Below are 57,671 nucleotides of genomic sequence, written 5' to 3'. Positions count from 1 at the left end.
AGCAGATCCTGGATGCTCCCGCCCATCCCTATACCAAGGAGTTGCTGGCTGCGTTCAAGCCGGTGACCCAGGTCCACGCCGCCTTCGAACGCGATCCCAAGGAGCAGCCGGTCATCGAGGTCGACGGGCTGTTTGCGGGCTACGGCCTGGTGATGAACGGCGAGCCGCAGATCAAGATCCTCAAGAATGTGAGCTTCAAGCTGGAGCGCGGCCGCAACCTGGGCGTGATCGGCGAATCCGGTTCGGGAAAGTCGACCCTGGCGCGGGCCATCGCCGGGATCGTCCCGGCCTATGGGGGCCATATCCTGTTCGACGGCAAGAAACAGCAGCTCGCGCTTGCGGATCGCTCGAAGGAGGATCTGCGCATCATGCAGATCGTGTTCCAGCTTGCCGATACGGCGCTCAACCCGGCGCATTCGATCGAGCGAATCCTCGGTCGGCCCCTCACCTTCTATCACGGCATGACCGGACGGGCGCGGGAAGCGCGGGTGATCGAACTGCTCGACATGGTGCGTCTGCCCGCCGCGCTGCGACACCGTCTGCCCGGGGAACTCTCCGGGGGGCAGAAACAGCGGATCAATCTTGCCCGGGCGCTTGCCGCAGAACCGGAGTTGATCCTGTGCGACGAAATCACGTCGGCGCTCGATTCGGTGGTGGCGGCCGCCATCCTCGACCTCCTCAAGGAACTGCAGCGCGAACTCAGGCTGAGCTACATCTTCATCAGCCATGACCTGTCGACGGTCCAGGCGATCTGTCAGGATGTCCTGGTGATGTACAAGGGCGAAGTCGTCGAGGCGCTCCCTGCGGCGCGGATGGCGTCCGATGCCCGGCATCCCTATTCGCGGCTGCTGATTTCCTCGGTGCCGCAACTCGATACCGGCTGGCTCTCGGGCCTGGAGCAGGACCCGGAACTGCTCGCCGCATTCTCGAACCGCTGACATCCAGCCATGGGCGTCCGCCCGGCGCCAATCAGATCCGGTCGGCGAAAAGCCGCGTCAGCGGGAGCTGGTTCTTGACGAAGGGGGTCTTGATCACGACGAAGCTGAAATATTTGTCGATCCCGGCATCGCGGTCGATAAGCCCTTCGATGATGTTCTGATAGTCGCTGATTCCCGACACCACGAACTTGACCAGGTAGTCGTAGCCGCCGGAAATCAAATGGCACTCGACACAGCTATCGATGTTGCCCACCGCTTCCTGGAAGCGGGCAAAGTCGATCTGGCGATGGTTTTTCAGCGTGAATTCGGTAAAGACGGTCAAGGTCTCGCCGAGCTTGGCGACGTCGATCTGGCCGGTGTAGCCCGTGATATAACCCGCCTTCTGCAGCTTCTTCACCCGCATCAGACAGGGTGAGGGGGACAGGTTCACCCGCTCCGCCAGGTCGACATTCGTGATCCGGCCATTGCGCTGCAATTCCGAGAGAATCTTGAGGTCGATCCGGTCCAGTTTGAGGCGGGCATTCATCTCTACGTCCTTCCGGCTCGGGCGGCGCTGAATTCTCTGTGAGAAGGCGGAGCCCTCATGCTGTCAAGCCTATTTAACAGAAAATGCCGGATCGGTATCGGCATCCAGCACATGCCGCTCCTGCGGCGCGGGTAGTCTCCCGGCATCGAATGGAGACCCCGATGCCCGCTCCCCTGATGCAGATTTCCACACCCGACGTCTTGCCTGCATCCGCTGATTGCGTCGTCATCGGCGCGGGAATCGTCGGCGTCAGTGCGGCCTACTGGCTTGCAAGGGCCGGCAAGTCCGTCGTGCTTCTGGAAAAGGGCCTGGTCGGCGCCGAACAGTCGAGCCGGAACTGGGGCTGGTGCCGGCAGCAGAACCGCGACGCGCGCGAGCTCCCGCTGTCGACCAGGAGCCTTGCGCTGTGGGAGGAGATGGCCGCCGACATCGGCGAGGATCTCGGCTTTCGCCGCTGCGGGCTTCTGTACCTGTCCAACACAGAGTCCGAGCTTGAGGGCTGGGCCGCCTGGGGCCGGTTCGCCCGCGGCGAGGGTATCGACACGCGCATGCTGGGCGCGGCCGAGGCGACCGGGCGCGGCGCGGCCACCGGCCGGAGCTGGCTCGGCGGCGTCTGGTCGCCGACCGATGGCATTGCCGATCCGGCGCGGGCCGCGCCGCTGATCGCCAAGGGCGTCGGCAAGCACGGCGGCCGGGTCGTGCAGAACTGTGCAGCCCGCGGGCTCGAACTGGCGGCGGGTGCGGTTTGCGGAGTGATCACCGAGCGCGGCGTGATCGCGACCCGACAGGTGGTGATGGCGGGCGGCGCCTGGGCCGGCAGCTTCCTGCATCAGTTGGGCGTCACCTTTCCCCAGGCGGCCATCCGCAGTTCGATCCTCTCGGTAGCGCCGGGGGCCGAGGGCGTGCCGAGCGCCCTGCACACGGCTGCGGTCTCCGTCACAAGGCGTGGCGACGGAGGCCATACGCTTGCGATTTCGGGGCGCGGACACCTCGACCTGACCCCCGGCGCCATGATGGGCGCAAAGGATTTCCTGCCGATGTTCGCCAAGCGCTGGCGCGCGCTGCGCCCGGGCGGGCTGCAGGGATGGCGCAGCGGGTTCGAGACCCGCGCGCGGTGGGCGATGGACCGGGAGACGCCGATGGAGCGGATGCGCATTCTCGATCCGCGCCCCTCGCAGGCGCTGGTCGCGGAGACCTTGCGCCGCGCACGCCGCCTGCTGCCGGCCCTGCGCGACAGTCCGGTGCAGGCGAGTTGGGCCGGCTATATCGACACCACCCCCGACGGCGTGCCGGTGATCGACGCCGATGTCGGGATTGGCGGGCTGATTCTTGCCGCCGGTCTGTCGGGGCATGGCTTCGGCATCGGCCCCGGGGTCGGCCACCTTGTCGCCGATCTGGCGCTGGGGCGGCCGCCGATCACCGAGGTCGCGCAATACCGGCTCGACCGTTTCCGGCAGAGCCAATGGGGCAAGGTCGCGAAGTTCTAGACCCGCACCGTCAACCGGCCGATAGGAAATGCCGGAAGGGAAGTCTCGCGTTTGCCCCTCGCGACGGGTTCCGCCATCGCGTCGCCCACGCACCGACCCCGTCGAACACCAACAACGTGAGGCAGGCGCCGCCTCGGGCCGGAAACAGGCCGGGGCTGTCTCCATCTATCCGCGACCCGGAACGATGACATGCATATGGCTTTCCTCTCGCCCGTATTCCTGAATGCTGAAGTCAAACAGCGCAGGGGCAAGCTGTCCAAGACCGGTTACAGGTCACCTCATAAGCCATGCCTATGGATGCAGGCGCCCACGGAGGGGCTCGGGCACGTGCCGTCGTAGTTTGGTTTGAGCCAGATCCGGAGTCACCGCGACGTGTCTTGCGCAGGCCGGACGCAGGCTCCTGCGGGTTCGCTACCGGTCAAAGGCCCATGGTCCATGCCTGCGTAAATGGACGGCGAACCTGCCGGAGTGAACCGGTCAGGTGGCGCTCTGCATCCTTGCCTTGATCAGGGCATCGGCGATGTAGAGATCCTGCAGTGCGATCCCGGAGCTGTCGAAGACCGTGATCGCGTCGTCGGATTTGCGTCCGGCTGCAGTCCCCTTGATGACGTCGCCGATGGCAGTAAGGGCGATTTCGCCATTGGCGACCCGATCGCGGATATGCTGAAAATCCCCGATCATGACCGATTGCGACGGCAGGTCGCAAAACAGATCGGCGGTTGCCATGAGTTGGGTCGGCAGTTCGTGCTTTCCAGGAGCGTCCGAGCCCATGCTGGCAACGTGCGTGCCGGGCCGGACCCAGCCTGCCTCGAACAGGGCTTCGCGCGCCGGCGTTGCGGTAACGACGATATCCGACGAGGACACCGCCTCCTCTGCCGCGGCGACCCGCGCATTCAGGCCGTTCGCCCGCAACAGCTCCACGAAGGCGTCGCGCCGCTCCGAAGGCCGGGCGACCACATGGACGATGTCGATCGGGCGGATGCGCGCGAGGGCCAGGACCTCGTAGCGCGCCTGGTTTCCGGCCCCGAATATCGTCAGCGTCCGGGCATCCTTGCGGGCCAGGAGATCGGCCGCCACGGCATCGGCGGCGGCCGTCCTGTAGGCATTTGCGGTCCCCGCCTCGACGACGGCGCTCAGTCGGCCGATCTCCTGGTCGAGCAGGACAATCGTCGAATTGTGGCGCGGCAACCTGCGTTCGGGGTTCTTGGACCAGAACGAACCGACCTTCACGCCGGTCAGATGGTCCGAGGAGCCCGACTTGATCGAGAAGGTGTTGGTCGGCGAAGCGGAACGGCCCAGCACGGCAGGAAAGACGCGCCCCTCGGCGCTCACGGCCGCCACAAGTGCTGCGCGAACGGCCTCATAGGCGATTTCGTGCGAAATCAGCGCCGCGGAGTCTTCCTCGCTTATATAGATCATGGCTGGTCCCTCTGCCGAGCTCAACAGGGGCGCGTCCCTTGGCGCCCCGGACTTCGTGCGCAGCAAAGACCTCGCCAATCCACCGCCCGGCCCGGACCATGATCCATGACTCACGCCGGACGCGCGCAATGACGCACCATCGAGCATGTTGATACGCTGGTCCTCTTAGACCAGAATGGCCTGCACAGGTGATGCCGCCCTGTCGCGGAAAACAGATTAATCCACCAAATAGCCAGGTCAAAAAAGCACAGAAATGTGTGGCGGCGCGGGGAAACTGGCTGAACATTCCTGACTTCAAAGTGGAGCATGACGCGGCTTCCGATAGGGCGGATACCTGGACACTCATGAGCAATGAAAGCTGCGAAATTGCGCTGGTGAAGCTGGACAACCGGCATCTCGAAGGCGCCCTGAAACTTTCCCAGGAGTTTTCCTGGCCTTACCGGCTGGAGGACTGGCAGTTTGCCGCTCAGGTCGGTGAAGGCGTGGTTCTCGAACGGGACGGAGAGGTTCTCGGGACGGCTCTCTGGTGGTGCTATGGAGCGCGGTACGCCACCGCCGGCATGATCATCGTGACGGCCAAAGCGCAGGGCGGCGGCCATGGGTCGCGGCTCTTCGACGCGTTGCTGCAATCAACCAAAGGCCGAAACGTCCTTCTCAATTCCACGGAACAGGGGCTGCCGCTCTATCGCCGCCGCGGCTTCGAGCCCTGGGGCATGGTGCACCAGCATCAGGGGATCCTGGCCGACGTTCCGCAGATCGACCGGAGCGACGACATCCGCCCGGCGACGGCCGACGACCTGGCAGCAATCCAGGCCCTCGATGAACGGGCGATCGGAATGCCGCGCCAGCATCTGGTCGCCGCGCTTCTCGGCGCCGGCGAGGGTCTCGTGCTCGTGCGCGATCAAGAGATCGCCGGCTATGCCATCTGCCGGCGGTTTGGACGCGGATACGTGGTTGGCCCCGTCGCCGCCGCCAGCATTGAGGACGCAAGACGGTTGATCTGCGCGCACCTTGTCAAACTGCGCGGCCGGTTCGTCCGCATCGATGTGTATGCCGATGACGGATTGAGCGACTGGCTCCGAGAGCTCGGGCTCCCGTTGGCCGGCGAGGCCGTGTCGATGGTACATGGAACCACACCCGCCCCGGTCGCCCCCTTCCACATGTACGCGGTTGCGAACCAATCTTTCAGTTAGGATGATGACGATGGACACCAAGCAGGTTGACCCCCAGACCAAGGGCGGAGCCGCGACCATAGACGACCTGATCACCCCGACGCTGCTGCTCGACCAGGGCAAGCTCGATCGCAACATCAAGCGGCTTGCGGATCATGTCGGCAAATTCGGCGCCGTTTTGCGCCCGCACATGAAAACCGCCAAGAGCATCGATGTCGCCCGGCGGATCTATCCCGGGGAGCCGGGCCCGATCACGGTCTCGACCCTGGCCGAGGCCGAATATTTCGCCGGTTATGGCTTCAAGGACATCACCTATGCCGTGGGCGTCTCTCCGGCCGCAGCCGTGCGCGGGCTCGAACTCAGCCGTCGCACCGGGGCCAATGTGAAATTTCTCCTCGACACGGTGGACCAGGCGGATGCGCTTGGCGAAGCGGGCAGGAAGACCGGCGTCACCCCATCCGCCTTCATCGAACTCGACGTCGACGATCATCGCGGCGGTCTGAAACCGGCCGATCCGGCCCTCATCGCCGTTGCCGACCGGATGAAGGCCGCGGGGGTGGATCTCGTCGGCGTGCTGTCGCATGCAGGCGAATCCTACGCGCTGAACACCCGGGAAGCGCTGGTGGCGGCCGCCGAGAACGAACGCGCCGCCACCGTGCGCGCCGCCGACATCCTCAGGGCACACGGCCACGCCTGCCCGATCGTCAGCCTGGGCTCCACGCCGACGGCGCATTTTGCCGAGAATCTTGACGGCGTCACCGAGGTGCGCGCCGGCGTCTACATGTTCTTTGATCTTGTCCAGCACGGCGTCGGCGTCTGCACGCTCGATGATCTGGCGATCTCGGTGCTTGCCACCGTCGTCGGCGCCAAGCCGGACAAGGGCTGGATCCTGGTGGATGCGGGCTGGATGGCCCTGTCGCGCGACCGCGGGACCTCCAGCCAGAAGATCGACCAGGGCTACGGCATCGTCTGCGACGAGAAAGGCCGTGTCTATGACGACGTGATCGTCGCCCAGGCAAGCCAGGAACACGGCATTCTGGCCCTTCGCCCGGGATCGACCGAAGCCATGCCGGACCTGCCGATCGGCGCGAGGGTGCGGATATTGCCAAACCATGCCTGCGCCATGGCGGCCCAGCACGATTTCTACAGTGTCGTGAAGGGCGAAAGCCCCGCCATCCAGGCGCGCTGGACCCGCATGCGCGGCTGGTAATCCGTCGCGCGATGATCCCAGCGCTTCGCAAGAATTTTGATTGGCCAACCATCCCGTGACATTTCGGCCATCCCCGATTTCCGCCGACAGTCGGCGCCTGTTTCGCCATGAAGGATATAGACCCATGACCGCAGCTCTCGAACATCTCGTCGCCCACAACAGGCTGGGGCAGTTCTTCATTGACGGGCGCTGGGTGGAGGCATCGGGCGCCGAGAAAGGCGCCGTCACCAACCCGGCCACCGGGGACGTGATTGCCCATATCGCGTTGGGCGACGCGCAGGATGTCGACAGGGCTGTGGCTGCGGCGCGCCGCGCCTTCCGGGCCTGGTCGCGCACCACGCCGCAAGAACGCGCCGAACTGCTCACCCGCCTGCTGTCGATCCTGGAAAGCCGCAGCGAGCTGTTCGCCGAGTGCCTGACGGCGGAAATGGGCGCCGCCATCAGCTATGCGCGCACCGCCCAGGTGCCGCTCGCGCTTGCGCATGTCAAAACCACGCGCGACGTCCTTCTGTCCTTCCCGTTTCTCGAGCAGCGCGGCCATACGGCGATCGTCCGCGAGCCGATCGGCGTGTGCGGGCTGATCACGCCCTGGAACTGGCCGCTGTTCCAGATCACCGCCAAGGTGTCCCCCGCCCTGGCCGCGGGCTGCACCGTGATCCTGAAGCCGAGCGAGCTTGCGCCGCTCGATGCCTTGCTCTTCGCGGAGGCTGTCGAGGAAGCGGGCTTTCCGGCCGGTGTCTTCAATCTTGTCAACGGCGACGGCCCGGTCGTCGGGCAGAGGATGGCTTCCCATCCCGACGTCGACATGATTTCCATCACCGGCTCGACCCGCGCCGGCATCCTGGTGGCCCAGGCCGCCGCGCCGACCGTCAAGCGGGTGGCGCAGGAACTCGGCGGCAAGTCCCCCAACATCATCCTCCCCGATGCGGATCTCGAGCGCGCCGTCTCGCTCGGCGTCGCCTCGGCGTTCCGCAATCTCGGTCAATCCTGCAGCGCGCCGACGCGCATGATCGTTCCCCGGGCCCTGCTGCCCGAGGTGGAAGCGATCGCCGCCCGGGCCGCGTCGGAAATTGTGGTCGGAGATCCTCTTTCTCCGACAACGACCCATGGTGCGATGGCCAACCAGGCGCAATTCAACCGTGTGCAGATGATGATCGAGACCGGCCTTGCCGAAGGCGCGAAGCTGCTCACCGGCGGCGCAGGCAGACCGGACGGGCTGACGGCCGGGCTTTATGCAAGACCGACGATCTTTTCCGAAGTGCGGACGGACATGCAGATCGCCAGGGAGGAGATCTTCGGACCGGTTCTCTGCATCATCCCCTATGACACGATCGAGGAAGCCATCGACATCGCCAATGACACTGTCTACGGCCTTGGCGCGCAGGTGCAGGGCAAGGACATGTCCGTCGTAAAGGACGTTGCCGCACAGATCAGGTCCGGCCAGGTTCATCTCAATTATCCGGCCTGGGACCCGCAGGCGCCGTTCGGCGGCTACAAGCAGTCCGGCAACGGGCGCGAATACGGCCCGGAAGGCCTGGCCGAATATCTCGAAGTCAAATCGATCCTTGGCTATTTCGACTAGGCGTTCACCCGGATCGCCGCCGCTACGCCCATCCGGACGCTAGATCCTCACGCGTCGGGTCCGGCCGTGACCTGCGCCAATTCCCGCCCGGCCGTTTGTCCGCCATGAGCTATCAAGGAAAAGCCAGATGAGTGTGCCCGGCGCCGTTTCGCACCCTGAGGAGCGGCCCTGGCTGGGAGCCTCTCTGAGAGTGCTGGCAGGACTGCTTTTCGCGGCCATGTCGGTCTGTGTGAAGAGCCTGTCAGGTTCGATCCCGCTCGGTGAGATCGTCTTCTACCGGTCGCTGTTTGCCCTCATACCCCTGGTCCTGTTCCTCTGGCTGCGGTCGGAGCTTCCGTCCGGACTTGCAACGCGTCGGCCCCTCGGCCACCTGCTCCGCTCCGCTCTCGGCGCAACGGCCATGTTCACGTCCTTCGCCGCAATCGCCCGCCTGCCGCTCGCCGAGGCGACGCTGCTCGGCTATCTGGCGCCGATCTTCACGGCCATCGCCGGCGTCTTCATCCTGTCAGAGCGGATGACGGCGGGACGGGCCAGCGGGGTGGTCATCGGTTTCGCCGGCGTCCTGGTGCTGTTCTGGCCCGAACTGAGCGGAGGCCAGATTTCCGGCGACCGGCTGGCGGGCTATATATTGGGTCTTCTCACCGGTGTCTTGACCGCGTTCGCACTGATCATGATCCGGCGCCTGAACCGCACCGAGAGCGCAGGCGCCATCGCCTTCTACTTCATCGTGACCTCGATGACATGCGGGCTTGCGACCCTGCCCTTCGGCTGGGTGATGCCGGACCTGACGGGGTTCGTGCTGCTGGTCCTGGCCGGACTGTTCGGCGGGTTGGCGCAGATCGCGAGCACGGTGGCGTTTCGCAATGCGGAAGCATCCTTCCTGGCGCCTTTCGACTATTTCGCGATCATCTGGCCGCTTCTGGCCGACCTGCTGCTCTTCAATCAACCAATTTCATCGGCCTTCCTCGTGGCGCTGCCGCTTGTTCTGGCCGGCGGTGCAATCACCGTCATGGGGCGCAAAAAGATCTAGCGGCTCGAGCGGAAAGCTCAATTGCCTCTCCATAACGCGAAGATCCGCCCCGACATGCCCGGGGCGGATCCTTGTGCTTTTGACCGACAACAGCTTGGAGAGAGTGTCAGGACGCGGGCGTCAGGCCGACCCTAAAGACCGCCCATGTGGAAGGCCTTGACCTCGAGATATTCCTCGATGCCGAGCTGGCCGCCTTCGCGCCCCAGGCCCGATTGCTTGACGCCGCCGAACGGCGCCACCTCCATCGAGATCGCGCCCGTGTTGAGGCCCACCATGCCGAATTCCAGCGCTTCGCCGACGCGCCAGGCGCGGCTCAGGCTTTCGGTATAGAAATAGGCGGCCAGGCCGAACGGGGTTCCGTTGGCGATGCCGATGGCTTCTTCCTCGGTTTCGAAACGGAACAGCGGCGCCACCGGCCCGAAGGTCTCTTCGCGCGAAAGCAGCATCTCGGTGGTGGCGTCGGTGAGAACCACCGGCGCGAAATAGTTCGATCCCGGCTCCACCGAACGCTCCGCGGTTTTGATTTTCGCACCCTTGATGATGGCGTCGGCGACGTGGCGCTCGATCTTTTCGAGTGCCGCGCTGTTGATCATCGGCCCGATCGCCACATCCGCGCCGGTGCCGGGCCCGACCTTCATGGCATCGACGCGCCTGGTCAGCCGGTCGGCAAAGTCATCATAGACGGAGCTGTGCACCAGGATCCGGTTGGCGCAGACACAGGTCTGGCCGCCATTGCGGAACTTCGAGACCAGCGCGCCCTCGACCGCCAGGTCGAGATCGGCGTCTTCGAAGACGATGAAGGGCGCATTGCCGCCCAGTTCGAGCGACAGCCGCTTGATGCTGTCCGCGGCCCCCTTCATCAGCAACGCGCCGACGCGGGTCGAGCCGGTGAAGGAGATCTTCCGCACCGTCTCGCTGGCCATGATCTCCGCGCCGATGGCGGTAGGCAGTCCGGTGACGATGTTGATCACGCCGGCCGGGATCCCGGCCCGCTCGGCGAGGACCCCGAGCGCGAGCGCGGAAAAGGGCGTGAGTTCGGAGGGCTTGATCACCACCGTGCAGCCGGCGGCCAGCGCCGGGGCGACCTTGCGCGTGATCATCGCATTGGGGAAGTTCCACGGGGTGATGATGCCGCAGACGCCGATGGGCTGCTTGAGCGTGACGATCCGCCGGTCGGAGGTGGGAGCGGGAATCGTCGACCCGGACACGCGGCGCGCCTCCTCGGCGAACCATTTGACGAAGGAGGCGCCATAGGCGATCTCGCCGCGCGCCTCCGACAGGGGTTTGCCCTGCTCGGAAGTCAGGATCTGCGCGAGATCCTCGAGATGGGCGAGCATCAGCGCATGCCAGGCCTCAAGCAGGGTCGCGCGCTGGGCGGCGGTCCGGCTCTTCCAGTCGGCATAGGCAGCCTCGGCCGCCGCGATCGCCGCCCGGGTGTCGCTCCCGTCCATGTCCGGCACGGAGCCGATCGACTGCCCGGTCGCCGGGTTCATCACGTCCAGCGTCCTGCCCGAGCGGGCTGCGACCCATTCTCCACCGATCAGGGCGCTCTGGCGCAAAAGCGCCTGTCCAGTCATTGCGTTCAACTCAATTCTCCTGATGTCAGTCCAGCGCTTCAAGCACTGCTGCGGTGATTGCCGAAGTCTTGTCCTTGCCCGGCGTGGCCCCGATGCCCTTTCCGGTCGCCGCCGCGATGGCGTTCATCACCCGGCCCGCCGCCGGCCTTTCGCCCAGATGCTCGAGCATCATCGCGCCCGACCAGATGGTGGCGATCGGGTTGGCGATGCCCAGATGAGCGATATCGGGGGCGGAGCCGTGCACCGGTTCGAACATCGACGGCACCGAGCGGTCCGGATTGATGTTCGCCGATGCGGCGAACCCCAGCCCGCCCTGGATTGCGGCGCCCATGTCCGTGAGGATATCGCCGAAGAGATTGGAGGCGACGATGACGTCGAGGCTTTCCGGAGCCATGATCAGGCGCGCCGCCAGCGCGTCCACATGGTAGGAGGTCACCTCGACATCGGAATATTCTGCGGCAAGTTCGCGGGTGACTTCGTCCCAGAAGACCATGGAATGCCGCTGCGCATTCGACTTGGTGACGGATGCCAGGCGCCCGCTCCGCTGCCGCGCCTGTTCGAAACCATGGCGAAGAATGCGCTCGACGCCGCGCCGGGTGAAGATCGAGGTTTCGACGACCACTTCCGAGGGCGTCCCTTGATGGACCCGCCCGCCCGCGCCGGAATATTCGCCTTCGGTGTTCTCGCGAATGCACAGGAGGTCGAAATCCGTCGCCTTCAGGGGCCCGTTGACGCCCGGCAGCAGCCGGTGCGACCGCATGTTGGCATACTGATCGAAAGCCTTGCGGATCGTCAGCAGAAGGCCGTGCAAGGACACCGAATCCGGCACTTCCGCCGGCCAGCCGACCGATCCGAGCAGGATGGCGTCGAAGGAGCGCAGGGTTTCGATGCCGTCGCCCGGCATCATCTGGCCGGTCTCCTTGTAGTAGGTGCAGGACCAGGGGAAAGTGGTTCCGGAAAGCCCGAAACCACTCTGCGCTGCCACCTTGCTCAACACCGCCCAGGCGGCGTCCACCACGTCCGGACCGATGCCATCTGCCGGGATGAGAGCGATGTCGTAGCTTTTCATGTCATCAACCCTTTTCGCGCGCGCCGGTCAGGTGACGGTGACGTAGATCTTGCGCACGGTCTCGATCGTCTTCCAGACGCCGACGAAGCCCGGCTTCATGACGAAGCTGTCGCCGGCGCGATAGACGACCGGTTCGCCGTCCTTGGGCGTCAGTTCGATAACGCCTGCGAGCAGATGGCAGAATTCGAACGTATCGCCCTTGATCGAGTGGGTGACGCCCGGCGTTCCCTCCCAGACGCCCGTCTTGACGGTGCCGTCCTTGGCCTCATCCATCGGCCAGCTCTTGAAATGCGGATCGCCCGAAATCAGACGGTCGGGCGCAGCCACCGATTCCTTCGGCGCGAAAGTCGGGTTGTGGTCAATCCTGTGAATGCCGGTCATGAGTCTTCCTTTGGTTGTTCAGTAGTTGCGGGTGCGGTCGACAAGACCGATGAGATCCTGATCCTGAAGATGTCGGCGAATGTTGTCGCTCACGGCTAGTGCCGCGGTGGTGGGCTGGGTGATGCTGGCGATGTGCGGCGTCAGCACGATCCTGGAGTGCGACCAGAAAGGGTGGGCGGCCGGCAATGGTTCGGGCTCGGTGACATCGAGCACGGCGGCCGACAAGTGGCCCCGGTCCAGCGCATCGAGCAGGGCCTGGTGATCGAGGTGCGCTCCCCGACCGACCTGGACGAGCGAGGCGCCTTGCGGCAATCGGGCGAGCAGCCCGGCATCGAGCAGGCCGGTGGTCTCCCCGGTGAGCGGCAGAAGGCAGATCAGGATATCGCTGGTGGCGATCAGCTTCGCAAAGCCCTCCTCGCCGCTGAGACAGGTCACGCCGGCGATGTGCTTGGCGCTGCGGCTCCAACCGGAGAGCTCAAAGCCGAACGGCGCGAGGCGTTCGAGAACCGCCTGCCCGAGAACCCCGAGGCCGAGCACGCCGATACGCCTTTCGGCGGCTTGCGGCTGGGCTATGACTTGCCATATAGCCTTGGCCTGCTGATCCTTGTAGCCGACGAAATTGCGATGCAGCATCAGGACCGAGAGCGCGACATATTCCTGCATCATGCGGATGATGCCGTCCTCGACCATGCGGACGAGCTTCACATTGGCCGGCAGAGTGTCGAAAGCGATCTGATCTATGCCGGCGCTCGTCGAGAACATGATCTCGAGATTGGGGTAGCGGTCGACATCCGCCGGCACTTGCCAGCTCAGAAGATAGCGCACCTCTTCAGGATCCACGGAGGCCGGGTCCAGCGAGAGCGGGATCTCCGGCAAGGCGCGCTCGAAAACCGCCGCAAAGGCAGCGGCGCGGGCAGAGTCCAGGTTACAGAGCAGCGTCATGGGCGGCCTTTCTCATCCTCGCGGCATGGTAATCGGGAGATCCTCCGGACCGGTGCCGTATGACCGCGAAAATCAGATAGAAAGTGCGGTCTGGGCGATCGATTAAGCAAATCATGCGGGTGGTCTCTGGGATGCCGGCCTCAGCCGAAGACGATGTGGAGCGCGCCTGTGCCGCACCGCGGGGACGGACTCCTGAACGGACTTGGGGTTGCGTCCTCGCGGGGACAATGACCGGCATTCCCGGCCTGCATGCCGAGGGTCGCGGCCCCCGGCATGCGCGACCCTTGGCCTGCCGGCCTTAACGCTGGTCCCATTTGTCGAGCATGCCGTAGTACCAGACCGCCAGCGGAAGGAACCACGGCTTGCCGTTGAAGAAGGGGCGGGAGTTGAACTTGAGGTCCGAATAGACCGTCTTGCCGAGGTCGCTGCCCAGCATCTGGTGCGCCACCCTGCTTCCCAGCCAGCTCGCGCGCGCCACGCCGGTGCCATTGTAGCCGCCCGAGAAATACATGCCGTCGATCTGCTCGACATGCGGGAAATGATCGAAGGTGAAGCCGAGCTGCCCATGCCAGTAATGGCTGATCCTGGTCTTCTCAAGTTCGGGAAACACCTTGAGCATCAGGCTTCGGATATAGGCTGCATTGGCCGTGTTGACCTTGGGCCTGCCGCTCATGTCGAGCACCCTGCCGCCAAAGATGACACGCGTTCCATCGGGCGAAGGCCGATAGTAGGTGACCACGCGCTGGCTGCCGGCGAGCATCCGCCGCTTCGGCATCAGGCGATCCATTACTTCGGGCGGTAGAGGTTCGGTGGCGATGATGCCGCTTCCAACCGGGATGATGCGACGCTTGAGATAGGGCAGCAGCGAGCCGCTGTAGCCATTGGTTGCCATCAGGACCTGCCGCGCAGTGACGTCGCGGCCCCGGACCTTGAAGCTGTACTCGCCTGATTTCGGCTGAAGATCGGTCACGCGGGCATTGCTGTAGATCTTCACGCCGAGCCGCTCGGCGGCCTGGGCGAGACCCTTGACATATTTTCCGGGATGGATGCCGGCATAGCCCGGCATGACGATGCCGCCGTGATAGAGGTCGGTGCCGATCTCCGCATGCTGTTCGGACCGGGGGACGAGATAGGCGTCGCAGTCGATCACCTTCTGAATGCGGTCGATGTAGCGACCGAGCCCATCATAGATGCGCGGGGTCATGGCGCCCTTGAAATAGCCGACAACCTTCAGGTCGCAGTCGATATTCTCGGCGGCGACAACGTCCTTGACGTGCTGCAGGGAGAGGAAGCTCTCCTCCACCACCCGGCGCGCGACGCTTTCGTTGTAGCCCATGCCGGTGTCGAAGAACGCCCAGCCGGGACCGAGCAGACCGCCGTTGCGCGAGGAGGCGCCCCACCCTGGTGCATCTGCCTCAAAGACGGAGACCTGCTTGCCGGCCCGCGCCAGCACCAGCGCGGCATTCAGGCCGGTGAAGCCTGCACCGATGATGGCGACCTCCGTCTTGGCGGGAATCGCGGCGGCCTCTGCGGCATCAGGCATCGCCGCATCCCACCAGTAAGGCGTGTCGACGGCGTCAGGAGAAAAGAACGGCGCATTCAAACTGGACATTTTGATAGCTCACGATGGAAGGATGCGACGCAGAAAATCCTGCGTTCGCGGGTTTTGCGGGCGGACCAGCACCTCTTGGGGAGGCCCATCCTCAAGAAGCACGCCGCCGTCGAGAAAGATTACGCGATCGGCGACGTCACGGGCAAAGCCCATTTCGTGGGTGACCACAACCATGGTCATGCCTTCATCGGCAAGAGAGCGCATCACGCCCAGCACTTCGCCGACCAGCTCCGGGTCGAGCGCCGATGTCGGTTCGTCAAACAGGATGGCGTCGGGCTTCATGCCAAGCGCGCGGGCAATTGCCACACGTTGCTGCTGGCCACCGGAGAGCTGTGCGGGATGGGCGTCGATCTTGTCCGCCAGCCCGACGCGCGCCAGCAGGTCCCTCGACCGCTCAAGCGCTTCGGCGCGCGGTTCGCCCTTCACATAGATCGGCCCCTCCGCAACATTCTCGAGCGCCGTGCGGTGCGGGAACAGATTGAAGCGCTGGAACACCATCGACACCCGCGTCCTGATGCCGCGAATGCCGTTGCGATCGTTGCGGTCGACCCTTGCGCCATGCACCAGGATTTCACCGCCTTGATAGTCCTCGAGGCCGTTGATGCAGCGAAGCAGCGTTGACTTGCCCGATCCGGATGGGCCGATGAGACAGAGAACCTCCCCCTTGGCAACCGACGTGGACACGTCACGGATGACTTCATGGGGCCCGTAGGATTTGCGGACGTTCGAAAGCGAAATGAGAGTCATCGTGGTTGCCTCAGGCTCTTTTCGAGCCATCCGTTGAACGCGGTCAGCGGAAGGCTCATCGCCAGATAGAGAAGTGCTACCAGCGTGAAGATGGTGGTGTTCTCGAAGGTCGACGACGCCAGCAGTTTGCCCTGCAGGGAGAGATCGGCAACGGTGATGGTCGATGCCAGCGACGAATCCTTCAAGAGCATGACCATCGTGCTGCCGTAGGGAGGCAGAGCCACCTTGATGGCCTGCGGCAGGATGACACGACGCATGACCATGCCCCACCCCATGCCGATCGAAAGAGCGGCTTCCGACTGCCCGCGATCGATCGCTTCGATGCCGGAGCGGAACACCTCGGCCATATAGGGGGAGTAGGCGATGCCCAGGCCCAGGATCGCCGCCTGGACAGCGCTCAGCGACAGCCCCAGGTCGGGGAACACGAAGTAGATGTAGAACAGCGTGACAAGGGCGGGAATGCCCCGAACCACGATCACAAAGACGCGGCTGATGGCTGAGAGTGAGCGGATGCCGCTCACTCTCATGAATGCCAGAACCAGGCCAAGAACGGTGGACAGAACGAAGCCGCCAAGCGTGACAAGGACTGTGAGATACACGCCCTGCAGCAGGACTGGCAGGTAAAGTTCCGATTGCTCAATGAAGTTTAGCATGGTCCTGACCGTCTATTTCAATCAAAGACCCCACTTCGCCAGGATCTTGTCCAGACGGCCGTCTTCCTTGATCGCTGCAAGGCTTTTGTTGATCTTGTCCTGCAGCTCGGCATTGCCCTTCTTGACGGCAATGTTCACCGAGCCCACGACGCTGGGGACGTAGGACTTGACCAGCCGCACGTCGGTGTATTTGCCCTGCGACAGCAGGTAGCCCAGGATCGGGTAGTCGCCGACGCCCGCGTCGACCCGGCCGTTCGCGACATCGCGCAGCACGTCGGGAAGCGCATCATAGGCCCTGACTTCGGCAAACAGGCCGGAAGCCTGGAGCACGTTGAGGTAGTTCGTGCCGATCTGCGCACCGATGCGCTTGCCCTTGATATCCTCGAGGCTGGTGTAGTCCGTGGCATCCGAGCTCGGCACGATCAGGCCTTCGCCGTAGCGGTAAACGTCATTGGTAAAGTCGACGACCTTGCCGCGCTCGGGCGTGGCCGACATCGCTGCCGCAATGATGTCGATTTTTCCGGACGACAGGGAGGGCACCAGCGTCGAGAAGGGCATGGCCTGAATCTCGGGCGTGAAGCCGACATCCTTGCCGACCTCTGCGATGAGGTCGACCATCATGCCCTGGATCGTGTTCGTCTCGGCGTCGAGGAAGGTAAACGGAACGCCGGTCGGGGTCGATCCGACCTTGTAGACGACATCGGCGTGGGCGGGAACGGATCCCAGCATCAGCGCCAGCGAGAGCAATGCGGTCTTGAAATTCATGATATTCCCCTGGTTACATTATTGAGCGGACAGCGTGTCCCAAGATTTGCGTTTGTGGCGCGCGACACGCCACGGCGAGTGCGCAGAATTGCTCCTGCATGACCTTCCCACACACACGGCCGCGACGTGACCGGATGGCAAGGAGTCCGAAGCATGCAGGCGCCCGAACGAACGCTGCATGGCTTCCCTCACGATCCGGCCGGAGCCGCTGTCGTTATCAATGGAGCTATGGCCGAAACCATTGCTAATCCGGGTCAACGCCATATTCAAGACAAAATGTGCAGATCTGGACTAATTGTCCAATTCCGGCTTTCCTGGCGGCCCCGTAACCGTTAACAGAGCTTGTACCGGACAGTTTTTTATAGTGAATCTGGGCCTGTTTTCAGAACAAGATGACGTAGCCCAGGTCCGATCGGTACAAGCTGCCAGCCAGCGGAGGGAATTGAAATGAAGACGACGCGGTCCCAACAGGGCGACCATGCCTTGCTCGAACAACTCGACCATATCGCCAGGGGACTGGCCGAAACTCTCTCGCCGTTTTGCGAAGTTGTGGTGCACGACCTGACACATCCCAGGAATGCGATCATGGCGATCTACAACAACCTGTCCGAACGCAAAATTGGCGATCCCGCGACCGAGCTGGGCCTGGCGCGCATACGGGATCGGGACTTTCCGCAGGTGATTGCCAATTATGCGAATGCGTTTCGCGACGGCCGCCGGGCCAAGAGCACCTCGATCGGAATTCGCGGCATTGGCGGCGAATACGTTGCCGCGCTTTGTCTCAATCTCGATCTCACGCTGTTCAACACTGTCCAGAGCGCCATCACCGAATTCACCAAGGTCGATGTCCAGGGGCCGCCCATGGAATCCCTGAGCCCGGCGAATGTGGAGGCGCTGCACGACGCCATCGAGCAGTATGCCGCGCGCCGCTCCAAGACGCCGCGCTCCTTGAAAGCCGACGAGCGCAAGGCTCTCGTCAAGGATCTGAAAGCTGCAGGCTTCATGGACATGCGGCGCGCGGTCGACACGGTGAGCGCCTATCTGGGCGTCTCCCGGTCCACTATCTACGTCGATGCGCGGGACTGACGGCCTGCGGTCTTGAGGGTAGTCCGCCCTGCCTCCGCCCGTTTCCAACCGCCGCGCGACACCGGCATCCGGCCGGATCGGACGAAGCCTCAGTCGTCGCCGCGGCGGACAAGGGCGGCGACCGGGGCCGGACGCACCGGTGGCTGTGCCCGCAGCCGCCCGACCTCGGCGGGACCGAGCCCCGCAGCCGCGGCGATCAGTTCGGCGCCGGCAAGTTGGCAATAGCGCCCCTGGCAGCGCCCCATTCCGACGCGACCCAGCGATTTGACGCGGTTCGCCTCGGCGCCCGAGAATGGCACCGTGGCGCGCAGCTCGCCGGCTGTCACGCCCTCGCAGCGGCAGAGCACGGTGTCGTCAGGCAGACCGCGCACCATCTGCGCCGGCCAGGGAAAGGCCAGGGCGATGCCTTCGGCAAAGCGGCGCATCCTGCCCAGACGCTTGAGGTCCCGCGATTGTGCGGCAGGGTCGGCGGGCAGGCCGAGATCGGCGAGGCAGGCCCGAGCCGCGACTCGCCCGGCAAGCTCGGCGCCGTCTGCGCCAAGGATGCACTGCCCGTCTCCGGCAAGATACAGGCCCGTGCCAGCCCGGCCCTCGCCATCGGTGCGCGGCAGCCATTGCGCCCATGTCTCGGACCAGTCGAAAGCAACCCCGGCAAGATCGGCCAGCGCCGTCTCGGCCCGCAGGTGCCAGCCGAGCGCGACGGCATCGCATGGGGTGGAATGGCTGCGTCCGGACGCATCGCGCCAATGCAGCGCTTCGGGACCGTTCGGGCCGATCCCGATCCGATCCAGCCTCACGCCCGCGCGGTAGCGTGACCCGAGCCGGGCGCGAAGCAACATGCCGCGCGCGGTGACTGCCGGCCGCGCCAGCGCCATCTTCACTCCGCCACGGAGCTGCGACGCCAGGGGCGCGGTGTCCAGCACGGCCACCACGTCGGAACCGGCCTTCAGGAGCTGCGCCGCGACCAGGGTCAGAAGCGGTCCGGAGCCCGCCAGCACGATCCGCCGCCCCAGCCCGACGCCCTGCGCCTTCAGCGCGATCTGCGCCGCGCCCAGCGTATAGACACCTGCCGCTTGCCAGCCCGGCACCGGGGCTACCCTGTCCATCGCGCCGGTGGCCAGGATCAGCCGGTCGAAGGCGGAACTTTCCCCGGCCTCAGGCCCTACCAGATGCGCGATGCCATCCGAAAGGCCCACGACCGTGCGGTTTGGCAAATAGTCGACGCGGCCCTCCGCGACAAGCGCATCGAACAGCCCGTGCAGCGCAACCGCCTTGCCTGCTTCACTGCCGTAGAGCACCTTCGCGGGGCGCGAGAACTCCTGCGGCGGACGGCGGTAGATCTGCCCTCCGGCGCGAGCGCCTTCGTCGACAACCACAGGGCGGAGCCCGGCTCCGGCGATTTCAGCGGCGGCGCGAATCCCCGCCGGTCCGGCGCCGACGATCATCACCCGGGTCATGACAGGTCACCCGGCCAGGTTTTCGGCGGATCCGTCAGCAGACGCATCCCTTCTCTGACAGGGGTGGAACAGGCGCGAAGACGCGGCCCGTCCTCCTGCCACATCCAACAATCCTGGCAGGCTCCCATCAGGCAGAAGCCCGCGCGCCGCTCGCCACCGAATTCGGCGCTCCGCAGGCTGCCGGCGGACAGCAGCACGGCGGTCAGGACGCTATCGCCCTGCATTGCCTGCCGCTCGACGCCGTCGAGATGGAAATTCAGCGGCGCCCGATTGCCCTCGGCGAGGCGGATCAGCCGACCCTGTTCAGCCGAGGAAGCCACCGTGCTCACTCGGCCGCCGCAGCCAATGCCGCGGGGCGCGGCAGGTCCGGAAAGCGCGCGCAGGTTTCTTCAAAGGCGGCGCGAACGCCTTCGGCGCCTGCCCGACCGGGCATCCGGCGGAAGATCTCGGTCTTGACGAAGAACCGCCAGTGGATCGGCAGCGCCGCCAGCAAGGTGGTCAACAGGTCATAGGCGGCATCATTCCATTGCGTCTCATAGGCGTTTCGCTCCGGGCCGAAGTGAAAATGCCCCTTGTGCGGGATCGCTTTGGACCGCAACGCGGCGGTTGCCTGCTCGTCCACCTCTCCGCCTGTCAGCACCACGCCATACTCGCTTCGTGCCGCCGGTTCCGAGACATAGCCCCGCGCCACGTCCTTCGCCACCCGCCAGGGCTCGCGCAGCATCGGGTCACCGCGTCCGCCGCCGCCGGCCGAGCGGACCTCAAGCACGTCCCCCGGCTGCAATATCGCCGTGTCGATGCTGCCGAGCCGCCGTTCGTCGGCCGTGCCGGGATTGACCACCATGTCGGACAGGCCCGCGGCGCGTCCGCCGAGCACGCCCCAGGGGCGGAAGCGGGAGCGGTCGCGGTTGCGCGCGGTGATCCGCGTGTCGGGAGCGAAGACGCGGAAAGCCATGTCGGTTGCCAGCCCGCCGCGCCAGCGGCCGGGTCCGCCTGAATCCTGCGCCAGACCGTATTTCAGGAATTCCACCGGCACCTCGGTCTCGGTGATCTCGATCGGCGTGTTCTTGAGATAGGCGGCATCGGCGCCCGAACCGTTGGTGCCGTCGCGGCTGGGCATTCCGCCGCCGCCTCCCACCACCGGGTTCACTGCCGCGATGATCGCCATCCCCGTGCGCTCGTCATGGCTCTTGACGTTGATGATGCAGTTGTTGCCCGCAGGCGCCGCCGGCATCCGGTCGGGAATCGCCTGGGAGAACGCCCCGAAAATGACCGAACGCAGCCGCGCGCAGGTGAGCGACCGCATCCCCACTGCCGCCGGCGACACCGGGTTCAGCACCGTGCCTTCGGGCGCGATACAGGTGAAGGGCCTCGTCAACCCCGTGTTCAGCAAGAGGCGGGGATTGAGCGTGTAGAGCACGTAGTAGACGCCCACCATCAGCACCGTGTGCCGCGGGTCGCCCCCCGAGGGCACGTTGAGAGAAGAGCCGAGCTGCGGGTCGGAGCCGGTGAAATCGAGCACCGCCTCGTCCCCGCGAATGCGCAGGGTAAGCTTCAGCCGGCAGGGATTGGCAAAATCACTGTCCTCATCCGCGTAGTCGGCGAAGACATAGTCGCCATCCGGGATGCCCCGCAGGATTTCGCGGGCCTGCGCCTCCGACTGGTCCTTGAGCGCGGCAACGCCGGACAGGAACCCCTTCTTGCCAAACCGCTCCAGCATGGCGTGGACCTTGCGCTCGCCGGTGTTCAGGGCGCCGACCAGCGCCTTGATGTCGCCGATGTTGAGCGACGGCTTGCGCACATTGGTTTCCATGATGCGCAATATCATGTCGTCAAACACGCCTTCGCGCACCAGCTTCATCGGCGGGAAACGGATGCCCTCCTGGTATATCTCGGTCAGGGAGCGCGACAGCGAAGCCGCCACCGCCCCGCCCATGTCGGTGTTATGGATGTGGCCGCCGGTCCAGGCGACGATCTCGTCTTCGTAGAACACCGGCTTCCACAGATGCGTGTCCGGCGTATGGGTCGCCACGAAGCAGGCATAGGGATCATTGGTGAAAGCCACGTCGCCCGGGCGGTAGTCCTGCACCATGTCAATGGCGCGGCCATAGGTCAGGCCGGGATACCATGTTGCGCCCAAGTCCATCGGCACGGCAAATGTGTCACCGGCCACGTCCATGAGCATGACCGTGAAATCCTGGGTCTCCTTGACGAAGGCTGAATGCGCCGTGCGGTGCAGCGCCAGAGCCATGTTCTCGGCAGCAGCGCGGGCGTGGTTTGCCAAAACCTGGAGCGTCATCTTGTCGTACATCGGGATCACTTTGCCAAATTGAGATGGATGTTGAGGTGGCGATCCACCCGGGCCTGCGCGCCCTCCGGAACAATGAACGTCGTGTCCTCCTGGGCAATGATCGCCGGCCCGTCGAAGGTGGCGCCCCCCGAGAGCTGGATCCGATCGTAAAGCGGCACGTCGCGAACTCCGCCAATATAGACCGGAACGTGCCGCGTCGGACGGGCCTCCGACGGGGCTTCGCCCTCTTCGGGGAAGTTCGGCTTCGGCCCAGCCCCTATCGCCGAAAGCCGCAGATTGATCATCTCGACCCGGCCCTCCGGATCGTCGTAGTCGTAGATCAGCCGGTGGTTGGCGTGAAACGCGTCCGCGATGCGGGCGGGCTCCTTCAGCCAGTCGGGATCGAGTACCGTCTCGATCTCGTAGCTCTGTCCGGCATACCGCATGTCGGCCGTCAGCTTGAGATCGGCGACCCCGGAATAGCCTTGTGCCTTTAGCCATTCATGTCCCTCTTCCGCCAGTTCGCGGAAGGCGATGCCAAGCTGTCCGGATACCTCTGCGTCGAGTTCGGTGAAGATGGTGCGGATGAAGTCACCGCGCATGTCCGCAACCAGTCCGCCGAGCGCTGAAACCACCCCGGGGCGGCGCGGCGCCAGCACGCGGGTCATCTTGAGTTCGCGCGCGAGGAACGCGGCGAGCATCGGCCCGCCGCCGCCGAAGGGCATCAAGGCGAAATCCCGCAAATCGACGCCTTCGCGCGAGGAGAGTTTCTCCACCTCGACGAACATTTCCGACACCGCGACGTCCAGAATGGCCTGCGCGGCCTCTTCCGCGGTCTGGCCAAGCCTGTCCGCCAATGCGCCGACAGCCTTGCGCGCCAGCGCGGCATCGATCTTCAACTGGCCGTAGGCCATGTCCGAATGACCGAGCCAGCCGCAGACGACCATGGCGTCGGTCACCGTCGCCTGCGTGCCGCCCCGCCCATAGGCCGCCGGGCCGGGAAGCGAACCGGCCGATTCCGGACCGACGCGAAGAAGTCCGTGGCTGTCCACCGTGGCGATCGATCCGCCGCCGATGCCGATGGAACTGACAGAGACCGAAGGAATGTGCAGCGGGAATTCCCCGATCAGCGCATCGCTTCCGTATTGCACGCCACCGTCGACGATCAGCGCGAAATCCGAAGAGGTGCCGCCGATGTCGAGGGTAAGGATGCGTTGCTCGCCCGCCTGGCGTGCGAGCCAGGCAGCGCCGATCACGCCCGAGGCGGTCCCCGACAGGAGCATCGAGACGCAGTTGCGGCGTCCCTCGCTGGCGGTCATCAGGCCGCCGTTGGACTTGGTCAGCAGCGCCCGCGCGGGCACGCCGCGCGCGGCCAACTGGTTCTCCAAAGCGGCGATATAGCCGGAAACGCGCGGATGGACATAGCCGTTCAGGATCGCGGTCGACGTGCGTTCGTATTCGCGGATCACCGGCCAGACATCGGACGACGTGAACACGAACAGATCCGGCGCCTCGGCCTCGATCATGGCCTTGACCGTGGCCTCGTGCCGGCCGTCGCGCCAACTGTGCAGGAATGCGATGATGATGCCTTCGGCGCCGGATTGACGCGCCTTGGCCACGGCCTGGCGAACCGCCGCTGCGTCCGGGGCGATCACTTCGCTTCCGTCCGCGCGCATTCTGACCGGAATGCCGAAAATCCTGTCCCGCGCGATCAGCGGCTCCGGCCGGTGACAGAACAGCGAATACATCTCCGGCATCCCCAGGCGGGCCAGTTCGATCACATCCTCGAAGCCTGCATTGGTAATCAGCGCGAGCGGCGCGCCGGCGCGTTGCAGGATGGTGTTGATCCCGACCGTGGTCCCGTGCACGAAGCGGCTGATCGCCGTCGGGTCCAACCCTTCGCGCTCCCGGAGCAGGTCCAATCCGACAAGCAGTTCCGCGCCCGGATTGTCCGGGGTGGTCAAGACCTTCAGCGAGGCGATCTGCCCCGTCCGGGTCTCAAGGGCGCAGAAATCCATGAAGGTGCCGCCGATATCGACGCCGATCTTCCAGTCTGCCAGCGGAGCGCTGCTGTTCATGAGCTAAAACCTTTTCCAATGTGTCCCGGTGACCCCATCAAAAAGCGGCTCCGATGTCCAAGTCGCATCGCGGCATCCTGCATAAGGAATGCTTATAGACTTTTAGAACAGGTGCTTCGGAACCGCTTGCAGACGACCTCTGCCAGCCGCAGATGGCCGCTGGCACGCAACTCCCCACCGCGGTCAGGCAGGTCTCTCGGCCTGGCTCCAAGAGTCCGGGGAGCGACGCGTCGACGGCAGGTGGGAAAGGTGGCGCACGCGCCGAGCCAGGAAGACTACCCAGGCGACGCCCATGAGACCCCCACCGAGAATGATCACGGCCATGCCCGCCGCCGCCCTTCTAAGCCGGTTTACCAAAGTGGCATGCCCAGATTGAATCAAACGCCGAAATCGCTGTAAGATATAAGCAGGACCTATGGGGGCAGATTGATGCGGGCGCGGCAGTTGGAAGTCTTTACGGCCGTCATGCGTGCGGGCACCATCACCGGCGCCGCGCGGCTGCTGCACACCTCGCAGCCGGCCTTGAGCCAGATCCTGATCCACACAGAGGACGAACTGGGTTTTCAACTGTTCCACCGGGAGAAGGGACGGCTGCACCCCACGCCCGAGGCGCTGGAACTCTACCCCGAAGCCGAACGCCTGTTCGCGGGGCTGGAGGGGATGCGGCGCAAGACCGCCGACCTGCGGCTGGGCCGCACCGGGCTGGTTCGCATCGCCGCCGGCGCGCCTGCGGGCATGGCCCTGTTGCCCCAGGCCCTTGCGGCCTACCGGGCGCAGTATCCGGAAGTCCTGCTCCGGACCTATATTGCCCCCCTGGCATCGATGATCGAAATGCTGCGCTCCGGTGACGCCGCGCTGGCTGTGGCGCTGGACAATGCACTGCCCCCCGATATCGAGGTTGAGGGGATCGGCGAAATTTCATTCCGCTGCCTGCTGCCCGAGGCGCATCCGCTGTGCGCCCGCGAGGCCGTGAACTTTGTCGACCTGCAGAACGAGCAGGTAATCTCCTACCGCAGTCGCACCCGCCCTTATGACGAGCTGGTGGCGGCGGCACGGCGCGCGGGCGCCGGATTCAGGCCCGACATCGAAATCGATTCATCGCTTCCGGCGGCGGCTTTCGTCCGGGCCGGACTGGGGGTGGCGGTCGTTGACGAGCTTCTGCCCCGGGTGATGTTCCCAGGCATCCAGCAACGCCCTTTGATCGATTCGCCGCAATTGCCGGTGTCGCTCCTGACGCTGCGCAACACCGCGCTGTCCCGGGCGGAAAAGGCCATGGTCGATTGTATCCGGAAGACCGCATCGGAATATCTATAGGCGTTTCCTATGCGAGACGCTGCGACAGGTCATGGACCTGACTGCTGTTCGTTTTCCCGAAACTGGGGAGACTGTCTCGGCGACCAACGTTCAAAAAGCATGGAAGCAAGGAGCTTGAAAAAGACCCGGAGCGGTATACGCTGACCGTATGGTGCGTATCTCCCGCTTATTGTCGTCCAGCCGAAAGCTGCTCATCTTTGACGCCGCGGCCCGCGCCGGCAGCTTTTCGGCGGCAGCGCGGGAGTTCAACCTCACGCAGCCATCGGTAAGCCGCGGCATCGCAGAGCTGGAGGCGAGCCTCGGCATCATCCTGTTCGAGCGCTCGCCGGGCGGATTGACCCTTACGGACGACGGGCGGGAACTCCACGCGGTTGTCGGCGACAGTCTTGACCGGATCGAGAACAAGGTGCTCGATCTTCAGGAGCGCAACAAGGTGATGCGCCCGAGCGTGACGCTTTCATTCTCCAGCTCCTTCGTCCTGCACTGGATGGTTCCGAAGCTGCAGGATTTCCAGAAGGCCTTCCCGAAGGTCGATCTTCGCTTTGATCTCGTTGCCGGCCTCTTGCGCGGCGTGCCTGACAATACCGATCTCGCGACCCGCATCCTTCCGGTCGAGGATACCCGTTTTCTTCGATGGGATTTCGCCCCGGAGATCATCGTTCCTGTCTGCAGCCCGGCCTATCTGGAGAAATTCGGACCGCTTGATCCGGCCAGCGACGGGACCGGTCATACGTTTCTTCACCTCACTGATCACGATCAGCAGCACTGGCGGGCGCTCTGCGGCGGCCTGGCCAATCGAAACGCCATGAAAGGCGTATGGCTGGAGTTCTCCGACTATGCGGTGGTGCTCCAGGCCGCTCTTGCCGGTGAGGGCATTGCGCTGGGCTGGATCAGCGTGATTGCACGGCACCTGCTCAAGGGCACGCTTGTGCCCGTGGCCGATCGCATGACAAGGACGGGCAAGGTGCATCAGCTCGTCCGGCTGAAATCCCAGTCTCCAAGGCCGATCGTGGACGACATTCGCAACTGGTTGGTCCATGAAATGAGCACCGATATCGCCGAACTCTCCGGCTTTCTGTCGGAGCTATCGCCGGACCGCTGAAGCGGTCCGTCCTTGGTTCAGGCACTTGGCTTCGTTTCGGTTTCTGACCGGCTTCCCGCCGACATGCCCATCACGCCCGGTGCAGGCGCCGGCGAGCGATCCGTGGTCGCCAGGGGTATTCGCCTGGCGCATACCCCTCCAAGATTTATTCGGCCTTTGGATCTGCGCGGATTTCGCGGAAGCTGGCTGAACGCCGCGTCTCCCCCCTGCCTAGGGTGGGTGTGCCCGATGTTCGACTTAGCCCTCTCGTTTTCCTTGGAAACCCGATGACCGACCCTGTGCCGAACCTCGCTGCGAAAACCGATCCGCTTCTGCAGCCTTTCCGCCTGAAGCAGCTTGTACTGAAAAACCGCATCGTCAGCACCAGCCATGCGTCGATGCTCGACGACCACGGCCTGCCTCTGGAGCGGTATCAAAGCTACCATGAGGAAAAGGCCAAAGGCGGGGTCGCCATGACGATGATCGGCGGCTCCGCGATGACCTCTGTCGATTCGAGCTGGGGTGGCGGGCAACTGGACCTGTCGAACGACCGGATCATTCCGCATCTGCAACAGCTTTCGGAGCGCATCCATCGCCACGGAGCGGCGGTGATGACCCAGGTGTCCCACCTCGGCAGACGGGCGACGGCCTTCGGCGGCAACTGGTTGCCCGCACTGGCGCCGTCGCGGGTGCGTGAAACCCGAAACCGCAATTTCCCCAAGGAGATGGACCTGGCCGACATCGAGCGCGTGATCAGGGACTATGCCGAGGCCGCCGCCCGGGCCATGGAAGGTGGTCTTGATGGCGTCCAGACGGTCACCGGCGGTCACCTCATTGGCCAGTTCCTCTCCCCGCTCACCAATCGTCGCAGCGATGCCTTCGGCGGCTCCACGGAAAACCGCGCCCGTTTCGGGATCATGGTTCACGAGGCGATCCGCAGGGCGGTCGGCGACCGGGCCGTGGTCGGCATCCGGTTCGTCATCAACGAGGCGACCGAAGGCGGGCTGTCATTTGAGGAGGCTGTGAAGACCGCCGAGCTCCTTCAGAGCGAAGGCACGCTCGACTATTTCGACACTATTTACGGCCGCATGGACACGGATCTGGCCCTGTCCGAGCACAACATGCCGGGACTGTTTCAAAAAAACGCGCCCTATCTCGCCGAAGTCGCCAATTTCAGGGCCTGCACGAAGCTTCCGCTGATTCATGCGGGCGGAATCCGCGATGTGGCCACCGCCAGGCACGCCATTCGGGAGAATGTCGTCGATCTGGTCGGCATGACCCGGGCCCACATCGCCGATCCGCATCTCGTCAGCAAGATTGAACGGGGAGAGGAAGACCGGATCCGGCCCTGCGTGGGGGCGTCCTATTGCCTGTACAAGAAGGTCCACTGCATCCACAATCCGTCCACCGCCCATGAAACGGTCTGGCCGCATGTCGTTGAACCTGCCGAAACCCGCAAGAAGGTGGTCGTCATCGGCGGAGGTCCCGGCGGCCTCGAGGCAGCGCGCGTGTCCGCGGAGCGCGGGCATGCCGTCATTTTGCTCGAAGCTGCGCAGAAGCTTGGCGGACAAGTGTTGATTGCCGCGGCCGCTTCGGACCGCCGGGACCTGATCGGCATTGTCGAGTGGCGCGAGCGCGAGCTTGCCCGCCTTGGCGTTGATGTCCGCACCAACATTTATGCCGACAGCGCCGCTGTTCTTGCCGAGAGCCCTGACGCGGTCATCGTGGGGACCGGCGGCATCCCCGACACGGAATGGCTGGAGGGGGCCGAATTGTGCGATACGGTCTGGGATCTGCTGTCCGGGCTGGTGCCGGGAAAGCAGGACATCCTCGTCTATGACGGAACCGGCCGGCAGGCCGCGCCTTCCTGTGCGCTTGATCTCGCGCGCAAGGGCATGAAGGTCACCATCGCCACGCCGGATGAAGCCCTCGCCGTCGAGATGACCTATCAGGACAAGACAGGGTTTCGAAAGCACGTCGCGGAGCTGGAGATCGAAACCAAGGTTCAGGTCAGGCTGATCAAAGTCGTCCGGCAGGGCAATGGCATGCTCGCGACGTTCAGAAATGAGCTCACCGATCGGGAGAGCACCCATCTCGCGCAACAGATCATCATCGAGAACGGCACCGTGCCGGTGGACACGCTCTACACCGATCTCAGGGACCGGTCCAGGAACCAGGGCGTGACCGATATCCGCTCCATGATCGGACAGACACTGGAGATCGAAGACAGGAAACCCGGCGGCGGCTTCATTCTGCACCGGATCGGCGATGCAGTCGCCAGCCGCGACGTCTATTCCGCCATCTATGAGGGCTACAGGCTCTGTTCCCGGCTTTGAGGCGGCCGCAGGTCGGCTCGTTATCCTCGGTGGTCCGCCACCGGCACCGCCCGTGACATGGACGCTTGAAATTCATGGCACCCCAGCAGGGCGGCGTTGTCATCCAGCACAAGATGAACCGGGATTGTCTCCATGTTCTCGGTCATGCGCCCCTTCGCCTTGAAAGCCTGCAGGAAACGGCTTTCGGAGCCGACCATGAAGCCCTGCAGCGCGTGCGCCATGCCGCCGGTGACATAGACACCGCCGTTCGCCAGGAACACCAGCGCCAGATCGCCCGCAGCGCGGCCCAGCATGCGGACAAACTCCTCGCAGGCGCGCACGGCAAGGTCATCCTCCTGTGCGAGAGCCGCCGGAACGATCTGCTGGCTGGTCGCGTAACGCGGCGTGCGGCCCTCCAGCTCGCACAAAGTCAGGTAGATTTCAGCCAGGCCTGAGCCCGACAGCACCCGGTCGTTCGAGCAGCGGCCGTGCTTCTGCGAGATCCGCGCCTGAAGAGCGCGATCGAGTTCCGTCTCCGCCACGAAGGTCGAATGCCCGGCCTCGCAGATCGCGACCGAACCGTCGGTCAGGCGCGCCGCGCAGTTGAAACCGGTCCCCGCCCCCAGAATGAGCCGCGTGCCCTTGGCAGTTCGGGTTCCCTCCTGCAGGCTTTCCGACTGCAGTGCCTGCGGGGAGGACAACGCGTGGCCCAGGGCCTCGAAATCGTTGATCAGGAAAACCTCCGGCACACCCACCGCCCGGCTGATCTCCTGCCGGTCGATGGTCCAGTCGAGGTTGGTCAGGGCGACGACATCGCCCGTGACCGGCGCGGCGAGCGCGATGACCAGCCTGTCCGCGGGCGCCACGCCGGCGCTGGCATGATAATGCGTCATCAGCGCCGCAAAGGAGGCATGATCGGCATTGCGGAAGCGGGCGACCGAGGCCGCATCGAGGCGCCCGTCGACATATTGACCGATGCGGCAGTGGGTTCCGCCCAGATCGCAGACGCGTATGATCATCGTGTCACTGTCACCTTGTTGAGATGCTGCGGGGCATCGGGGTTGAGGCCCAGGCTGACGGCCAACTCTTCGACGAACAGGTAGAAGCTCAGGATCTGGGCGATCGGATCCAGGAGCCGGTGCCCGGTCTTCACGCTCGGCAGAACATGCGCCCCGGTCTTTTCATTGTCCACCGTGAACACCGTCGACCCGGTTTCGCGCAACCGCGCCACCCCGCCCTCGATGCCCTCCCGACCGCCGTCATCCGTCAGGAAGGCAAGCGCCGTCAGCGATGGTCCGGACAGCGCCAAGGGCCCATGGATCATTTCCGCGGCGCTGAAAGCCTCCGCCCGGATCAGGCAGGTTTCCTTGAACTTGAGAGCGGCTTCGTTGGCGATGCCGAGCCCCGGCCCGCGCGCGGTCACGAACACGCTGCCGGGATTTCGGAACCTTTCCAGCGCGGCCGACCAGTCGCAGGTCAGCGCCCTGTCGAGGTCATCGGGCAGCGCCCTGAGCGCCTCGGTCATCGAAGGGTCCCTCGACCAGCCGGCCATGATCGCAGCCAGCGCCACCAGGGAGGCGATGTAGGTCTTCGTCGCCGCTACCGCCAATTCCGGACCCGCCGACATGTCGAGCACCGTATCTGTCGCCCTTGCGAGCGGAGATGCCACGTCGTTCGTCAGCGACACGCTGATGGCGCCTGACCGTGTCGCGGCCTCCATGAACAGCCTCAGGTCATCGCTGCCGCCGGATTGGGATATGGCGATGACCGGCGTCCCCTCAAGTTTCCAGCGGGTGCGGTAGACCGACGATACCGAAGGCCCGATCGAGGCGACCGGCACGCCGAGACAGATTTCCACCAGATACTTGAAGTAGGTGGCCGCATGGTCGGAACTGCCGCGCGCGCAGGTGACGACCAGGTTGGGATCGAGCGACGCCAGCCGGTTCCCAAACGCCAGATAGGCGTCGAGCGATGCATCCATCTGTCCCGCAACGACTTGGGGGACGGACAGGATTTCCGACTTCATCCGGGTCGGGCCGGGCATGATGGTCATCAGATCGGGGCCTGTTGTTGGGCGGACGGAAGTCAGTCCTGCGGACTCTGGCGACGGGCGACCAGGGGGACATAGTCATCGAGATCGGTCGCGGGGAAATGCACGGTCTGTCCGATTTCGGCCGACCGATAGAGACCGATCAGGATCTCCACGACGGCCAAGCCGTCATGGAAGGTTTCGGCCGGCGTCTCGCCCTTGCGGAAGCATTCGGTCATGTGCCGGTTCTCGTCGGTATAGCCGTAGATGCCCGCCTCGTCCTCGAGGACCGGCATTAACCCCTGTTCGGCATTCTGCTTCTCGACCAGGTCCTCTCCTTCCGCGCCCGTGACCTCGCGCGACATGAACACCTTGAGCCCGGTGGAGAGCGAATTGAACTCCATCGAATATTCCGGCCCGAGCAGTTCGAGCTGGATCCTGAGGCCGGCGCCGACATAGGCCCAGGAGGTGGTCGATTCGATCACCAGTTCATTGCCTTCTTCGTCCTCGAGCAGGATCGTCCCGCGGGCGAAATCCTCGGACGGCCGGTTGCGGTAGTCGACGGCCTTGCCATAACGCTCCGCCAGTTGCTCCGCATATTTCGGCCGCGTCCATTTGAGGTTGGCGACGGTGCCGTTGACGGATTTGACGCGAAGCGATTTGCGCTTGGCGCCGGGCTCGGTCAGCAGATGCCGGGCCACCTCGACACTGTGGCACATCATGTCCGACAGAACACCGCCGCCCTGCTTGTCGCCCTGCCAGAACCAGGGCGCATGCGGTCCGGAATGCTCTTCCGCCGCCCGCGCGAGATAGGGGCGGCCGGTCACCGAGGCCGCGCGCCGCCAGATGATCTCCTTGCCGCGCAGCACCGGCGTGCAGAACACCTGGTTTTCGAGATAGCCGTGATTGAGGCCGGCCGATTCCGCCAGCTCGAGCATTTCCCGCGCTTCCGCAATGGTCCGCGCCAGCGGCTTCTCGCAGGCAACCGCGAACACCCTGGAGCGCTTCGCCGTCACCTCGGCGTGGATGGTGCGCATGATGTCGAGCCGGGTGTGGTTGGGCGACAGGATCCAGACTGCATCGATCGTGTCGTCCTGCAGCATGGCCTCCAGCGTCTCGAAGGGCTTGCAGGGCCCGAGCTCGAGATCGGTGGCGAGTTTCGAACAGCGTTCCCGGTTCTGCGCATTGCGGCTGTAGACGCCGGCCACGCTCACATTCCGTACGCCCACCATGGAGCGCAGGTGGAACTCGGCGATGAACCCGGTTCCGATAATGCCGATACGGAGGGTCTGTCTTGCGGGAGTACTCACGATCAGGATCTCTTTCTTCAATCTTGCGCGGCGGGATGGGGCGCCGCTGTCGTTTCGCGAACCATAAGCTGGGTCGGCAGGATGGTGGGATCGGCGGGAGGAGTCTTGTCGTTCATCAGATCGAGCAGAACCGACATGGCGCGCTCGCCGATATCGAGACGCGGCTGGCTGATGGTGGTCAGGGAAGGCAGGAACGCTTCGCTGAAGGCGATATTGTCGAAGCCGATGACGGACAGGTCCGCCGGCACGCTCAGGCCCAGTTGATACGCCTGGCGGATCACGCCGAATGCCATTTCGTCATTGGCCACAAAGATCGCGGTAGGCCGGGGCTCGGCGTTGAGCAGGGCCCGGGCGCACCGCTCTCCGCTCTGCAGGGTGAAATCGCCCCGGCACAGGTAGCCCGCAGGGATTTCAAGTCCGGCTGCCTGCATGGCGAGGCAGTATCCCTTCTGCCTGCGGATGCTCATGCCCTCGGGGATCGGCCCGGCGATATGGGCGATGCGGGTGTGGCCGAGCCCGATCAGGTGCTCGACCGCCGTGACCGCCGCCGCCTCGTTGTCGATCAGGATCTGCGGCACGTTGAAGTCTTCGACCATTTCCAGCGCCACGACCACGTTGTCGTGGCCGGGCCTGTGATCGCGGACGGATTTGGGAACCGCGCCGGTCATCAGGATCATGCCGTCCGCGAGACCGTCGCTGAGCATCTCGAAATAGGCGACTTCGCGTTCCTTGTCGTTCTCGGTATTCGCCATCAGCACCGAATAGCCGGCCTGCCGGGCGACGCGCTCGACGCCCTTGAAAACCTCCAGGTAGAACGGGTTGCCGATGTCGCGGACGACGATCAGCACCGCCATGGTCTTCTGGGTGCGGAAATTGCGCGCCCTGACATTCGGGCGATAGCCGTATTCATCGGCGAGAGCCCGGATCCGGTCCACCGTCGCTTCGGCGATCAGGCTCGACCCGCTCAGGGCACGCGACACCGTGGAGGTCGAGACCCCGGCCCGTTGCGCAATGTCCTTGAGATTGGGTCGCACCGGCGCGCTCATCCTCTCAGGGCCTTGCCGCGACCGTAAAAGAGCATCAGCACGAGCAAGGTCGCGCCGAAGGCGAACTGGCGGCCAGCCTCCTCGATGTTCAAGGTGGTGAGAATGCTCTGCAGAAGGATCAGCAGAACCGCGCCGGCCATGGTGCCGGTGTAGCCGCCCTTGCCGCCCGAGAGCGGCGTGCCGCCCAGAACCACGGCAATGATGGAGGCCAGCATGTACTGCGCCCCGACATTGGAGAACGACGAGCCGGAATAGCCAATGATGCAGAAGCCTGCGACGGCCGCGAACATGCCCGAGAAGACGAACAGGCTGACGCGGATCAGGTCGGCCGGCACACCCGCCATCCGGGCGGCGGTCTCGTTCGAGCCGATCGCATAGACGCGGTAGCCGAACAGCGTCCGCCGGAGCAGCAGCGCCATGAGCACGCCGATTGCGCCCCAGAGCCAGATCATCCCGGGCACGCCGAACAGGAAGGGCTGGGTCACGAAACGGGCCAGACCCGGGGCGGCAAGGCCCGAGGGAATGCCGCTGCGCACCACCACAAGCAACCCTTGCAGGACGCCGAGCATGCCGAGCGTCATGATCAGCGGCGGAATGCGCAGCAGCGTGACGCCGAGGCCGTTGAGCAGCCCGAAAAAGGCGCCCGTCGCCAGGCAGGCGAGGATCGCGGGAATGATGCCCGCGTCGCTTCCCTGCATCATGTTGCCGGCGATCACCGCGCTCAGCGACACCACGCCGCCGACAGAGAGATCGATCCCCTCGCGGCCGCCGAGAATGACCAGGTTCTGCCCGGCCGCGACCACGCCGAGGATCGAGGCCACGATCAGCAGACGCATGATCTGGGAGGCGGAGGCAAAGCCGGGAGACAGGAGTTCGCCGAGCACGAGCAGAGCAAGGATCAGGCCCAGCGCAACCACCAGCGGGGTCCTGGCCAGATCGGCGATCGAGGTGGACAGCCCGCTCATTTGCTGATCCTCCTTGTAATCAGGACGCCCGCCATGAGCGCGACAAGCACCGCGACGCCCTGGGCGAAATTCTGCCATTCCGACGACACGCCGGCAAAGAAGACGAAGGAGTTGATCAGGCCGATGATCAGCGCGCCGATGGCCGACCCGAGCATGGAGCCCGAGCCGCCCGAAAGCGCCGTGCCGCCCAGCACCACGGCGGCGACGCTGTAGAGCGTCATGGCGTTGCCCACCACCGGGTCGCCGCTTGCGGTGTCGCCGATGATGCAGAGCGCGGCCACCGCCGACAGCATGCCGCACAGCGCAAAGGCCTTGATGCGGATGCGCGTGACCGGCAGGCCGCTCTGGTAGGCGGCGAGCCGGTTGTCGCCGACCGCCATCAACTGGATGATGTATTTGGTCCTGACCGTGAGCCAAATCAGCAGTCCCAGGGCGGCAACGACGTAGAACACGAAGGGAATGTCGCAGATCCTGCCGCCATAGGTGCGCCAGAACGATTGCGGCACCGGCATGCCGGCGACCGGCAGCACCCACAGGGCAAGGCCCGTGAACACGATCCCGGTCGCGAAAGTGGCCACGATCGGCTGCAGCCGCAGCCCGACGACCACGAAGCCGTTGAAGACGCCGGCGAGTGTGCCGACCAGGACCCCGACCAGGCAGGACAGCAGCACCGCATCGGCGCCGCCGCCGAGCCGCTCGATCAGGACGACGACCACGACATTGACCAGAGACAGGATCGCGCCCACCGACAGGTCAATGTCCGACGAGAAGACGACCAGGGACTGCGCCACGGCGAGGAACATCAGGGCCAGATAGGTCTTGGTGAGCCCCGTGATGGCGCCAAAGGACATGCTGTTGGGCTCGGCAATTCCGTTGAGAAGCAACAGGACCGCCAGGATCCCCAGCGCCGGGATAAACGGAAAGCGCTCGAACACCGAACGCTGGTGGGGCATGGCGTGGGAGGGCAGGCTCATCACGCGGCCTCGTAGGCAGCGTGGTAGAGATGGTAGCGCGTGCGCTCGTCGCCCACGAGTTCACGCACGGTGCGGCCATTGTTGAACACCAGCACGCGATCGGAATTCTCCAGCAATTCGGCATCCTCCGAGGAATAGAGCAAGATCGCCATGCCTGCGGCGGCGAGCTCCCGCAGCACCCGGAACAGCTCTGCTTTCGAAGCAATATCGATCCCCTTGGTCGGGTCGTCCAGCAGCATGACCTCGGGCGGGGCCATCAGCCAGCGCGAGACAACCACCTTTTGCTGGTTGCCCCCCGACAGCGAGTTGATCGGGTGGAACAGGGTCTGATACTTGGTCTGCAACTGCTCGAGCGCCTGTTGCGCCTTGGCTCCGAGCGACCGGGGCGAGGCGACGAAGAGGTGGTTCTTCAGAGCGTAGATGGGCACGGTGTTTTCGAGGATCGACCGTCCCTCGATCACGCCGTCGCGGGCGCGATCCCCGGACACATAGGCAAGGCCGTTGCGAATGGAGGCGCGCGGGGAATTGCCCGTCAATCTGGTCGTTCCGACCTCGATGTCACCGGACCGGGATTGTGCCGCGCCGAAAAGCGCGCGCAGCGCGGCGGATTGCCCCTGGCCGTGCAGACCGCCGAAGCCCAGGATTTCGCCTGCCGCCACCTCGAAGGAGACATTGTTCACGCCGGGCGCCACGAGATTTGACACCTTGAGCTTTACCGTCGGGCGTTGGGGCGTCTTCACCGCAGCGGAAACGGCGGGCGCCGCGGGTCCGGTCGCTTCCTCGCCCGTCATGGTGCGCAGGATCTCTTCCATCGTCGTGTCGGCAAGAACCGACGTGCGGACCGTTTCCCCGTCGCGGATGATCGTCACCCGGTCGCCGATCTCGAAGATCTCGTCCATGCGGTGCGAGATGAAAATGATGCTCTTGCCGTCGGCCTTGAGCTTGCGCAACACCGCCATGAAACACTCGACCTGCGCACGATCCAGCGCCGATGTCGGCTCATCGAAAATGAGGATGTCCGGCCTGGCGGCGAGCGTCTTCATGATTTCGACAAGCTGACGCTGATCCGCGCGCAGACGCCCGACCGGCACGTCGAGCCCGAAGCCTTCGCCGAGAACACTTTCGAACGGTTCGATGAAGGGTTCCGCGGCGGCCGTCATCTCGGCGCGGTTGCGGAACAGGCCCCTGGCGTGGCCCAGTCCGGGCAAGCAGATATTCTCGACCACGCTGCGATGCGCAGCCAGACTCAATTCCTGGTAAAACACGGCGATGCCGAGATCCCTCGCGGCCCGCGGGCTCGGGATGGTGACGATCGAGCCGTCGCACTCGATCACCCCCTCGTCGGGACGCACGCTGCCGGCAATGATCTTGCTGAGCGTGCTCTTGCCGGATCCGTTGGATCCCATCAGGACGTGCACTTCCCCCGGCATGAGGCTCAGATCGCCGCGGCCCAGGGCGACGGTCGCTCCATAGCGCTTGCACACACCCTCAAGACGAAGTCTCGGCATGACATCCACCCTGATTCAGTTTGAGAAAAAGCCGGCCCGCTGAGGGGCCGGCCTGATGTTCAGCAGACGCTACTTGAACAGCGCTTCCGCCTCTTCAATGCTCAAGGCGCTGGTGTAGGAATAGAAGCCCGGCTTGCCTTCAAGCTCGGTCGCCACTTCCTGAAGGTTCGACGCATCGATGAACGGAATCGGCAGATACATGGCGTTGCCGTACTGGCCGGCAGTCGCAGGCTCTTTCAGTTCACGACCCTGAAGCATCAGCACGGCCACGTTCAGCGCGCTGGCCATGACGCCGGGAGGGTTGACGGACGCGCCGGAATTCAGGTCGTCCTTGACCCAGAGATCGATGAAGTCCTTGCGGATCTCGCCGGTCGCGGCGATCTTGCCGGCCTGCGGGGAATCCTGGATCGAGCGCCATGCGCCGGCGGCCATGCCGTCCTGCACCCAGACGCCGTCGATGTCGGGATAGGTGGCGAGCAGGTTCTGCATCGCCTGCTGGCCCTGCGCCTGGTCCCAGTTCGCGTTCACTTCGTTGACGATCTCGATGCCGGGATGCTCGCCGAAGACCTTGCGGTAACCCGCAACGCGCATCTCGTTGGCCGGGTGGCCGGCGACACCGTTGATGGCCACCACCTTGCCCTTGCCGTCGAGCGTCTTGGCGAGCCATGCGGCGCCCGCCTCGGCCCAGGCCTGCTGGTCGATCCCGACATACATGGCGTCAGGCGACGAAACCTCGGCGTCCGTGGAGATCACGAGCACGCCGGCCTCCTTTGCCTGGGCGAAGACCGGATCGAAGGCGGTCGGGCTGTTGGGGTTGATGATGACCGCATCCACGCCCTGGTTGAGGAAGTTGCGCACATGGGCGATCTGCCCCGGCACGTCGACATTTGCGCTCTGGACGACAACCTTGACGGTCACGCCCTTTTCAGCCCATGCGGCGGCGGCGGCCTCCGCTTCTTCAATCATCTGGGTCCGCCATTCGGACCCGACCCAGCCATTGGACAGGCCAATGGTGAATTCTTCAGCCCCTGCGGATGCGATGGAAATTACCGACGCAGCAAGCGCTGCGAGTGTGGTGCGTAGCTTCATTTTGATCTCCCAATAAAATGTGCCCAAGCGATTAGTTCCACGCTTTGCACTCGATTGCAAGCGCAATTGCAATCGATTGCATTGAGCATTCATGGTCCATTCCATCGCAGATTGACACGCCGGTTCATCCGGGCGCGAAATCCGGGCGAGGCACCGACGAGCAAGCGGGAAAATGCCGGGCGCAACCGTCTCGGCGCACCGGGTTTGCAGAGTAGCCGTCTCGGGAAATCGGTGGATTGGAGCGGAGGACTGGTGCAGGTGGTCCCGCATCCCGGAATTATCGGGGGGACGCGGGTTCTGCACAACGAAGAGGCTCGCTTGCGACCAGCCGTCACGATCATGTCGCGGAATTTCAGGGCTTATATGCGGGTGGCGGCGCCAGAAATGCGGTCCACGGCGCCCGACCTTGAGACAGGCGCCTGAACATGTCGCTCAGGCGCCGGGCCGGCGTCAGCCGGCGGCAAAACCCTTGCCGGGCTTGCGGTATTCGGGGCGCGGCGGGCTGAAGATGTCGAGCACGCGCGCGCCATCGGGACCCGCCCGCATCGTGTGCGGAACATTGCCCGGCGTGCGCCAGAAATCACCCTTGCTCACCGGGATCTCCTCGTCGCCTTGGTAGCGGATCGCACTGCCTTCCAGCAGGACGCCCCATTGCTCTTCCGGATGATGATGCATCGTGCCGACACAGCCCGGTTCGATCACGACCACCGAAAGCATGGCGTGTTCGCCCGAAAAGATATGGGTCGTCAGGCCGGTTCCAAGTTCCCGAAACAGTCCGTCGCTCGGATCGTCGAGTTTGTGGAATTCACTTTTCTGGCTCACACTGGTCTCCTCATGTAATGGATGTTGCCTTGACACCGTAGGCGCCCTGGTAGGTCCCATCCGCGATGGATCGCATGATCTCTTCTTCGCGGACGAGAAACGCCTTCACCGCGGCCAGCAGGTCTTCCGCTTTCGCCGGTGCGAAATTCACAATCCCGTCCTCGTCACCCACGATGATATCGCCGGGAGAGATGACGCAGCCGCCGATCGAGACCGGCACGTTGACCTCGCCCGGACCGTTCTTGTAGGGGCCGCGATGGATGGCAGCCCGCGCGTAGCAGGGAAAATCCGAGCTGGCGAAAGCCGCGCTGTCGCGAATGGCGCCATCAATGACGAAGCCCGCAGCGTCTTTTTTCTCGGCGATCGCCTTCATGATCTCGCCAACCAGCGCACGGCTGACGTCGCCGCCACCGTCAACGACGATCACGTCGCCGGGCTTTACAAGCTCCAGCGCCTGGTGGATCGCCAGATTGTCGCCCACCCGGGTCCGCACCGTGAGCGCACGCCCCACCAGCGGTGTTCCGGAATGGAAGGCCCGCAATCCGACCGGCCCCGGCAGCCGGTCGAGGTTGTCGCTGATGACAGCCGTCGGCAGGCCCCGGAACGCATGCACCAGATCGGCCTCCGACATCGGGACGCGCCCTGCATTATCCGCCATGCTCTGCCCCCTGGGTGAGGTCAGCGCCGGAAACACTGTCGACGGCGCGGCGCGTCACCACCACGGTTCCCGCCTCTGCGTCGAGTTCAACGAAATCACCGGTCCGGATGACCTGGGTCGGATCCTGGTCCAGCGACGCCACGACCGGGATACTGCCGATGATGGCGCCGATCGTGGTGATTCCCTCGGACTGCACCTGCACGAAGGCCACTGGCGCGGTCCCGCGCGAGACCATGTCGTAGATCTTGTAGGAACCGCCGGTCGACCCCTTGCCGGTCCGGAACACCAGCACCTTGCCGGCGATGTTCTGGCCTTCCAGCTCGTGCCCGGGCTCGGTGACGATCCCCGTCATGTTGTCGACGCCGCCATTGAAGCTGATCGCTTCCCTGGTCACGATGGCCTCGCCGCTGGCCTTGCCGGCGACAATCTTGCGGCCCTTGAGAATGAGTTTGCTGCCATCCATGATCTCAAGCTCCACACACCGTTGATCGCGGCCTTCATGACCCGATCGAGGTTTCCGTAATGGGTGGACAGCCCGAATTGTCCCGGCGCGTAGAACGCCATCTTTGCCGAGTTGGTTGTCAGGGTCTTGTACCCCTTCGCGGGCGCGATCACGCGGCTTCGCGCAAGGAAGGGGCAGGTTTCCCGGACCACCGTCCCGCCGGCCTTCTCGATGGTCTCGACATAGCCCACGCGTTCCGCCATCGCGTACATCGCGCCCGAGGTGGTGACCCAAAGCGCGACGTCGGCATGCACCTTCTTGTCCACGAGCGCATCGGCGACCTCGCGTATCTCCTGCACCGTGGCGTTCGGGCAGCCCACCAGGATCCAGTCGACGTGATCGGTCGGCTCCTTGTTGAGAAAGGCCTCGGTCTCGGCCTTCTCCGCCTCGCCGAAAACAATCACCTTCTCCGGATCCTTGCCGCCGAAAGCCTCTTCGACCGTCGGCGCCTCGGGCGTCACGCCGACGGCATGGAACATGCTCACCGAGCCGGAAGAGGCCAGCGCCGCGCTCAGCGCCTTCAACTGCTCGATCGTCGGATTGTCGGGAATGCCGGTAAAGACCGGCGTGTCCTGTCCGGCGATCTTGCCGGCAAAGCACCCCAGCGTGCCGTAATCGGTCATGTCGTTGAGCGGAGCCTCGACCTTCACCAGGAAGCTTCCATACCGGTTTTCCTTGAGGTGGAAGCCATATTCCGGCGTTCGTCCGGTCAGCGCCGAGGCAAGGCCGCTGGGCCCGCCTTCGCGGTTCGTCCGAGCCCCGCATACGGAATTCGCAAACACCACCGCCGAGGATTCGCCCCACGCCATGTGCTCGCCGAAGCGCGGATTGTTGCCGACGAGATAGGGAATGCAGGAATTGCAGGAATTCGCTCCCATCCCGGCATAGGCTGCCGTCAGACGCCTCTGCATCACCTCATCCGACTCGGGAATCCCGATCTCTTTCCATTTCGTGGGATCGATCGCCGTCGGATTGGTTGTCACCCGCGTGACGAAATTTCCACCCTGCGCACGGATATCCTCGACAAAGCGCGTCCCTGCCTCTTCGGCCACCAGCACGGAGGAGCCCGCCATATGGACGTTGTTGGTGCGCACCAGCCGTTCGGCCCCGAAGCTTTCGCCCAGGGCCACCAGGATTTCCATGGCCTTCTTGACGGCGGTGCCACTGTCACCGTCGAGCATCCGCTGCTCTTCTTCGGTCAGAACCATAGGCGGCACTCCTTGAATTGCTTGTCGACGACAGGACAGGCCATGCCGCCCGGAAACCTCGGCCGAAATCGCTCGGCCGGATGGTGATCTCAGACAGTGATAGGGTCCGCGATACACAAATAAAAACGATATATTTGCATCGATTTTCATTCGCTGAAGGAATGTGTATGCTGCTGTGGGAGGCGGCAGTCGCCTACCGCTGCGAACTTACCCAACTCCGGCCGCGAGCCGGGACGGAGGCTGTGATCATTACCTTGAAACAACTTGAGGGCCTCTACTGGATCGGCCAGCTCGGCACCTTCGAACGGGCCGCGGCCAGGCTGAACACCACCCAGTCGGCGATATCGAAGCGGATACAGGAGCTGGAGCTCGATACCGGGGTCACGCTGTTCGATCGCAGCCAGCGCAATGCGGTGATGACCGAAAAGGGCGAGCAGCTCTTGGCGCTCGCCGAGGAAATGCTGGCTCTGCGCCAGCGCGCGGCTTCTATCGCCCGGCAGGACGACGTTCCGGCCCGGCTGCTCCGGCTGGGCGTCACCGAACTGAGCGCTTTGACCTGGCTGCCCCGGTTCATCTTCGCGCTGCGCGCGGCGCATCCCAATGTCGTGATCGAGACCGAGGTCGATCTCGGCCGCAACCTTCACGACCGGCTGACGGAGGGCCAGCTCGACGTCATCATCGTGCCGGATGCCTTTGCCAGCCCGCATGTCACGTCCCTGCATCTTGCGCGGGTCAGGAACGTCTGGATGGGCAGTCCGAAGCTGGTCGGCGCCCCCCGCCGCGTCTCGATCGAGGAACTGACCGAACACACGATCCTGGTGCAGGGGAACCGGTCCGGCACCGGCCTCTGGGTCGCCAACTGGCTGCAGTCGGAAGCCGCGGTCGTGCGGCGGCAATTCTCCAGCGACAGCCTGATCGCGCTGCTGGGCATGACGGTGGCCGGTCTCGGCGTGACCTACCTTCCGTTGCTGTGTTTCGAACCGCTGGTGGCCGAGGGGAAGCTTGCGATCATACCGACGGAGCCCGAATTGCCGGACATTCCCTATGTTGTCAGCTACCGCAAGGATCTCCCGAACGCCTTCGCGGCGCGCGTCGCCGAACTGGCGCGCGAAAGCTGCGATTTTTCGCGCCAGTTGCAGAGCTGAGGCGACGGCGCCTTACCAGGCCGGCTCGGCCCCATGCCGTGACGCCAGAGAGCCTGCGCAAGCGCTCGGGCTAGCCCCTTTGGCTTCCCGCGAAAGCAGAGATTTTTTCGCGCGCCGGCGCCGGGCGTGGTTTGTCGATCAATTTCTTCAGCACGAAGGGAATGAGTCCGCCTTCGCGCAGATAGTCAAACTCGATCGGCGTATCCACCCGGAGCATGATCGGAACTGTTTCCGGCTCCCGGTCGTCCCGCGCAATGACGAGACGAAGCGGCTGGCCCGGAGCTGCGGTGTCGTCAATGCCGAGAATGTCGAAACGCTCCGCGCCGGTAAGGCCCAGCGTCTGGGCATTGACCCCCTCGGGCCATTGGCATGGCAGGACTCCCATGCCCACGAGGTTGCTGCGGTGGATACGCTCGAAACTGCTGGCGATGACCGCACGGACGCCCAGCAGCCGGGTCCCCTTGGCCGCCCAGTCGCGCGCGCTGCCGGTGCCGTACTCCTCGCCCGCCATGACGATCAGCGGCACCTGTTCCTCGCGGTAGCGCATGGCGGCGTCGAACACCGTCATCTGTTCGCGATCTGGCTGGTGCAGCGTCATGCCGCCTTCGATCCCCGGAACCATCAGGTTGCGCAGCCGGACATTGGCGAAGGCCCCCCGGATCATCACCTCGTGGTTCATGCGGCGCGCCCCATAATTGTTGAAGGCGCCTGGCGCGACCCCATGGGCGGCAAGGTATTTGCCGGCCGGGGTCCTTATCCCGATCGTCCCGATCGGACTGATATGATCGGTGGTGACCGAATCTCCCAGAATGACCAGGCTGCGCGCGCCCCTGATCTCGGCCAGCGTGGAGACCCGCAGATCGTCGTCGAGGAAAGGCGGCTCCTTGAGGTACTCCGACTCCGGCTCCCAGGGATAAAGGCTTCCGGTTGCCTGGGGGATTTCGGCCCAATAGGGATTGCTGGATTCAAAGTCGGAATCATAGATGTCCCGGTAGAAAGCCGGATCCGCCGCAGTGGCCAGGGCCTGCGCCAGCTCCTCCTGGGTGGGCCAGATGTCGGACAGATAGACAGGCTCGCCGGTCCCTGCCGCATGGCCTAGGGGCTCGTGGGTGAGATCGATGTTGACGGTGCCCGCCAGCGCAAACGCGACCACCAGCGGCGGACTTGCAAGGAAGGAGGCGCGAACCGCCGGATGGATACGCGCCTCGAAATTGCGGTTGCCCGACAGCACCGCGCAGGCAACCGTCCCGTTCTCGTTGATCTCTTCTTCGAGCGCGCTGTCTATGGGCCCCGATGCGCCGACGCAGGTCGCGCAGCTATAGCCAACCACCGCGAAACCCAGTTCGTCGAGATAATCCTGCAGGCCGGTCGCTTCCAGATACTTGCTGACCACGCGAGACCCCGGCGTCAGCGACGTCTTGACCGAGGGCCGCATCTTCAGCCCAAGCTCGACGGCCTTTTTCGCCACAAGTCCCGCCGCCAGCATCACCGAGGGGTTCGAGGTATTGGTGCAGGATGTGATCGCCGCAATGACGACATCGCCATCGGCCACCGTGTGGGCGTCCCGAGATTTCGCGTCCGCCGGCGCCTTCGACCGTCCGTAGCCGCCTTCCGCTGCGGGCCGTTCCAGAAGACCGGTAAATTCCCTGGCGAGCGCGCCGAGCGGCACACGGTCCTGCGGCCGCTTGGGCCCGGCCACGCAAGGCTCGACCCTGGTCAGGTCGAGGTCGACGACACGGCTGTACTCCACCGACCCCGCTTCGGCGGCGCCGAAACACCCCTGGGCGCGGTAGAACTTCTCGGTGGCGGCCACGGTCGCCTCGTCGCGGCCGGTCTGGCGCAGATAGCGACATGTCTGCTCGTCAACCGGAAAATAGCCGATCGTCGCGCCATATTCCGGCGCCATGTTCGAGATCGTCGCCCGGTCGGGCAATGACAGGCGTCCGACGCCCTCCCCGAAGAATTCGACGAACTTGCCGACCACCTTGGCCTCGCGCAGCATTTCCGTGACATGCAGCACAAGATCGGTCGCCGTCACGCCATCGCGAAGCGCGCCGGTGACGTGGACGCCCACGACATCGGGCGTGAGGAAATAATTGGGCAGCCCCAGCAGCGCGGCCTGCGCCTCGATTCCGCCAACGCCCCAGCCGACCGTGCCCAGACCCGCGATCATGCAGGTATGGGAATCGGTCGCCACCATCGTGTCCGGGAAGGCGACGCCGTCGCGCGTCAGGAACCCGGGCGCCAGGAATTCGAGGTTCAACTGGTGCAGAATGCCGGCGCCGGGCGGAAAAAGCCGGATGCCGTCATAGGCCTGCATCGCCCATTTGACGAACCGGTAGCGCTCGTAGTTGCGTTCGATATCGAGTTCCATGTTGCGCAACAGCGCGCTGGCATTGCCGTAATAGTCCACGGTCAGCGTGTGGTCGAGCGCCATGTCGACATGGACTTCCGGCTGAACGTTTTCCACCGGCAGCCCAAGCCGGTTCATCGCGCCGCGGATTGCCGTCACATCGCCGAGCAGCGGGATGCCGGCGGCGCAGTTGAGCGCGAGACGCCCGACGGTAAAAGGCACCTCTTCGGTGCGCACGGCATTTGGTTTCCAGTTCGCCAGCGCACGCACCTGATCGGCGGTTATGGTCCGTCCGTCGCAATGGCGCAGCACCGATTCCAGAACCACGCGCAACACCACCGGCAGGCGGGACACCGCACCTACCCCATTGGCTTCGAGCGCAGGGACCGAATAGAAATCCAGCCGCCCCTTGCCGGGAAGGTCGATAGGCTGGCGCGCAATCGTGTCAAACGGATTGGTCATGATCTTCCTCTTCACATGCAAATTTGGCGGACGCTGTCAGTCCGCAGCAAGCAGCAGCGCCAGGTCAGTGACGGATTCGAGATTTTCCAGGTTCTCGACAAGGTCGGCGATTTCCTCGGCGCGGCTCACGGAGATCCGCTTGCAGGCCAGCAGCAGGAACTTGTCGCGCAATTCATCCGCCGAACACGGATCCGCCGGGGTTCCGTGGCATTCCATCACCATGCCTTGCCTTTCCGTGCCGTTCCTGAGACGCAGCGAAACGCGCGCGCCGAACTTCGCGGGATAGACGGCCTCCACATCGGGATCGACAACCAGATCGACACGCTGTGCAAGCGCGCGCGTGCGCGGATCCGCGACCGCTTCGGTCCGGAAGCTGTCGGGATCGCGCGGATCTCCCAGAAGCGCCACGGCGGAGCAGAAGGGGATGCTGTATTGCGCGCCCATCGTGTCGGTGGGAGCCTTCTCGCCGTTGTTGCGCGCCGCATAGCTGCTGACGCCGACAATCACCTGCTCAACATCCTCGGGGTCCAACGGGCCGTCGCCGCGCAGATCCAGCAGCACCTGCATCACGGAATGAATCCATCCGCAGATCGGGTAGCCCTTGAACCACACCTGGTTTATGGCCCAGGTGCTGCCGAGATCCGCGACCAGACGCGCGGGGTTCGCGCCGCTGCCGCCATAGACCGGCAGAAGGCCGAATTTGCCGTCGATGGCGCCGGGCGGCCCCATGAAGCCCGCCGCGGCAAGGCGGCTCGACCGCACCCCCTCGCCTGCCGCGCGCCCCAGATGCAGACGCTTCACCATGCCGCCGCCGTTTCCCGCCGCGAAATTCTTGATGCCGCCCGCCGCCGAGGCCGACAGTCCGACCGCCGAACGCAACTGGTCAAGCGGCAGATCCATGACGATCGAGGCGGCCATCGCCGCAGCGGTCGGCGCCGTGAGGCTGGTGGTGTGGAACCCGCGCCCCGCGGGTTCGGTGCCCATCCCGAGGCCGATCCGGTGCATGGTCTCGTAGCCCGCCACGACGGCCTTGACGAGGATATCGCCGCGCGCGCCGTTCGCCTCGGCCGCGGCCAGCGCCGCCGGCACCACTGCCGCGGCAGGATGAATGATCGATTCCGCGATCAGGTCGTCGAGTTCGAATCCGTGGATCGCGGTGCCGTTGCAGATTGCCGCCGCCGTCACCGGAAGGCGCAGCGCGCGCCCGATCACCGTCGCCGCCCCATCGCCTCCATCGCTTGCAAGCTCGGCTGCAAGGATCTGCGACCAGGGTTGCGTCGATCCGAAAAAGGCGCAGCCGAATGCGTCCAGGATGCAGGCTTTCGCCATGACCCGCGCATCGTCCGGAATGTCTCGCGGAGCGAGTTCATGCAGAAACCGCGTGAGTTGGAAACCCTCTGTCTCTTCCATTCGGCACCCTCTCCAGCGCAGCATTCAAACGCATCGTCCAAACCGCCGCAGCAGCCGCCAAGCGTCTTGCACGAAAGCGATGAGAGCGACGCGGACCCTGCAGCTTGCCAGGGTTCGGTCGCGCGGTTCTGGGTCAGAGAGTAGGGAGTGGACCGTCCGCAGACAATCCAACAATACATCATAGCGCTATAGGTTGCGTGTCTAGTCGGCGGGCCTGGCGCGCTTGCGGGCGGCCAAGAATTTGACCAGCCGCCCCGGCCGCCATGGACAGATCGTTCAACTCCGCTGGTGGGACTGAACCACCTTCTTGGTCATGTTCGGCGCCATGGTCTGGATGAAGTCATAGATGTAGCGGCGAAGATAGGCGCTTTTCCTGAACCGGATCGCGGTGGTGCTCGATTCGAACAGGTGGCTCGCATCGCGCGCGCGCAGATCGCCGTCATGCAGCGGGTCTACCGCAACGGTCGCCAGAATGGCGATGCCAAGGCCAAGCTCCACATAGGTCTTGCCGATATCGGCGTCGACGGCGGTAAAGGGGATGTTCAGCTCGATCCCGCGCCGTACGAAGGCATCGAGGATCTTCCACTGGCCGCTCCTGAACGCATCATGGGCGATCACCGGATATTTGGCGATCTCCTCCAGAGTCAACGGCTCCACCGTCAGGATCGGATGGTCCTTCGGCGCGATCACGCTGCGCTTGATCTCGAAGCACGGCAGCACCGCCAGGCTTGGAAACGACCGCATCGCCTCCGTGCCGATCGCAAGATCGGCGACGCCGCTTTCGATCATCTCGCAGATTTCGGTCGGGTTGCCTTGCAACAGGCCGATCTGCACCCGGGGATAACGTTTCAGGAAGGCGTTGATCACCTTTGGCAGGATATAGCGCGCATGGGTATGCGTCGTGGCGATGACGAGGCGCCCCTGCTGCAGGTTGTCGTAATCGTCGCGGATGGAACGCAGATTCTCGATGTCGCTGAAGATCCGCTGTGCGATCTTCAGCACCTCCTGCCCGGGATCGGTCAGGCCCACGACGCGGTTCCGGGTGCGTTCGAAGATATTGAAGCCCAGTTCGTATTCGAGCAACTGGATCTGCTTGCTGATCGCCGGCTGCGACGTGTGCAGCGCTTCCGCCGCGGCTGAAATGTTGTTGCCGCAGCGATTGACCTCCAGCACATAACGTATTTGACGAAGCTGCACGGTTACTCCATTCCCCGACCCGCCAGCGCATCCACCCGCGCCAGAAATCCTTGTTCCGGGCCGCTTCTAACTGGTGCCCGTCAGCCCCGGACGCGCCTTTGTCCAAGCGTCCAGTCGGAAACCCTAACCCCCAAAACCTTTGGGGTAAAGGGCGGCGGCTTCCGCCGCGCGCCCAACTTCGCTCATGCCGGTCCCAGCGCCGCCTGCGCCGCACTGCGTCCGGCCAGGCGCCCGAAAACAGAGCCGCTGGTCAAACCGGTCGAGCCCGGATAATTGAAGTAAAACAGGCCTCCAACCATTTCGCCCGCAGCATAAAGCCCCTTGATCGGCTTCATGTTCACGTCGCGGACCTGGCCGTCATTGGTGATCCCCAGCCCGCCGAATGTGAAGGTGATGCCGCACGTGACGGAGAACGCTTCGAACGGGGGATTCTCCAGGCCGACGGCCCAGTTTGATTTCGGCTGGTCCAGCCCCACGGTGCAGCGTCCGTCCTTCAGTGTCGGATCGAACGGCACGTCCTTCTTGACCGACGCATTGAAGTCCTTGAGCGTCCTGATGAGCTGCTCGGTGTTCACGTCATCGATCTTCTCGGCCAGTTCCTCAATCGTATTGGCGATGACCTTGGTCACCCGGCGCGACCGGTATTCGGGCCGCAAGAGATGCGTCACCGAGGAATCGAACAACTGCCAGGCGAACTGCTGCGGCTGCTTCATGATGATGTGGCCGTACTTCGCATAAGTGTAGTTGCGGATGTCGGCGCCTTCATCGAGAAAGCGCTTGCCGTCGGCGTTCACCATGATCGAGAAGGGATAGCTGTCGCGCTCGTAGTCGTCGATCACCTCGAAGCTGCCATACTCATCCGCATAGCGTTCCCAGCCGACGGCGTGGCAGCCGGACCAGTTACCGCGCGGCTGCGCGCCGATCCGTAGCGCCATGTCGAGACCGTCGCCGGTGTTGTACTTGGTGCCGCGAACCTTGGCGAGGTCCCAGCCCGGTCCGAGATACCGGGTGCGCCATTCCGCATTTGCCTCGAACCCGCCACAGGCAAGAACAACGGTTTTTCCATGGAAATGCGTCGTCTTGCCTTTGACGCGGGCGATGACGCCATGCACGCCGTCATCATCGTGGATCAGGTCCCGCACCCAGGCGTCATAGACGATGTCGACGTTCCTGCGTTCCGCCGCGGAAAACAGGAAGTCGACCATCCCGCGCCCGCCGCCCACGACGGCCAGGGTGGCGCCACCCCAGAACTTGTACCGCCCATCGACCTTGAAGGACTGGCGCCCGAATTGCGGCAGGAACTTCAGGCCCTGCTCGCGCAGCCAATGCATGACCGAATTGCTTTGGCGCACCAGGATCTCGCACAGATCCGGATCCGTGCGCATCTCGGTCACCCGCGCCATGTCGTCGAAGAACGTATCTTCCGTGTAGACTCCGAAATCGCTGTTCTTCTCCTCTTCCGACAGGTCCGGAGACAGGGCGACGATGTCGTCGGTGCCGTTGTAGGCGAACCGCATCAGCCCTTCCGTATAGGCCGTGTTGCCGCCCCGCTCTTCCTCCGGCGCCCGTTCGAGCACAAGCACGCGCGCACCATTTTCGACAGCAGACAATGCCGCACAGAGCGCGGCGTTTCCGCCGCCCACGACGATGACATCGTATTCGTTCTGACCATTCATGCCTGTGCCTTCCTCCCTTAGAAGCGTGTATTCCTTGGATACTGAACCGAGGCAATTGCTATCATCTGGCGTGGCGAGGTGTCAGAGTATCTCGTCATTCCAGTATGCGTGTTAGTTCTGATCATCCGCTCCTGCTTGCTTCGAGACACTTGTTTTTCGAATAGTGAAACCGGAGTCCGACGCCCGGGGGATTTGACATCGCCAGGGTAGATCTGCGGTTCGGGTTCGGAGCGATTCGAACAGATCATTGGATTTATTATGCTATTTGTTTCGCAGTAGCGCCTGAAGGCGCATGCGGCGAAACTGAAGCGAGCGTATCTAGTTGCTTTCCGGCTCACGGGATCGGTCCCGATCCGCAGCCTGTCGCCGCCGACCAGGTCGGGGCAACCGCGCCCGTCTGTCTACAAAAATTTGGCATGGTGAAAGGATCATTGCCGGCGGCACAAATGCGCTTGGCAGACCCGCCGGCGCCCTTCTGATCTGTGCAGGTTCTTCAAAAATACCGCACGTCGAGAAAAGCAGCCGCATCGCCTCACTTCATAAGCGCGGTCGCTGACAGCGCACTCCAACGATCGAGGGCCGGGGCTCTGAACTCAGCGCCCCGGCCCTCGATGTGTCGGCCGATCGGACCCGTCCGTTAACTCAGGCCTTCTCCGCATCCAGCCATGCGATAATGCGGCGGATGCCTTCGTCCAGGCTGATCTCCGGCTTCCAGCCAAGCGTTTTCTTGATCTTCTCGGGCGTGAATTTCAGCGTGCTGGAGACGGTCGCGCGAATCGCATTGTCGGCCTTGCGGTGTTCGGGTTTCAGGTCCGAACCCATCACCTTGAGGATCGTGTCGACCAGCGTGTTCAACGACGTCGATGTGCCGGTTGCCACCGTCATCGACTCGCGCGAGACATCGGCTTCCATCGCCATCAGGTTCGCGGTGGCGATGTCATGGATATGGATGTAATCATGCACCTCGCTGCCGTCATCGGGAATGGTCGGGCGTTCGCCCCTGCGGATGCTGTCGATCGTATCGATGATATAGGCGGAGTTGACCGCCCGCCGGTGCTGCCGCTCGCCATAGACCGAGGCATAGCGCAGCGAGATCGACGGAACCTTGTAGCGGTCGTGATAAAGCCGGCCGAGGTTCTCGCCCATGATTTTCGAGGCGCCGTAGAGCGCCGCGCCGGGCTGCTGCCCATACCAGTTCCACGCATCGGCTTCGTCCGTCAGCGCCGATTTGGTTTCGCCATAGACGGCGACCGAGGAGGAGAACAGCACCTTCGGGCGGCCGCGATAGCGGCAGGCCTCGAAGACGTTGAGCATTCCCTGGACGTTCACCGCAAGGCCGAGGGCCGGGTTCAGCGTCAGCGGCTTGGTCAGGAACCCCGCAAGGGCATAGATGCCGGCCGCCTCGTCGAGCGCGTCGAACAGCTCATTGGTCCGCAACACGTCTCCCCGTGTCAGCACCACCCGCTTGTCGTCGAGCAGGTCCGCCACCGCCTCCGGCGTGCCCAGGGCAAAATTGTCGAACAGGACGACTTCACTCGCGCCCGCTTTCAGCAGGTGGCGCGTGATCTCCGATCCGACCTGGCTGGCGCCGCCGGTAATGACAAACTTGTTGCCACTGATTTTTACTCCATTGTCCAAGTCCAGTTCCTCTTCTGCCGTTATGCGCCCGGTCCCCCGGACGACCTTGTCCGTCACCGGCGTGGCTGGGCGCTGTCCCTCAGCTTCTCCACGCCCTGCTCAAGATCTGCGTTGCCGCGGGTCAGAGCATGATGTGGATCGCTTTTTCCTCGGTGTAGGAGATCAGTTCCTCGAGCCCGCGTTCGCGGCCGATGCCACTGTTCTTGTATCCGCCATAGGGCATCGCCCGCACATGCGAGCCGACCCCGTTGATCCAGATATAGCCGGCCTCCAGCCGCTGCGCCGTGCGCATGGCGGCGCTGATGTCGTTGGTCCAGACCGCGGCCGTCAGTCCGAGATCGACGCCATTGGCGATCTCGATCATTTCCTCGGTATCGGACCAGCGCATGACCGACAGGACCGGGCCGAAGATCTCCTCCTGCGCGATCCGGGCGCCGGGTTTCACATCGGCAAACACGGTCGGCTCGATCCACAGCCCCTTGGCAAACCCCTCGCCTGCGGGCCGCTTGCCCCCGGCGGCCAGGCGTGCCCCGTCCTCCTTGCCCGCATTGATGTAGTGCAGCACCTTGCGGTAGTGCGGCGGCGAGTTGATCGGTCCCATCTGACTTGCTTCGTCAAACGGATCGCCCACGCGGATGGCTTTCACTTCGCGCACGACAAGGTCGAGCACCTGGTCATAGATCGAATCCTGCACCAGCAACCGGCTTGTCGATCCGCAGGACTGGCCCTGCCAGCCGAAATTCATGCCGCTGACCGCCGCCTTGGCGGCCTTCTCGATCGGCGCATCGGCGAAAACGATGAACGGGTTCTTGCCGCCAAGTTCGAGCGTCACATGCTTGACCGCCACCTCGGCCGCGGCGCGCTGGATTGCCATACCGGTCGGTGCCGAACCGACAAAGGACAGCCGCTTGATTTTCGGATGCCGCACGATCGCCTCGCCGGTCTCGCGTCCGCCGGTGACGACGCTGAGGATCCCCTTCGGCAGCACCTGGCTGGCGACCTCGCCAAAGATCGCCGCCGAAAGCGGGCTCTGCTCGGACGGCTTCAGGATGATCGCGTTTCCCGCCATCAAAGGCGCGCCAATGCCGCACAGGGCAAAATAGATCGGGTGATTGAAGGCGAGGATCCGCCCGCAGACGCCATAGGGCTCACGGATCGAGAAATGGAGATTGCCCGCCGTCGAGGGAATGCTGTGGCCCTTCAACTCATAGGCGAGGCCGATGAAGTATTTCAGCCGCTGCAGCCCGTTGATCAGGTCGTTGCGCATCGGCTTGATCGTGTTGCCCGTATCGGCCACCTCGATGCGCAGGATTTCGTCGGACCGCTCTTCCAGCCTGTCACAGAACGCAAGAAGATAGTTCCCCCGCTGCTCCATCGACAGCGCCGCCCAGCCCGGCTGCGCGGCCTGTGCCGCCGCAACCGCGCGCGCCACATCGGCTTCCCCGGCCATCGGCACCTTGCCGAGATAGCTCTCATCGGCCGGGTTGAAGCTTTCGAGCCAGGCCCCGCTTTCAGCCTCCACCAACTCGCCGCCGATGAGCATCTTGCCGACAAAGCCCGCCGACCCTGCCTCGGGACCGTCTTGCGTCCATTCCGGCGACAGATCGCTTTTCGCTTCCGACATTCTCATCACTCCCTATCGTGGCGCCGCGGCCATTCAGTTGGTCCGGACGGTTGACTGCATCGGTTGCAGGCTACGGCTGACCCCGGGCCGGGCAGACCGAGATTTAAACCGAGCCGAAGGCTCCCGGGATCGTCATGGCGTTTCCTCCGCAGCAAGATCTAGACAAACCTCCTGCCTGAAACAAAGTGTATTAGCCTATGCCGCTATAGCCTGCGGGAAGAGCCTTGACGTCTGCGCAAACCGGATCGGCGTCGAGCCGGGCGATCCACCCTTCCATGCCGGGCGATGACGCAGGATAGCGCGCCATCACCTCGGGGTCATGGCCGGGCACGATGTGGTCCGGCGTTTCCGCCAGGCGCAGCAACTCGTCAAATGCAGCCAGCATGTCGGCCAGGTTGTAGAAGGCCGGAAAGGGTATTCTCCGCTCCAGATTGGCGTAGAAATGCAATGCATCCGCGGCCAGCACCACCCAGCCCCGCGCGGTATGAACCCGCACAACCTGATGGCCGTCGGTATGGCCGCCGACCAGGTGCACGGACAGGCCCGGAGCAATCTCCTGCGTGCCGTTGCAGAACGCGACCCGTCCGATGAAAAGCCGCCGTACCATTTCCACGACATCCTCGGCCTCGAAGTGATGGCGGAAAATATCCTGGCACATGCAACGCCCGGTGCAGAACGACATCTCGCGTTCCTGGATATGGAACGTCGCCTTGGGAAAGAGCGGCAGGTTTCCCGCGTGATCGTAATGCATGTGGGTGATGATGACATGCTCGACCGTGCCCGGATCGACGTCAAGCGCGCGCAATCCTTCGGCCACCGGCCTCAGGATCTGCCGTCCTCGTTTCTCACCTGTCGCCTTGGAAAACCCGGTATCGACGAGGATGGCCCGCCCGTCGTCGCCCTTGATGACCCAGACATAATAATCGAGAGGCATCGCGACATCGTGGCTGTCGCCTCCCAGGAAATTCTCGGAGGAGCGCCGTTCAAGATGCCCGTAGCGGATCGCGTGAATGCTGTAGAGCGGGAGCGCCGCGGCGCTCGCCTCAGGCTTACTTGTATCCATAGATCACCTGGGGCAACCATGTTGCGAGTTGCGGGAACACCACCACCATCGCCAGCACCATCAGCTCCAGCACAATGAAGGGAATGACGCCGCGATACATATCCATGAGCGTGATGCTCGGCGGCGCGATCGCCCGCATGTAGAAGATCGAAGGCGCCATCGGTGGCGTGATATAGGCGGTCTGAAGCGTCACCAGGAACAGGATGCAGAACCATTGCGGGTCGATCCCGTAGAGCTTGACCAGCGGCATCGCCACCGGAATGACCAGCAGCACAACCGAGATCAGATCCAGGATGAACCCGCCGAGGAAGGTCAGGACCAGGATTGCCACGATCGCCGGCCATCCCGCCAGGCCATATTGATCAAGGACGCCCTGAATTGCGTGCATCCCCCCCGAAGCATAGAAAACGCCCGCAAACATATTGCCGGCGAGAATGATCAACATGATCATCGCCGTGATTTTCAGGGTGCTGTAGAGCGAAGAGACCATCACTTTCCAGGTGATCTGCCCGTGCATCAGCGCCAGCAGGAAACTGCCGAACGCGCCGCAGGCCGCCGCTTCCGTCGGCGTCGCCCATCCCATGAGGATCGTGCCGAGCACCATGAAGATCAGTGCCGCAGGCGGAAGCAGCGCCAGCACCGTCATGCTGAGGATGGCGAAAACGCTGAGCGCGGGGCCCTCGTCCTGGATCAGGCGCCGCGACGCCCGGTTGGGCCCGACCCAGCTATTGACGATGATGTAGAGGATGAACATGCCTGACATCAGGATGCCCGGCAGCATGATCCCGGCGAACAGATCGCCCACCGGCAGGTTGGCGATCGGGGCAAGAACCAGCACCGTGATCGACGGCGGGATCATCGTGCCCAGCGATCCCCCGGCGCAGATCGTTCCCGCGATCAGCCGGTTGTCGTAGGCATGCTTCACCATCGGCGGGATCGCCAGCATGCCGACAACGATTTCCGTCGCGCCCGCCACGCCGCTGGCCGCGGCGAAGATCGTCGCCATCACCACCGCGCCAACGCCCAGGCCGCCGGGAATGCGGCGGGTCCACAAATGGATTGCGTCGAACAGCCGCTCCGCGATCCCCGAGCGCTCGAGCATCGCGCCCATGAAGATGAACAGCGGAATGGCCCCGAGAACATAGTTCCCGGAGACGTCATAGACCTTGGAGACGAGCTGAAAGACAACAGCATCATCGAATCGGAGATATCCGAAGACAAGCGCGACGCTCATCATCGAGAAGGCGATGGGGAATCCCAGTATGATCAGCAGGAACAGTGCCGGGAACATCCAGAGGCCGAGATCCATCATTCCATCGCCTCCGCCGGCGAAGGAGCGGCAAGGAGATAGCTGAGCGCGCGGATCACTTCGGCGACGATCTGCAGCGTGAAGATGACAAAACCCGCGGCGATTGCGCTGCGGTGCGGCCAGACGACAGGGTTCCAGGACGACTCTCCCGTCACCTCGCCGGTCTGGAAGGCATGAACCGCATTCCCGCACAGCTTCCAGCTTATCCAGGCCACGCAGGGAAGGAGCAGGCAATAGCCCAGCAGGTCGATGACGGCGCGGCCCTTCCGGCCGATGAATTCGTCGATGATGTCGACCGAAACATGCTGGCGCACCTTCAGGGTATAGGCGATGCCGAACACGAAAACCGCCGCCATGAGCATGTAGCTTGTTTCATAGGCCCAGGCTGTCGGGGCCCGGAAAACGTAGCGGCTGACCACCTCGTAGACCATCGACCCGATCAGCGGGACGATCATCACCACCCCGATCACGGCAGTCGCATCCGTGATCCTCTCAATAACCCTCACAGCCTTCATCGAAGCCTCGTTCCATCCATCGTTGATCCACCGTTTGCGATGCGCAGACAGCGATTGCCGTTGTCGTGACCGGGCCGGTCAGCAGACCGGCCCGGTCGGGTTGGCTGAGGGGCGCGGCCGCCCTCGCGGGACGGGCGCGCCGGACACGCCTTGTCCAGGCTTACTCGACGCTGGCAGCACCGATCGGAATGCGGAACTCGCTCCAGCGAGAATAGCGCTTCTGGAACGCGCGCTGACTGTCATAGACCCGCTTGAACCAAGGGTTTTCCGCAGCCTTGCCGTCGGCCCATTCGTAGGAGGCTTTGCGGGCCGCCTCAATGAACTCAGGGTCGAGAGTGACGATTTCGTTGTCGCCCTCCGTCAGCGTGTTCCAGCCGTCGACATCCTCGTCGCCATATTGGAGGAAGGTATCGAAGGCGTTCAGTTCGGCCGCCAGCTTGATCTGGTTCTGGTCATGGGGCGAGAGCTGCGCCCAGGCGTCCTTGTTGAACATGCATTCCTGCAGGCTCGACGGCTGGTGGATCCCCGGAACCACGATGTATTTCGAAATGGTCCGGAATCCGGTGGAGACGTTCAGGGCAGGACCGCCCCATTCGACCGCGTCCACGACATGGCGTTCCAGCGCGCTGAAGACCTCGCTGCCGCCAAGCACCACGGTCGATGCGCCGAGCCCGGCCGCGATGTCGGCCCAGGCGCCGGCCGTGCGGATCTTGAGGCCCTTGAAGTCCTCGAGCGTGCGCACGGGCTTGTGCGAATGCAGGAAGACCTCCGTCTCGGCCACCGCACAAGGGAAGCTCACGACATCGAACTTCTCCAAGCGCCATTCGGCCAGCATTTCGGCGCCGCCGGCCTTGTACATCCACAGGAGCTGCTCCTCGGGCGTCAGGCCGCCGGCCCAGCCCCCGAACGGCGCGCCGGCGGTGTCGACCCCCCAGTCATAGCCCGGCCAGTTGTGGCCGACCTGGGTAATGCCGTTCTGCACCGTCTCGGTAACCTTGAGGGCGCTGCCCATCGTGCCCGGCTGCGAGATGTCGATCTTGACCCGCCCGTCGGTCATCTCGTCCACGAGGCGGACAAAATTCGTCACGCCGTAATCCAACCAGTGACCACCCGAATAGGTCGCCATGGTCCAGCGCACGTCCTGCGCCGTAGCCGGGCCTGCACTCAGGCAGAGCGCCATGCCGAACACACCGGCCAGCAACCTGCCACGCAACATCGAAGGCTTTATGTTTTTCATCATTTCATCTCCCGTTTCCATAACTCGTCATGACTTTGGACTTCATGATTCCCGCCCTCCGCAGGCCTCATTTCTCTGTCCCTTCAAATACAGGGACGGATTCTTTCTGAGCTTCGCCCTCTTTCGGCCGCGACAGGTAGACACCGGTGATCAACGCGCCGAAGGCGATCACGCCGACCACGGTGGTCCAGGGCGTGACGTAGAGCATCATCAGGCTTGCCAGGCCGAAGGCTGCGCGCCAGGCAAGCGACATCGGCCGGGTGAACCAGCCGATGATCGCGATCGCCAATCCGAAAATGACCATGGTCCCCACCAGGATGGCGCCGGCGATGTCGCCCCAGGAGCCTTGCAGCAGGAGGCCGGGGTAATAGGCGAACGCGAAGGGAATGATGAATCCGGCGCTGCCGAGCTTGGTTGCATGCAGTGCCGCGCGGATGGGGTCGCATCCGGCGATGCCGGCCGCGGCATAGGCGGCGATCGCCACCGGTGGCGTGATCGCCGACAGACAGGCGTAATACAGAACGAACAGATGCGCCGCGACGGGCGACATCCCGAAATTGACAAGCGGGGGTGCTGCGATCGCTGCCACGATGACATAGGCCGCCGTCGTCGGCAGCCCCATGCCGAGAATGATCGACCCGATCATCACCAGAAGCAGGGTGACGAAGAAGACGCCGTTGGAAACCGAGAAGATGGCGCTGGCGAATTTCAGCCCCACGCCCAACACTTCGATGACGCCAACCACCAGACCCGCCGTCGCGCAGGCCACGGCAATGAGCGCCGCATTCTTCGCGCCGAAGACCAGCGCGTCGATCCATCCCGAAAGGTCGAGCCGGGTCTCCTTCCGCACCGTGGTCACCACCACCAGTGCGAGGAAGGCATAGAATCCCGCCAGGATCGGCGAATAGCCGTATATCATCGAAAACAAGAGAACCGCGACCGGCACGAGAAAGGGCGGCAACCGCACCAACGCCCTGCGCATTTCAGGCCAGCTTGCCCGGGCGCTGCGTTGCTGATTGACCCGCCCGGCCTCGAAATGGACCATCGCGCCGATGGAGAGATAATAGAACAGCGCCGGCAGCAAGGCGGCGGTAATGATCGACAGATAGGAGGCGCCGGTGATCTCGACCATCACGAAGGCTGCGGCCCCCATGATCGGCGGCATCAACTGCCCCCCGGTCGAGGCGGTGGCCTCGACCG

48 protein-coding genes (1 of these 48 running past the window's edge) are annotated in these 57,671 nt (G+C 64.1%); 11 read left to right on the top strand and 37 right to left on the bottom strand.

Features of this window, described 5'->3' with window-relative positions; all coding sequences use genetic code 11:
• Nucleotides 1–938, top strand: the 3' portion of a protein-coding gene (locus LL06_RS10270; protein ID WP_035525769.1) for an ABC transporter ATP-binding protein. The gene continues 727 nt to the left of window position 1, outside the view; only the last 938 of its 1,665 coding nucleotides appear in the window; its start codon lies off the left edge, out of view; the stop codon is at nucleotides 936–938.
• Between the two features lie 31 nt (nucleotides 939–969).
• Here the strand turns inward: LL06_RS10270 and LL06_RS10265 are convergent, their stop codons facing one another.
• Nucleotides 970–1,464 carry an Lrp/AsnC family transcriptional regulator gene (locus LL06_RS10265; RefSeq protein ID WP_035525766.1) on the bottom strand — a complete coding sequence of 165 codons (495 nt, stop codon included), beginning with the start codon at nucleotides 1,462–1,464 and terminating at the stop codon, nucleotides 970–972.
• A gap of 161 nt (nucleotides 1,465–1,625) precedes the next feature.
• Here LL06_RS10265 and LL06_RS10260 point away from each other — a divergent pair, with 161 nt between their 5' ends.
• Nucleotides 1,626–2,951, top strand: a complete 1,326-nt coding sequence (locus LL06_RS10260) for an FAD-binding oxidoreductase (RefSeq protein WP_035525765.1) — start codon at nucleotides 1,626–1,628, stop codon at nucleotides 2,949–2,951.
• A gap of 477 nt (nucleotides 2,952–3,428) precedes the next feature.
• Here LL06_RS10260 and LL06_RS10255 read toward each other — a convergent pair whose 3' ends face one another.
• On the bottom strand, nucleotides 3,429–4,517 hold the full coding sequence (locus LL06_RS10255) for an ornithine cyclodeaminase family protein (RefSeq protein ID WP_345775678.1): 1,089 nt from the start codon (nucleotides 4,515–4,517) through the stop codon (nucleotides 3,429–3,431).
• Nucleotides 4,518–4,714: 197 nt separating this feature from the next.
• Between LL06_RS10255 and LL06_RS10250 the strand changes: the two genes are divergently transcribed.
• The 4 genes from LL06_RS10250 to LL06_RS10235 all read left to right on the top strand — a co-directional run bounded on the left by LL06_RS10250 (nucleotide 4,715) and on the right by LL06_RS10235 (nucleotide 9,364).
• On the top strand, nucleotides 4,715–5,563 hold the full coding sequence (locus LL06_RS10250; RefSeq protein WP_035525762.1) for a GNAT family N-acetyltransferase: 849 nt from the start codon (nucleotides 4,715–4,717) through the stop codon (nucleotides 5,561–5,563).
• 10 nt (nucleotides 5,564–5,573) lie between these two features.
• Nucleotides 5,574–6,752, top strand: coding sequence for an alanine racemase (locus LL06_RS10245; RefSeq protein ID WP_035526129.1), 1,179 nt, complete (start codon nucleotides 5,574–5,576; stop codon nucleotides 6,750–6,752).
• Between the two features lie 124 nt (nucleotides 6,753–6,876).
• Nucleotides 6,877–8,334, top strand: a complete 1,458-nt coding sequence (locus LL06_RS10240; protein WP_035525760.1) for an aldehyde dehydrogenase family protein — start codon at nucleotides 6,877–6,879, stop codon at nucleotides 8,332–8,334.
• 127 nt (nucleotides 8,335–8,461) lie between these two features.
• Nucleotides 8,462–9,364 (top strand): DMT family transporter, encoded by a 903-nt coding sequence (locus LL06_RS10235; protein WP_035525759.1) that lies wholly within the window; start codon nucleotides 8,462–8,464, stop codon nucleotides 9,362–9,364.
• Between the two features lie 131 nt (nucleotides 9,365–9,495).
• Here the strand turns inward: LL06_RS10235 and LL06_RS10230 are convergent, their stop codons facing one another.
• The 8 genes from LL06_RS10230 to LL06_RS10195 form a co-directional block, all read right to left on the bottom strand.
• Nucleotides 9,496–10,941, bottom strand: a complete 1,446-nt coding sequence (locus LL06_RS10230) for an NAD-dependent succinate-semialdehyde dehydrogenase (protein WP_035525757.1) — start codon at nucleotides 10,939–10,941, stop codon at nucleotides 9,496–9,498.
• A gap of 25 nt (nucleotides 10,942–10,966) precedes the next feature.
• A complete protein-coding gene (locus LL06_RS10225; protein ID WP_035525755.1) occupies nucleotides 10,967–12,010 on the bottom strand; it encodes a tartrate dehydrogenase in 1,044 nt (347 codons plus the stop codon).
• Nucleotides 12,011–12,037: 27 nt separating this feature from the next.
• Nucleotides 12,038–12,391 (bottom strand): cupin domain-containing protein, encoded by a 354-nt coding sequence (locus LL06_RS10220; protein WP_035525754.1) that lies wholly within the window; start codon nucleotides 12,389–12,391, stop codon nucleotides 12,038–12,040.
• A gap of 18 nt (nucleotides 12,392–12,409) precedes the next feature.
• The gene (locus LL06_RS10215) at nucleotides 12,410–13,333 is read right to left on the bottom strand and encodes a glyoxylate/hydroxypyruvate reductase A (RefSeq protein WP_035525753.1); all 924 of its coding nucleotides are present in this window, start codon (nucleotides 13,331–13,333) and stop codon (nucleotides 12,410–12,412) included.
• Between the two features lie 298 nt (nucleotides 13,334–13,631).
• On the bottom strand, nucleotides 13,632–14,876 hold the full coding sequence (locus tag LL06_RS10210) for an FAD-binding oxidoreductase (protein WP_244447095.1): 1,245 nt from the start codon (nucleotides 14,874–14,876) through the stop codon (nucleotides 13,632–13,634).
• Between the two features lie 78 nt (nucleotides 14,877–14,954).
• On the bottom strand, nucleotides 14,955–15,722 hold the full coding sequence (locus LL06_RS10205) for an amino acid ABC transporter ATP-binding protein (protein ID WP_280114107.1): 768 nt from the start codon (nucleotides 15,720–15,722) through the stop codon (nucleotides 14,955–14,957).
• Nucleotides 15,689–16,345, bottom strand: coding sequence for an amino acid ABC transporter permease (locus tag LL06_RS10200; protein ID WP_035525748.1), 657 nt, complete (start codon nucleotides 16,343–16,345; stop codon nucleotides 15,689–15,691). The genes LL06_RS10205 and LL06_RS10200 overlap by 34 nt, the downstream gene beginning before the upstream one ends.
• Nucleotides 16,346–16,366: 21 nt before the next feature.
• Nucleotides 16,367–17,110: an ABC transporter substrate-binding protein gene (locus LL06_RS10195; protein ID WP_035525745.1), complete on the bottom strand. Its 744-nt coding sequence runs from the start codon at nucleotides 17,108–17,110 to the stop codon at nucleotides 16,367–16,369.
• Nucleotides 17,111–17,557: 447 nt separating this feature from the next.
• Between LL06_RS10195 and LL06_RS10190 the strand changes: the two genes are divergently transcribed.
• Nucleotides 17,558–18,196, top strand: a complete 639-nt coding sequence (locus LL06_RS10190; RefSeq protein WP_035525743.1) for a helix-turn-helix transcriptional regulator — start codon at nucleotides 17,558–17,560, stop codon at nucleotides 18,194–18,196.
• An 89-nt stretch (nucleotides 18,197–18,285) separates the two neighbouring features.
• Here the strand turns inward: LL06_RS10190 and LL06_RS10185 are convergent, their stop codons facing one another.
• From LL06_RS10185 to LL06_RS10170, 4 genes are read right to left on the bottom strand one after another with little or no spacing between them, the layout of a single operon-like run.
• Nucleotides 18,286–19,653, bottom strand: coding sequence for an FAD/NAD(P)-binding oxidoreductase (locus tag LL06_RS10185; RefSeq protein WP_035525742.1), 1,368 nt, complete (start codon nucleotides 19,651–19,653; stop codon nucleotides 18,286–18,288).
• Nucleotides 19,650–19,982 carry a (2Fe-2S)-binding protein gene (locus LL06_RS10180; RefSeq protein WP_244447094.1) on the bottom strand — a complete coding sequence of 111 codons (333 nt, stop codon included), beginning with the start codon at nucleotides 19,980–19,982 and terminating at the stop codon, nucleotides 19,650–19,652. The genes LL06_RS10185 and LL06_RS10180 overlap by 4 nt, the downstream gene beginning before the upstream one ends.
• Nucleotides 19,979–21,964, bottom strand: coding sequence for a hydantoinase B/oxoprolinase family protein (locus LL06_RS10175; protein WP_035525740.1), 1,986 nt, complete (start codon nucleotides 21,962–21,964; stop codon nucleotides 19,979–19,981). The genes LL06_RS10180 and LL06_RS10175 overlap by 4 nt, the downstream gene beginning before the upstream one ends.
• A 5-nt stretch (nucleotides 21,965–21,969) precedes the next feature.
• Nucleotides 21,970–24,021 (bottom strand): hydantoinase/oxoprolinase family protein, encoded by a 2,052-nt coding sequence (locus LL06_RS10170; protein ID WP_035525738.1) that lies wholly within the window; start codon nucleotides 24,019–24,021, stop codon nucleotides 21,970–21,972.
• A gap of 429 nt (nucleotides 24,022–24,450) precedes the next feature.
• On the opposite strand from LL06_RS10170, the gene LL06_RS10165 reads away from it, so the two are divergent.
• The 3 genes from LL06_RS10165 (at nucleotide 24,451) to LL06_RS10155 (ending at nucleotide 28,752) form a co-directional block, all read left to right on the top strand.
• Complete coding sequence (locus tag LL06_RS10165; protein ID WP_035525736.1) at nucleotides 24,451–25,335, top strand: LysR family transcriptional regulator; 885 nt, start codon at nucleotides 24,451–24,453, stop codon at nucleotides 25,333–25,335.
• Between the two features lie 148 nt (nucleotides 25,336–25,483).
• Entirely contained in the window at nucleotides 25,484–26,437 is a 954-nt protein-coding gene (locus LL06_RS10160; RefSeq protein ID WP_035525734.1) for a LysR substrate-binding domain-containing protein, read from the top strand.
• A gap of 266 nt (nucleotides 26,438–26,703) precedes the next feature.
• A complete protein-coding gene (locus LL06_RS10155) occupies nucleotides 26,704–28,752 on the top strand; it encodes an NADH:flavin oxidoreductase (RefSeq protein ID WP_035525732.1) in 2,049 nt (682 codons plus the stop codon).
• Nucleotides 28,753–28,772: 20 nt separating this feature from the next.
• On the opposite strand, the gene LL06_RS10150 is transcribed toward LL06_RS10155, so the two are convergent.
• The 12 genes from LL06_RS10150 to LL06_RS10095 form a co-directional block, all read right to left on the bottom strand.
• Nucleotides 28,773–29,750 carry a glucokinase gene (locus tag LL06_RS10150; RefSeq protein WP_052161388.1) on the bottom strand — a complete coding sequence of 326 codons (978 nt, stop codon included), beginning with the start codon at nucleotides 29,748–29,750 and terminating at the stop codon, nucleotides 28,773–28,775.
• A complete protein-coding gene (locus LL06_RS10145; protein ID WP_052161387.1) occupies nucleotides 29,747–30,784 on the bottom strand; it encodes an SIS domain-containing protein in 1,038 nt (345 codons plus the stop codon). Before LL06_RS10145 ends, LL06_RS10150 begins: the two co-directional genes overlap by 4 nt.
• A 32-nt stretch (nucleotides 30,785–30,816) precedes the next feature.
• Nucleotides 30,817–32,070: a Gfo/Idh/MocA family oxidoreductase gene (locus LL06_RS10140; RefSeq protein ID WP_035526116.1), complete on the bottom strand. Its 1,254-nt coding sequence runs from the start codon at nucleotides 32,068–32,070 to the stop codon at nucleotides 30,817–30,819.
• 17 nt (nucleotides 32,071–32,087) lie between these two features.
• Nucleotides 32,088–33,116: a LacI family DNA-binding transcriptional regulator gene (locus tag LL06_RS10135; protein ID WP_035525729.1), complete on the bottom strand. Its 1,029-nt coding sequence runs from the start codon at nucleotides 33,114–33,116 to the stop codon at nucleotides 32,088–32,090.
• Complete coding sequence (locus LL06_RS10130; protein ID WP_052161386.1) at nucleotides 33,113–34,081, bottom strand: ABC transporter permease; 969 nt, start codon at nucleotides 34,079–34,081, stop codon at nucleotides 33,113–33,115. The genes LL06_RS10135 and LL06_RS10130 overlap by 4 nt, the downstream gene beginning before the upstream one ends.
• Nucleotides 34,078–35,055, bottom strand: coding sequence for an ABC transporter permease (locus LL06_RS10125; RefSeq protein ID WP_035525727.1), 978 nt, complete (start codon nucleotides 35,053–35,055; stop codon nucleotides 34,078–34,080). The genes LL06_RS10130 and LL06_RS10125 overlap by 4 nt, the downstream gene beginning before the upstream one ends.
• Nucleotides 35,055–36,563, bottom strand: a complete 1,509-nt coding sequence (locus LL06_RS10120; protein ID WP_035526109.1) for a sugar ABC transporter ATP-binding protein — start codon at nucleotides 36,561–36,563, stop codon at nucleotides 35,055–35,057. The genes LL06_RS10125 and LL06_RS10120 overlap by 1 nt, the downstream gene beginning before the upstream one ends.
• Nucleotides 36,564–36,632: 69 nt before the next feature.
• Nucleotides 36,633–37,652, bottom strand: a complete 1,020-nt coding sequence (locus LL06_RS10115) for a substrate-binding domain-containing protein (protein WP_035526106.1) — start codon at nucleotides 37,650–37,652, stop codon at nucleotides 36,633–36,635.
• Between the two features lie 450 nt (nucleotides 37,653–38,102).
• Nucleotides 38,103–38,474, bottom strand: coding sequence for a cupin domain-containing protein (locus tag LL06_RS10110; RefSeq protein WP_035525725.1), 372 nt, complete (start codon nucleotides 38,472–38,474; stop codon nucleotides 38,103–38,105).
• Between the two features lie 10 nt (nucleotides 38,475–38,484).
• Nucleotides 38,485–39,105, bottom strand: a complete 621-nt coding sequence (locus tag LL06_RS10105; protein WP_244447093.1) for an RraA family protein — start codon at nucleotides 39,103–39,105, stop codon at nucleotides 38,485–38,487.
• Between the two features lie 16 nt (nucleotides 39,106–39,121).
• On the bottom strand, nucleotides 39,122–39,595 hold the full coding sequence (locus tag LL06_RS10100; RefSeq protein ID WP_052161385.1) for a DUF126 domain-containing protein: 474 nt from the start codon (nucleotides 39,593–39,595) through the stop codon (nucleotides 39,122–39,124).
• Entirely contained in the window at nucleotides 39,523–40,992 is a 1,470-nt protein-coding gene (locus LL06_RS10095) for an aconitase X catalytic domain-containing protein (RefSeq protein WP_201772324.1), read from the bottom strand. The genes LL06_RS10100 and LL06_RS10095 overlap by 73 nt, the downstream gene beginning before the upstream one ends.
• A gap of 104 nt (nucleotides 40,993–41,096) precedes the next feature.
• Between LL06_RS10095 and LL06_RS10090 the strand changes: the two genes are divergently transcribed.
• Nucleotides 41,097–41,987 carry a LysR family transcriptional regulator gene (locus tag LL06_RS10090; protein ID WP_244447092.1) on the top strand — a complete coding sequence of 297 codons (891 nt, stop codon included), beginning with the start codon at nucleotides 41,097–41,099 and terminating at the stop codon, nucleotides 41,985–41,987.
• Between the two features lie 70 nt (nucleotides 41,988–42,057).
• Here LL06_RS10090 and acnA read toward each other — a convergent pair whose 3' ends face one another.
• The 11 genes from acnA to LL06_RS10035 all read right to left on the bottom strand — a co-directional run.
• Nucleotides 42,058–44,802: an aconitate hydratase AcnA gene (gene acnA, locus LL06_RS10085; RefSeq protein WP_052161429.1), complete on the bottom strand. Its 2,745-nt coding sequence runs from the start codon at nucleotides 44,800–44,802 to the stop codon at nucleotides 42,058–42,060.
• 36 nt (nucleotides 44,803–44,838) lie between these two features.
• Entirely contained in the window at nucleotides 44,839–46,212 is a 1,374-nt protein-coding gene (locus LL06_RS10080; protein ID WP_052161383.1) for an MmgE/PrpD family protein, read from the bottom strand.
• Nucleotides 46,213–46,488: 276 nt separating this feature from the next.
• On the bottom strand, nucleotides 46,489–47,409 hold the full coding sequence (locus LL06_RS10075) for a LysR substrate-binding domain-containing protein (RefSeq protein WP_035525721.1): 921 nt from the start codon (nucleotides 47,407–47,409) through the stop codon (nucleotides 46,489–46,491).
• 182 nt (nucleotides 47,410–47,591) lie between these two features.
• Nucleotides 47,592–49,085: an FAD-dependent tricarballylate dehydrogenase TcuA gene (gene tcuA / locus LL06_RS10070; protein WP_035525719.1), complete on the bottom strand. Its 1,494-nt coding sequence runs from the start codon at nucleotides 49,083–49,085 to the stop codon at nucleotides 47,592–47,594.
• A gap of 642 nt (nucleotides 49,086–49,727) precedes the next feature.
• Nucleotides 49,728–50,723, bottom strand: coding sequence for an NAD-dependent epimerase/dehydratase family protein (locus LL06_RS10065; RefSeq protein ID WP_052161382.1), 996 nt, complete (start codon nucleotides 50,721–50,723; stop codon nucleotides 49,728–49,730).
• A 121-nt stretch (nucleotides 50,724–50,844) separates the two neighbouring features.
• Entirely contained in the window at nucleotides 50,845–52,347 is a 1,503-nt protein-coding gene (locus LL06_RS10060; protein ID WP_201772323.1) for an aldehyde dehydrogenase family protein, read from the bottom strand.
• Between the two features lie 190 nt (nucleotides 52,348–52,537).
• A complete protein-coding gene (locus tag LL06_RS10055; RefSeq protein ID WP_052161381.1) occupies nucleotides 52,538–53,410 on the bottom strand; it encodes an N-acyl homoserine lactonase family protein in 873 nt (290 codons plus the stop codon).
• Nucleotides 53,397–54,722 (bottom strand): TRAP transporter large permease subunit, encoded by a 1,326-nt coding sequence (locus LL06_RS10050; protein ID WP_035525716.1) that lies wholly within the window; start codon nucleotides 54,720–54,722, stop codon nucleotides 53,397–53,399. Before LL06_RS10050 ends, LL06_RS10055 begins: the two co-directional genes overlap by 14 nt.
• Complete coding sequence (locus tag LL06_RS10045; RefSeq protein ID WP_201772322.1) at nucleotides 54,719–55,189, bottom strand: TRAP transporter small permease subunit; 471 nt, start codon at nucleotides 55,187–55,189, stop codon at nucleotides 54,719–54,721. The genes LL06_RS10050 and LL06_RS10045 overlap by 4 nt, the downstream gene beginning before the upstream one ends.
• A gap of 205 nt (nucleotides 55,190–55,394) precedes the next feature.
• On the bottom strand, nucleotides 55,395–56,474 hold the full coding sequence (gene dctP, locus LL06_RS10040) for a TRAP transporter substrate-binding protein DctP (protein WP_210165717.1): 1,080 nt from the start codon (nucleotides 56,472–56,474) through the stop codon (nucleotides 55,395–55,397).
• A 64-nt stretch (nucleotides 56,475–56,538) separates the two neighbouring features.
• Nucleotides 56,539–57,671: TRAP transporter fused permease subunit (locus LL06_RS10035; RefSeq protein WP_035525710.1), on the bottom strand; the 1,133-nt coding region annotated here is incomplete at its 5' end.

Source organism: Hoeflea sp. BAL378, assembly GCF_000759435.1.
Lineage (GTDB): Bacteria > Pseudomonadota > Alphaproteobacteria > Rhizobiales > Rhizobiaceae > Hoeflea.
The sequence above is the reverse complement of the archived record's forward strand: the minus strand, read 5'-3'. Positions and strand labels throughout refer to the sequence as shown.

Coding starts and splice junctions, on each gene's coding strand:
- LL06_RS10100 (WP_052161385.1), bottom strand. CDS start 39,595: ATGGATGGCAGCAAACTCATTCTCAAGGGCCGCAAGATTGTCGCCGGC.
- LL06_RS10250 (WP_035525762.1), top strand. CDS start 4,715: ATGAGCAATGAAAGCTGCGAAATTGCGCTGGTGAAGCTGGACAACCGG.
- LL06_RS10230 (WP_035525757.1), bottom strand. CDS start 10,941: ATGACTGGACAGGCGCTTTTGCGCCAGAGCGCCCTGATCGGTGGAGAA.
- LL06_RS10260 (WP_035525765.1), top strand. CDS start 1,626: ATGCCCGCTCCCCTGATGCAGATTTCCACACCCGACGTCTTGCCTGCA.
- LL06_RS10165 (WP_035525736.1), top strand. CDS start 24,451: ATGCGGGCGCGGCAGTTGGAAGTCTTTACGGCCGTCATGCGTGCGGGC.
- LL06_RS10145 (WP_052161387.1), bottom strand. CDS start 30,784: ATGACCATCATGCCCGGCCCGACCCGGATGAAGTCGGAAATCCTGTCC.
- LL06_RS10125 (WP_035525727.1), bottom strand. CDS start 35,055: ATGAGCCTGCCCTCCCACGCCATGCCCCACCAGCGTTCGGTGTTCGAG.
- LL06_RS10200 (WP_035525748.1), bottom strand. CDS start 16,345: ATGCTAAACTTCATTGAGCAATCGGAACTTTACCTGCCAGTCCTGCTG.
- acnA (WP_052161429.1), bottom strand. CDS start 44,802: ATGACCAATCCGTTTGACACGATTGCGCGCCAGCCTATCGACCTTCCC.
- LL06_RS10155 (WP_035525732.1), top strand. CDS start 26,704: ATGACCGACCCTGTGCCGAACCTCGCTGCGAAAACCGATCCGCTTCTG.
- LL06_RS10240 (WP_035525760.1), top strand. CDS start 6,877: ATGACCGCAGCTCTCGAACATCTCGTCGCCCACAACAGGCTGGGGCAG.
- LL06_RS10080 (WP_052161383.1), bottom strand. CDS start 46,212: ATGGAAGAGACAGAGGGTTTCCAACTCACGCGGTTTCTGCATGAACTC.
- LL06_RS10095 (WP_201772324.1), bottom strand. CDS start 40,992: ATGAAAATCGATGCAAATATATCGTTTTTATTTGTGTATCGCGGACCC.
- LL06_RS10150 (WP_052161388.1), bottom strand. CDS start 29,750: ATGATCATACGCGTCTGCGATCTGGGCGGAACCCACTGCCGCATCGGT.
- LL06_RS10130 (WP_052161386.1), bottom strand. CDS start 34,081: ATGAGCGGGCTGTCCACCTCGATCGCCGATCTGGCCAGGACCCCGCTG.
- LL06_RS10205 (WP_280114107.1), bottom strand. CDS start 15,722: ATGGCTCGAAAAGAGCCTGAGGCAACCACGATGACTCTCATTTCGCTT.
- LL06_RS10210 (WP_244447095.1), bottom strand. CDS start 14,876: ATGCCTGATGCCGCAGAGGCCGCCGCGATTCCCGCCAAGACGGAGGTC.
- LL06_RS10245 (WP_035526129.1), top strand. CDS start 5,574: ATGGACACCAAGCAGGTTGACCCCCAGACCAAGGGCGGAGCCGCGACC.
- tcuA (WP_035525719.1), bottom strand. CDS start 49,085: ATGAATGGTCAGAACGAATACGATGTCATCGTCGTGGGCGGCGGAAAC.
- LL06_RS10215 (WP_035525753.1), bottom strand. CDS start 13,333: ATGACGCTGCTCTGTAACCTGGACTCTGCCCGCGCCGCTGCCTTTGCG.
- LL06_RS10120 (WP_035526109.1), bottom strand. CDS start 36,563: ATGCCGAGACTTCGTCTTGAGGGTGTGTGCAAGCGCTATGGAGCGACC.
- LL06_RS10220 (WP_035525754.1), bottom strand. CDS start 12,391: ATGACCGGCATTCACAGGATTGACCACAACCCGACTTTCGCGCCGAAG.
- LL06_RS10160 (WP_035525734.1), top strand. CDS start 25,484: ATGGTGCGTATCTCCCGCTTATTGTCGTCCAGCCGAAAGCTGCTCATC.
- LL06_RS10190 (WP_035525743.1), top strand. CDS start 17,558: ATGAAGACGACGCGGTCCCAACAGGGCGACCATGCCTTGCTCGAACAA.
- LL06_RS10055 (WP_052161381.1), bottom strand. CDS start 53,410: ATGGATACAAGTAAGCCTGAGGCGAGCGCCGCGGCGCTCCCGCTCTAC.
- LL06_RS10185 (WP_035525742.1), bottom strand. CDS start 19,653: ATGACCCGGGTGATGATCGTCGGCGCCGGACCGGCGGGGATTCGCGCC.
- LL06_RS10060 (WP_201772323.1), bottom strand. CDS start 52,347: ATGTCGGAAGCGAAAAGCGATCTGTCGCCGGAATGGACGCAAGACGGT.
- dctP (WP_210165717.1), bottom strand. CDS start 56,474: ATGATGAAAAACATAAAGCCTTCGATGTTGCGTGGCAGGTTGCTGGCC.
- LL06_RS10105 (WP_244447093.1), bottom strand. CDS start 39,105: ATGTCGGAGGCCGATCTGGTGCATGCGTTCCGGGGCCTGCCGACGGCT.
- LL06_RS10135 (WP_035525729.1), bottom strand. CDS start 33,116: ATGAGCGCGCCGGTGCGACCCAATCTCAAGGACATTGCGCAACGGGCC.
- LL06_RS10115 (WP_035526106.1), bottom strand. CDS start 37,652: ATGAAGCTACGCACCACACTCGCAGCGCTTGCTGCGTCGGTAATTTCC.
- LL06_RS10175 (WP_035525740.1), bottom strand. CDS start 21,964: ATGTACGACAAGATGACGCTCCAGGTTTTGGCAAACCACGCCCGCGCT.
- LL06_RS10225 (WP_035525755.1), bottom strand. CDS start 12,010: ATGAAAAGCTACGACATCGCTCTCATCCCGGCAGATGGCATCGGTCCG.
- LL06_RS10170 (WP_035525738.1), bottom strand. CDS start 24,021: ATGAACAGCAGCGCTCCGCTGGCAGACTGGAAGATCGGCGTCGATATC.
- LL06_RS10255 (WP_345775678.1), bottom strand. CDS start 4,517: ATGCTCGATGGTGCGTCATTGCGCGCGTCCGGCGTGAGTCATGGATCA.
- LL06_RS10050 (WP_035525716.1), bottom strand. CDS start 54,722: ATGATGGATCTCGGCCTCTGGATGTTCCCGGCACTGTTCCTGCTGATC.
- LL06_RS10235 (WP_035525759.1), top strand. CDS start 8,462: ATGAGTGTGCCCGGCGCCGTTTCGCACCCTGAGGAGCGGCCCTGGCTG.
- LL06_RS10265 (WP_035525766.1), bottom strand. CDS start 1,464: ATGAATGCCCGCCTCAAACTGGACCGGATCGACCTCAAGATTCTCTCG.
- LL06_RS10195 (WP_035525745.1), bottom strand. CDS start 17,110: ATGAATTTCAAGACCGCATTGCTCTCGCTGGCGCTGATGCTGGGATCC.